This is a genomic window from Maricaulis parjimensis (assembly GCF_016817355.1).
Lineage (GTDB): Bacteria > Pseudomonadota > Alphaproteobacteria > Caulobacterales > Maricaulaceae > Maricaulis > Maricaulis parjimensis.
In genome coordinates this window covers 317567-372045 of sequence record NZ_JADOTT010000004.1, presented here as the reverse complement: position 1 = coordinate 372045, position 54479 = coordinate 317567, and the positions used below count along the sequence as shown (strand labels likewise).

Here is a 54479-nt window from a genome sequence, read left to right as displayed (position 1 = left end):
CTATCTGGTCGATAGTGGCGGGGCGAACCTGCCGCACCAGGCCGATGTCTTCCCGGACCGCGACCATTTCGGCCGCATCTTCTTCAATCAGGCCAATATGTCAGCAGAGGGCATTCCCCAGATTGCCGTCGTGATGGGCTCGTGCACGGCGGGCGGCGCCTATGTCCCGGCCATGTCGGATGAAACCGTTATTGTGCGCAAACAGGGCACGATCTTCCTGGGCGGGCCGCCGCTGGTGAAGGCCGCCACGGGCGAAGTGATCTCGGCCGAGGATCTGGGCGGGGCGGATGTCCATGCCCGCACCTCCGGTGTCGCCGACCATTATGCCGCCAATGACGACCACGCCCTGGACACGGCGCGCCGCATTGTCGGCACGCTGAACAGCGTGAAAAAGGTCGAGCTGGACGTCACCGAGCCGCGCGAACCGAAATACGACCCGCAGGAACTCAATGGCGTCATCCCGACGGATGTGCGTGCGCCCTATGATGTGCGCGAAGTGATCGCCCGCATTGTCGACGGGTCTGAATTCGACGAGTTCAAGAAACTCTATGGCGAGACCCTGGTGACCGGTTTTGCCCGGCTCTACGGCATGCCCATCGGCATCATTGCCAATAATGGCATTCTCTTCTCGGAGAGTGCCCAGAAGGGCGCCCACTTCATCGAGCTGTGCGCCCAGCGCGGCATTCCGCTGGTCTTCCTGCAGAATATCACCGGTTTCATGGTGGGCTCGAAATACGAGGCCGGCGGCATCGCCAAGGACGGCGCCAAGCTCGTCACGGCGGTTTCCACTTTCAAGGGACCCAAATTCACCGTGATCATTGGCGGCTCCTATGGCGCCGGCAATTACGGCATGTGCGGCCGCGCCTATTCCCCGCGCTTCCTTTTCATGTGGCCCAATGCCCGCATCTCCGTGATGGGCGGCGAACAGGCCGCATCCGTGCTGGCCACGGTCAAGCGCGATGCACTGGAAGCCCAGGGCGGGGAGTGGTCAGCCGAAGAAGAGGCCGAGTTCAAGGCCCCGATCCGCGAGCGCTATGAGGAAGAGGGCAATCCCTATTTCTCCACCGCCCGCCTTTGGGATGACGGCATCATCGCGCCGGCCGATACGCGCCGCGTGCTGGGCCTGTCCCTGTCCGCCTCGCTCAACGCGCCGATCGAGAAGACGAAGTTCGGCATCTTTCGGATGTAAGCGCGACGCCCTGCCACACAGGCGGGCGTCATGGGGTTTGCTAGAAAGACCGCACAAGGAGTGCGGCCATGTCCCAATCGATCTGCGTCATCAATGCCCATCCCGATCCGGGTGAGGGGCATTTCGTTTCGGCCCTGGCGGATGCCTATGCCCAGAGCGCCGAAGCGGCCGGGCATGCCGTATCCCGCATCCGGGTAGCCGACATCCCGCTGGACCTGATGCACTCGGCCGAGGAATTCGCCACCCCGCCCTCCGAGCCCGTGCGAAACGCCCAGGAGAAGATCCAGGCCGCTGATCATGTCGTTCTCGTCTTCCCGCTCTGGCTGGGCATGGTGCCGGCCCGTCTGAAAGCCTTCATCGAACAGGTTGGCCGCAATGCCTTCTTCCTGGATACGAGCGGGGACTCCAACAAGTGGCCTGAGCAGAAGATGAAGGGCAAATCGGCCCGCCTCATCGTGACCATGGGCATGCCCGGTTTTGCCTATGGGCTGATCTTTGGCGGGCATAGCCTGAAGGGCCTGGCCCAAGGCGTGTTCGGCATGTCCGGCTTCAAGCCTGTTCGCCGCACCGTGTTCGGCGGGGTCGAGGCGGCCGGAGATAAGGGCCGGGCACGCATGCTGGCGCGCATAAAAAAATGGGGCAGCCAGGCCAAGTAGTTGCGCGCAGTGGCGCAAGTCTTCTCGAAATTTCAAAGTGTTGCTCTTGAACACCGTTCGGGAAAACGCGTGACAAAGAGTTAATCTTGGCTAAGCTTCTCCCCGTGAATGCCCGGAAGACGGGCGGGGAGATGTGCCGGTTTCATGCTGGAAGTCGTTCTGAGCTTTGCCCGTGAGGGTTTTGCCGAAGTGAATGCGGTCCTGGGCCTGCTGGTCGCGGCCGTGGCGGCTTTTCTGCTGAACAAATGGACACGCCTTCCCGTGATCGCAGCCGGGGCGGTGCTGGCGCATGCGGGTCTGGAAATCCTGGCGCCGGTGATCGCGGAATCCGGAGGATTGCGCCTGCCGTCCCTGCTTGAAGCCCATTACTGGCGTTATCTGGCTGTCTTGTTTGTCGGCTATCTGATCGTCATTGGAATTTTGTTCGCGATCAAACGGGTTGTGATAAAAAGTTCATGAAACTCGCCTGTCAGGAGAACCCGCTTTCCAAGGATTGAGTTTCACAGGATCGTTAACGCAGAGGTCTCTACGGGGTAAGGTAGGGCCGATGTAGTTGCGGAAGGGGACCGCGCAAATGGAATATCTTGATCAAATCATGGGCTATATTCAGCCCGCCATCGACTTCTTCATGCCGGGCCTTCTGGCCTATGCCGGTGACGGGGCTGTTGTGGACTGGATGCCGCTGGGGATCCAACTGGGCGTGATCGCCCTTGTCCTGGCCCTGCTCATGCGCGAGTTCGGCGCCATCCTGATCTTCACCGTGGTCGGTGTGATCATCCACGTCATCGTCGACACCGTGATGCCGATGGTGCGTGGCGGCGGGGCTGACGGTTTCGACTTTGCCGTCTTTGCCCAGCAATTCACGCAAATGGATTATCTGCTCTATCTGGGCGCCATGGCGATCGGTTATCTCGTGGCCATCACCATCCTGTCCATTCTCAAAGGGCTGGTCTTCCGCGGCGACTGATCGCGGCAGACAGGGGAAACGGAAAAGGGCTGCCTCCCAACGGCAGCCCTTTTTCTTTGGCTGCGGGGCACGTCTCACCAAAAGGCCGCACCCTGGCCCATTGTCCGGTCCGGCGACCGGCGTTAATCCTGAGATGCAACCAACCCCTGCCAGGAGAATTCCATGTCCGAGGAAACGCCCGTCCTGCTCGATGTCAGCCCGGCCGGTGTCGCTGTCGTCACGCTGAACCGTCCCGACAAGCACAATGCCTTCAATGCCGAGGTGATTTCCGCCCTGTCGGACGTGTTCGAGACGCTGCGGGCGAATGAGGATGAGGTGCGGATCGTCTTCCTGCGCGGATCGGGCAAGAGCTTCTCGGCCGGGGCTGATCTGGACTGGATGAAGGCGGCAGCCCTCTACACCGAGGCGGACAATGAGGAAGACGCGCTGGCCCTGGCGAACATGCTGCGCAAACTCTACGAACTGCCCCAGCTCACCGTGGCCCTGGTGCATGGTGCGGCCATGGGCGGCGGTGCCGGCCTGCTGGCCGCCTGTGATGTCGGCGTGGTGATGAAGGATGCCACGATCCGTTTCTCCGAGGTTCGCCTCGGCCTGACCCCGGCGACGATCTCCCCCTTCGTGGTTCGGGCGATCGGACCGAAATGGTCGCGCGCCCTGTTTGCCTCGGGCGAGGGGTTTGACGGCGCATTCGCCGAGAAGATCGGCCTGGCCCAGTACACGGTGGAAAACATGGAAGAGATGACGGCGATGGAGGAACACCTCGCCAAGCTCGCCTTTGCCGCGGCTCCGGGCGCTGTCGCCGATGCCAAACAGCTCGTCGATGATGTCTATGGCCGCGAGATCGATCACGGCCTGGGCGTGCACACCGCCAAGGCCATCGCCAAGCGCCGGGCCTGTGAACAAGGCAAGGAAGGCCTCAGCGCCTTCCTGGAACGCCGCAAGCCAAGCTGGGCGGAGTAGACTACCGAAAATTGTACATGCGCCAGGCTTTGCCTTAGGCTGCCTTCCAAACAGAGATGGGGGGTGGTTTGGCGTATCTACCGAAAAGCCTTTGGGTCGCCGCACTGTGCAGTTTCGCGCTGGCAGGATGCGGATCCGTGGTGCGGGAAACCCATTATTTCGCGGCCTATCCGGAAGCTTCGGAAGGACAGGGCAGCCGGGAACCGGTTGAGTTCTACCGGCTCCAGGTCCGGGCCAATACCGCTTTTTCCTCATCCCGTTTTGTCGCCGGCTATTACGACGAACGGGCTGTCGACTTCCTGTTCGATGAATTGCGGACCGAGGATGCCACCCAAACAGGGGTGACCTCTGACAGTCGCCAGCTTTCCATTCTGGGTCAGGGAGAGGGGAGCGGCAGTGGCAATGGAAACGGGGGTGGCGATGCTGTCCAGATTTTCCAACCGACCGACAAGAATGGTGCCTTCGTCCTGATCCTCAGTTCCAATGCGGATTCGGTGGCCCGGACGATCGGCGCATTTTCGGAATCCCAGCTGGTCGTTGAGTCGATCACCCAATTGCTCAGCCGCGACCGGATCGAGGCCGCCAATCGCTCGAACGCCCAGGCCAGCACGCAATCCTCCATCGCCAGCGCCCTGACCACGGCCTTCGATCAATCGCTGGAGCGCGCAGCCGGCGCGGAAACAGGAGACCAGGCGCGGGAAGAATATCTGCGGTCTCTCTACCTGCTGGCCCGCAGTCTGGGCCGCACAGCGCCGTTCGAGAGCTTTGAGGAGGCGAGAGGCTGGTTTGATTCCCAGTCCACGCGCGCCATGGAGGAGATGGAGCCATGAGACAGCGCCTTCTCGGAGTCTTCTGCGCGTGTATCGCCGCCTGGAGCGTGGCGGCCTGTGCGAGCATGGAAGTGAATGTCGATGTGGTCGATGCCGACGAGGTTCGCGCCTATGTGGCGGCCAGTGCCAGCCGGCGGCAGGCCTTCACCTATCTGGCCCAAAGCGAAGCGGATGTGCGCGGTGAGGTCGCGGATGTCCGTGCCGCACTGAACGAAGCCTATGCGGGATTGCGGGGCGTCTATCAGACCGCTCATGACGGAACCCGGAACGCGGCGGCACGGACGACGCTGCAAGCTGCAATCTCGGATATCGGCCTGTTCCGCGACGAGGCTATGGCCGATAGCGGGACGTATCTGACGCAAGCCGTCCTGCTCAATCACCAGCTGAGGGAGGCCTATCTCCGGGCCGACCGGAGTGAGCAATTCTACTCGGCCGGCACTTTTTCGACGGTGTTGCAGCAGCGTATCGCCGCCCAGCAGATGTTGACCGATAGCGTCAGCGATCTGATCGACGGTATGGAGGAAAGCCTGGACGCCAATGCAAGCCTCATCGCCGCAGCCGAACCGGCACTGGCGGGTGCGCCGGCAGCAGAGGCGGGCGAGGGTGAAGCGGACAATGCAACGCAAGAGGCTCTGGCAGAGGCGCGGCAACAGTTGGAGGATCTGCGCTCCACCGTGCGCTCGATCATCGGCGATGGATCGCTGGTCGGCAGCGGTTATGCCTATGCCGTACGCTCGGTGCCGGCAGAACACTGGCAGGACAATTTCAACCAGGCCTATGGCGGCGGTTTCATGGGCAATACCGATATTGTCATCCGGCTGAACTCGCAGGGCGATTTCTCGGTAAAAGGGCTGACCTTCGACCCCTCAACCGTGGCGTCGGTGGCCAGCCGTGTCTCTACGCAGGCAGTTTTGCTGGGAGCCCAGATTGCGGGCGTGCCGGCCCAGTCATCCGGCAGTGGCAGCCATCATCTGGCTCAGGCCAATTCGGCGCTGGCCGATGCCGAGGAAACCCGTCTGACGCGTGAAGCCATGTCCGCCGGACGGCGGCGGGCTCTGCTGGAAATGGGCATGGCCATCCTGTCCGAGGAAGACGCCATCTCCGCGTCCGGTGCGGGAGCAGATGAAAGCCGGGACCGGGCCGATGCGTCCATCCGCGCCCAGTTCGATGCCTGGGAAAACTTGATGAAGCTGGATGGGTATCCGGCCGATGCCGGTGGCTCGGACTGATCGGGAGGGCAAAACATGTTCCAGACAGGTGAAATCGTGCGTATCGGCACGGGCGGCAATGCCGGCCGGATCGGTCGCTTGTGCAAGCTCAAGCCCAAATTTTCCAACGTGATGATCTGGCTCGATCCGGAAAATCCCGGCGTGGGCAAGGTGTCGGTTCTGGCCAAGACCAACAAACTCACTAAGGTAAGCAATCCCCCGGCCGGAGTGGCACCTTCCTGCGGCTGACAGCCGTTCAGGTTTTGCGTGAGACAGCCCGACCGTTTTCCGGACCCCCGCCAGTTTCTCCATACGCGCCGGGAAGCCCTGCGGGCCTGGTTCGTGCGCGGGCCGTGGACGCTGGGTATCTTCGAGTTTGTGTCCTTCGGGATCAAACAGGCCTGGGCCTGCCTGTTCGGTGGGCTCATGCTGGCGCTGCTGCTGGGAACCTTCCTTTTCTATCCCGCCGACTGGGCGCTGGCGCGCTATGATTTCCTGACGCTGGCGGCGCTGGCCATCCAGGTCACGCTGATCGCGACCCGGCTGGAAACCTGGGAGGAGGCGAAGGTGATCGCCGTCTTCCATGTGGTCGGAACGGTGATGGAAATCTTCAAGACGCAGGCGGGCAGCTGGATCTATCCGGAGCCCTCCCTGCTGCGGATTGCCGATGTGCCGCTCTTCTCCGGCTTCATGTATGCGGCGGTCGGATCCTATCTCGCCCGGGTCTGGCGAATCTTCGAATTCCGATTCGACCGATTTCCGAGCTTGTGGCTGCAATTGTGTTTAGCGACAGCGGTTTACGTGAACTTCTTCGCGCATCATTTCACCGTCGATATCCGCTATATCCTGTTCGCGGCAACGGTGCTGATCTATGGCCGCTGCGTGGTCTGGTTCCGGCCGGATCGGGCTCACCGGCCCATGCCGCTGGTGATCGGATTCCTGCTGGTCGCGCTCTTCATCTGGTTTGCCGAAAACATCGGCACGTTTGCGCGCGCCTGGTCCTATCCCGGACAGGAGGTGAGCTGGCACATGGTCTCCCTGGCGAAGCTGGGTTCCTGGTATCTTCTGATGATCATCAGTTTTGTCCTGGTCGCAGCTGTGCAATACCGTCGCGACAGGAAACAGAGCGAGTCCGGAACCCCATGATCAAGACGCTCCTCATCGCCAATCGCGGCGAGATTGCCCGACGTGTCATGCGCACCGCCCAACGCATGGGTATCCGCACGATTGCCGTCTATTCGGAAGCCGATGCCGATGCGCCCCATGTGCGCGAAGCTGACGAGGCCGTCCTGCTCGGACCGCCTGCCGCGTCGGAAAGCTATCTGCTCGGCGGCAAGATCATCGAGGCCGCCAAACGCCTGGGCGCGGATGCGATCCATCCGGGCTATGGCTTTCTGTCGGAAAATGCCGATTTCGCCGAGGCCTGTGCCGAGAATGACATCATTTTCGTCGGTCCGCCGGCCAGCGCAATCCGGGCCATGGGGCTCAAAGACAAGGCCAAGGCTCTGATGGAAGAGGCCGGCGTGCCGGTAACGCCTGGCTATCATGGCGATAATCAGGATCCCGAACTCCTGGCCGAAGCCGCCGCGACGATCGGTTTCCCGGTTCTGATCAAGGCGGTCGCCGGCGGCGGCGGCAAGGGGATGCGCAAGGTCGAGAGCGCCGGCGATTTCGCGGCAGCTCTGGACAGCTGCAAGCGCGAAGCGGCCAAGAGCTTTGGCGATGACCGCGTGCTGATCGAGAAATTCATCACCAATCCGCGCCATATCGAGGTCCAGGTCTTCGGCGACCAGCGCGGCCGTGTCGTGCACTTCTACGAGCGCGACTGCTCGCTGCAGCGCCGCCACCAGAAAGTCATCGAGGAAGCCCCGGCGCCGGGCATGACGCCGAATGTGCGCCAGGCCATGTGTTCCGCGGCGATCAATGCCGCCAAGGCCGTGGGCTATGTCGGCGCCGGCACGGTGGAATTCATTGTCGACGGGTCCGGGGAGCTGCGCGAGGACGGCTTCTACTTCATGGAGATGAATACGCGTCTCCAGGTGGAACACCCGGTCACCGAGATGATCACCGGCTTCGATCTCGTCGAGCTCCAGCTGAAAGTCGCGGCCGGCGGGTCTGTGCCCGAACAGGATGCGATCCGCGCCAATGGCCATGCCATCGAGGCGCGCCTCTATGCCGAAGATCCCAAGGGTGGTTTCCTGCCCTCCATCGGTGTTCTGGAAGAATTCGGCCTGCCCGAAGGCCTGCGCTTTGCCCTGGCAGCGCATCCGGAGGGCAGTGTGGTCCGCGTCGACAGCGCCGTTCAGCGCGGCGATGAAGTGACCATGTTCTATGATCCGATGATCGCCAAGATCATCACCCATTCCTCGCAATCGCGCAGTGACGCGATCGACCGTCTGGTGCGCGCCATCGACGAGGAATGCTGGGTGCATCCGGTGAAATCCAATGCCGGCTTCCTGCGCACCCTTCTGGATACGGAAGATTTCCGCCATGCCCGTCTCAATACCGGCTTTATCGACGAACGGCTCGAAAGCCTTCTGGACAATGGGACGCGCACGCTGATGCAGGCCTGTTGTGCCCTGGTCGAGCTGCGGGCGCCGTCTGCGGGCCGCCGGTCCACGGACCGGGGTCGCACCGATATCTGGTCCGAGCGCAGCGGTTTCCGCATCAATGCGCCGGCCCGTCTCTTGACCCGCCACCAGTTCGAGGACGAAGCTTTCGCTTCGGTCTGCACGCCGGTCGGGCCGGACAGCTGGCAGGTCAGCATTGGCGATGCGGTCCTGCAGCTGGACAAGGTCCGCTTTGCCGGCAGCGAATATGGCCCTGCCGACGCTTTCAGCGGCTATCTCGACTTCGAATTCGAGGGCGAGCCGGTTGTGGCCATGTATTCCCGGCTCAAGCGCGATCCGGACACGATCCGGATCAGCCTGCGCGGCGAGTTTGGCGAATTCCCCAAAGTCCGCCCGGATGCGCTCGCCGACGCGGCCGACGCGTCCAGTGCGATCAAGGCGCCCATGCCGGGCAAGGTGCTCGCGGTGAACGTCGCCGAGGGTGACAGCGTGACCAAGGGGCAGGCCCTGGTCGTGCTGGAAGCCATGAAAATGGAACACGCCCTGACAGCTCCGCGGGACGGTGTCGTGGAGACCTTGACGGTCAGCGTCGACAGCCAGGTTTCCGAAGGCGACGTTCTGGTGGCCCTGGCCGAGGACGAGGCGGAAGCAGCAGCTTAGCACGCCGCTCCCCTCTCACACGAAACCGGCACGCGAATTGCTCCTCTCCCGGCAAGAGTGAGGGAGTGGTTTCAATGCGTGACACCTATCTGCAGCAATTTGCCAGCCGCTGGAGCGAGGATAGCCGCCGGAATTTTCGCAAACAGCCGGTGGTGATCCGTCATAACTACAATGAGCACCACGCCTTTTCCGACATGGCTCTGGCGGCTCTCATTGATCGTCACCCGCGTGATCTGATCGATTTCTGCACGATGGGCGATGATGCCACGGATCATGACAGCTGGCGGGCGGGCGATCCCGGCGCGCTGACCGGGATGGAGCTGATCGAGGCGGTCCGCAATGGCAAGCTGTGGATCAATCTGCGCCATGCCATGGATACCGACCCGCAATACCGGCCGATCTATGAAGCCATGCTGCGTGACATGAAGAAGGCCGACCCGTCCTTCAAGCCGCTTTCGGCGGAGGCGGGCATCCTGATTTCCTCGCCGCGCGCCCAGGTCTTCCTGCATTCCGACGTGTCCGAGACGATGCTGTGGCACATGCGCGGCATCAAGCGCTTCCGCACCTATCCGGCGCAGGCGCCCTATCTCAATCTCGACGATGTCGAGGCCGTGCTTCACAAGGACAAGACCGAGGACATTCCCTACGACCCGGCCTGGGACAGTGATGCGTTCACGGTCGATCTGCATCCGGGCATGGCGGCCAACTGGCCGCTGCACGGGCCGCACCGGATCGAGAACCAGTCCGGGCTGAATGTCTCCGTACCCTTCGAGATCTCCACGCCGCAATCGCGCGCGAAGAATGCCATTCTCTATGCCAATGGCGTCCTGCGCCGCCAGTTCGGCTACACGCCGAAATCGGTGGAGACGGAAGGGCTTGGCGCATTCGCCAAGCAAATGCTGACCCTGGCCGTGAAGCTGAAGGTCAAACTCTTCGGTGAACGCGTCCGTCCCATGCCCAAAAGCGAGCGCACATTCGATATCGACCCGGACGCCCCGGACGGGTTTGTGGATCGCGCCGCGGCCTGAAACTTCAGTCCAGCGGTCTGCGTTCCGTGAGTCTTTGGACCAGCAGCACGACGATCCCGCATCCCAGCGCGATCGGAACGATGTGGAACCAGAGCGGGATAGCATCTGTCGCCGTGCCCGGAATAAAGACCAGCCGGATCAGGAACAGCAGGACCGTCGAGGCGGCGAGGGCCAAGGCGCTGTTCAGGGAACGCGCGTGCAAGAGCAGCGTTGCCAGAATGCAGCCCACAGCCACGTATTGACTGGCAATGTACCAAGCTGGCGTCGTTGCCGCGATGGTGTTGAGGTCGTTGCCCAGAAAGTGGACGTTTGCTTCACCGAGTAAGGCGCGTGTGCCCATCAGCGTCCAGATCGAAACCCAGCCCAATTGGAGTGTAAGGGCGATGGTTGTTGCCAGAGTACGGCGGTCTGCGTTCGGCATGTCAATCCTGGGGCCCTGCACGGCGAACCTAGCTGGTGGACGCGAATTCGACGAGCCTATGCTAGCTGGTAAGACCAAGTGGTAAACCAGCATGAACGGCTAAAAGTTCCATTACAGGTCAGGCTTTGACGGTATGGCGGAGTCGTCCTACATCCACAGCATGGTCATGCATCTGGTCAAACTCTGTGTCGGCGTTTCCTCGGTGGAACAGCTGGAAGAGCATCGCGCCCGGGAAATCGCGGCGCGCCAGGCGGCGGGCGAGCCGGCCGTGATGATGCATGTCACGCGCATGACCCCGGCCAAGAAGGACGAGGTGGAGAATGGCGGATCGCTTTACTGGGTGATCAATGGCTCCATCCAGTGCCGTTCCGAGATCATCTCGCTGGAACCGGTCCAGGGTTCCGACGGGATCAAGCGCTGCGCCATCATCATGTCGCCCGAGGTGATCCGCACGGCGCCCTCGCCGAAACGGCCCTTCCAGGGCTGGCGCTATCTCAAGCCGGATGATGCCCCGCGCGATCTCTCCGCGCCGGGAGAGGGCGGGGACGGCCTGCCGGACGATCTGCGCGCCAAGCTGATGGAAATCGGCGCCTGGTAGGCGGACATCAGCGCAGCTTGCCCGCATTTCCCAACAGCTGGATCAGCAGAAGAACACCGCTCTCCACCACGATCAGGACAAGTGTGACATAGGAGAAGACAAAGGGGTTGTCAGTCAGTCCGATCCAAATCACGGCGTGGCAGATCAAGACGCCCAAATAGGTCCAGAAGGCCCATTTGTGTTTTCGCAGGACAGCCAGAAAACTGGCTATGACCAAGATGACATAGAGATAGCCGAAAATCTGGATCAGCGGGTCGCCTGCAATGCTGGGCTGGGCATCATTGGTCTGGAGAAAACGGGTCTCGATCACGCCGAACCGGGTGAGCTGGTAAAGCGCAACCATGGACAGAAGCCAGACCGTCTGGACACCCAGCAGGACAAGGGAAATCCAGTATGCGGTATTCAGGAAACGGGGCGGCAGGGGGGTGGACAAGGAGGCAGGTTCCAGAGATCGATAAGCCGCAAATCTGTCACGCCGCCGCTTCTTGCACAATCAGTTTCGAAACGAGAGCAATGGGTTAGTCAGGTGGTGACAGGCTGATCTCGTAGAGGGCCGGCCACAGTTTTCCGGTGACATAGACCTGTCCGGTTTGCGCATTCCAGGCGATGCCATTGGGGACGGCGTCCAGGCTGCCGGCGACGGCCTCCGGAATGATATCGCCCAGATCGATCAGGCCGGTTACATTGCCGCTTTCCGGATCGATCCGCACGATGAGGTCGGACTGCCAGATATTGGCCCAGATCTCGCCATCCACCCATTCCAGCTCATTCAGCCGCCGCACCGGGCGGCCACCGAGGCGGACCGTCAGGCGTCCGGTCTCTTCCAGGGTTTCCGGGTCCAGGCGGCGCAGCTCGGCGGTGCCATCCGACAGGATGAGCGAATTGCCGTCATGGGTCAGGCCCCAGCCTTCGCCGGGATAGCTGAACTCGCCGATCGGCTCGAAAGTGTCGGCATCGAAGATGAAGCCGGTCTCGCGGCGCCAGGTCAGCATGAAAATCCGGTCGCCGATCTGCGTCGCGCCTTCACCGAAATAGGGCGGGTCGATGGAGACGGATTGTGCCACTTCGCCATTGGCCAGATTGACCCGGCGCAGGCTGGAGGTTCCGACCCGGCCCGTGGTCTCGAACAAGTCGCCCTCATGGATGAAGAGCCCCTGCGTGAAGGCGTCCGCATCATGCGGATATTCCGCGACGATCTGCGCATTCTGGCGCGCTGGCGCCTGAGCCATGGCCTGGGCCGGCAGATAGGTGAGGGCGGCCAGGGAAAAACAGGCCAGAAGGACACGCGTGGACATGGGAAATCCCCTGCAAATTCGCGCCCAGCTTAGCGTGAATTGGGGCGTCAGGAAGGCGTTTTTGCCGCCATATTGTCGATCAGCCGGGTCTGGCCCAGACGGACGGCTGCCAGCACGCGGGCCGGCGTTTCCAGCTTTCCGTCCGGCAGGGCGGAAAGCGTGGCGGCGCAGCGGGCCTCGACATAGTCCACGCCGTCGAACACGGCTTGCGCGGTGGAAAGGGCTTCAGCCCGGGCTTCCGCCACCGGACGGCCGGCTTCCAGCGCCGTGGCGAAATCCTTCAGGATCGCGTTGAGGCGGGACGCTGTCGCCCGCTGTTCGGCGGAGAGATAGGCATTGCGCGAGGACATGGCGAGCCCGTCTTTTTCGCGCATGGTCCCGCCGCCCATGATGTCGATCGGGAAATCCAGATCCTTCACCATTTGCTTGATGACGAGAAGTTGCTGGTAGTCCTTCTCCCCGAAGAAGGCCATGTCCGGGCCGACCTGGTTGAAGAGCTTGGCCACCACCGTGGCGACACCATGGAAAAAGTGCGGCCGCGCCTCGCTTTCCAGACCCAGGGCCGGGCCTTGCAGGCTGACCGAGGCGGAATAGCCTTGCGGATACATGATCTCGTTCGTGGGCAGATAGATCAGGTCGCATTTCGCGGCCGTCAGCTTTTCGGCATCCTCGATCATCGTGCGCGGATAAGTGTCCAGATCCTCGCCGGCGGCGAACTGTTTCGGATTGACAAAAATGCTCGCCACCACACGATCACAATGGGCCTTGGCCAGGCGGACCAGGGAGATGTGCCCGTCATGCAGAGCGCCCATGGTCGGCACGAAGCCGATGCGCAGCCCGTCCTCGCGCCAGGTGCGGATGCGCGTGCGCAGGGCGGAGATCGTCGTGGCGTGGGCAATTTGGAGATTTTGCATGTCAGGTCCCGCAGATCAGGCCGGATGGGGGATAATCATAAGCGATGATTGAGGCAAGCGCTCCGACTCGGTCTATACACAGGCCCATGAAATCACTCCCGGTTTTTTTGCTCGCCCTCGGGCTGACGGCCTGTGCCACCAGCACCTCACCCGACGAGGCCGCCCTCCGTCAGTCCCAGGCCCGGGTCGCGCCCACCGATGCTGCCCGTCTGGGCGATGCCACGGCCCGTGAATTGTCACACCTGGCGCGCTTCGATCCGGACGTGCTGGAAACCGTCTATCCAGAGCTTCGCGCCCTGGCTGCGGCGCTTGTCGGCGCCAGTGCGGCCGCCGAGGCCGGCGAGCCGGTGACCCTGCCGGACATGGCGATGAACACGGGGACTGACACGGTCCCGCCGGTGCCTGAGCCCATGCCCCAGCCCGCCCGGGGCAGCAGTCTTCTGCATGCCGTCCACCTGGCCTCCTACCGGCGTGAGGACATGGCTGAGCGCGGCTGGCAGGAATTACAGACCAGCCATCCCGTGCTGGCTGGTCTGGACGCGCGTCTCGAACTCGCCCATATCCCGGACCAGGGCGATTTTCTGCGTCTCAAGGCCGGTCCTTTCGACAATGCGGCCGAGGCCCGAACAGTCTGCGCCGAGCTGGAAGCGCGGGGCCAGTACTGCCGGGCCACGGATTTTACCGGCCGGGACTTCGGTCCGGGGGCAAACGCCCACGAGTAACTGGGTTCGGTGATCCCGCCGGGATCACCTGAGGATTGGGCGTTATGGTACAAGGTTCCGGATTTCGACTTCCTTCACGGCCGCTGGGCCGGGTGCGCGATGGCGTGAAGGCCGCGCATGTCATTGTCGTGGGCAATGAGAAGGGCGGTGCCGGCAAGTCCACCGTCGCCATGCACCTCGCTGTCGCCCTGATGCGCATGGGCAAGACGGTTGGCGCGATGGATCTGGATGTCCGCCAGCGCACATTCGGCCGCTATCTCTCCAACCGGAATAATTGGTGCGAGAAGCACGGGCTCAGCCTGCCGCGTCCCGAGGAAATCATCCTCGCCCCCTCCGTCCTGCGCGATCTCGATCTGGCCGAGGCGGAGGAAACCGAACGCTTTTCCGATGCGCTCAGCGATCTGCGCACGCGCTGTGATTTCATCATTATCGACGCGCCCGGGGCGGACACACTCTATTCGCGCCTGGCGCATTCCTGCGCCGATACGGTGATCACGCCGGTGAATGACAGTTTCATCGATTTCGACCTCCTGGCCGAGATCGATCCGGAGACCTTCCAGGTCGGCAAGCCCAGCCTGTATTCGGAAATGCTGTGGGAGTGCCGCAAGCAGAAGGCGGCCACCCAGAAACGCTCGATCGACTGGGTCGTGATGCGCAACCGCATCTCCATGCTCGATGCCCGCAACAAGCGACGCGTCGGGGAGGGGCTGAAAATGCTCTCCCAGCGGATCGGTTTCCGCCTGGCGCCAGGCTTTGCCGAACGCGTCATCTATCGCGAGCTTTTCCCGTTGGGCCTGACCCTGCTTGATCTCACCGAGAACGGGTCTACCGTGACTTTCACCATGTCGCATGTCGCGGCACGCCAGGAATTGCGCGACCTGCTCATCGTGCTGAAACTGCCCGGCCTCGAGGGCGAAACCATTCCCTTCTAGATCATGACGCCATTCTTCTACGGAGTTCTCGCCTTGGGCGCCTTTCTCGGCGCTGCCTGGTGGTTTTCGCGGCAGAAGACGCAGAATGCCACACGCATGGTGCGCTACCTGCTCGGTGGTGGCGCTTTGCTGGCCGGTGTCGTGCTGTGCCTGCGCGGCGCGATCATGCTGGGCGGTCCAATCGGCCTGTTCGGCCTGGGCCTGCTGGGTCAGGGCGTGGGCGGTTTCCGGATGGGCGGCGGCGGATCGGGACAGCGGCAGGCGCCGCCTGCGCCATCGCGCAGGATGAGCCTTGCCGAGGCGCGGGAGATTCTCGGTGTCGCCGAGGACGCGGACATGGACACAATCCAGCAGGCCCACCGGCGTTTGATGAAAAAGCTTCATCCCGATACCGGAGAGGGCTCGGCCGCCCTTGCGCGCCAGGTTCACGAGGCCCGCGACGTGCTGGCTGCGCATTTGGACGGCAAGGCGTGACGGCGATCACACCGTTGCATCCCGAACGCGGTTACCCGTGCCCCGAGGGGGAGCGGTCATGGCACTGGATGATGTCTGTGAGCGGCCGGAACAGGTGTATCGCCTGCCGGGAGTGACAGCGCGTTTGCGCGTGGCAGAGCCGGATGATCCGTCTTCGCCGCCCGTCCTGGCGCCGGAACCGCAGGCTGAGCTCTTTCCGGCCCGCGGCGAGGCGCGTAATCCCTTGCGCAAACCCTTGTCCCGCTCCGCGTGTGACGCCCTAGTACGGGATCTGCGCCGGCTGAGTGAAACCTGTCACCAGGCTGATCTGGAACGCGCTGCCGCCCTGATCGAAGTGGCGGCCCTCGTCGTGGATATCCAGGCGCGCTTTTGTCCGGAAGATGTCGACATGGACGAAGAGCCGGATGATTTCGGGCTCCTCTAGCGCCTAGCAGGCCTGGACCAGCCCGCCGGGCAGGCGGGCCAGTGCGCCATCCTGTTCCAATTCCATCAGAGCTGCGGCCACCTGGCCTGCGGGCAGGCCGGACTGGCGGGCCAACTCATCCGGCGAGACCGGTGAAGGCGAGAGCAGGGCGCGCAGGCAGGCGACCGGGTCATCGCGCTGTGGCGTCTCCGGTTCGGCGGGGAGCGCGTCGGGCGGGCTCATCACTTCATGCTCCCAGAAACCGGCCATATCGTCGGCGTCCAGCCCGTCCTGTGCAAACACTGCCGGTTCGCGGACATCGACCCGCAGGGGCGGGCTGTCGCGCAGGATGGCCAGAATGTCCTCCACGCTCTCGATCAGATGGGCCCCATCGCGCAGCAGGCGGTTGGAGCCGCGGGCACGCGGATCGATGGGCGAGCCGGGAACGGCCATCACCTCGCGTCCCTGTTCCGCGGCCAGCCTTGCCGTGATCAGCGAGCCGGAGCGCAGCGCCGCCTCGATCACCAGAACACCGCGGGACAGGCCGGAGATCAGCCGGTTTCGGCGCGGGAAATCCCGCGCCTTGGGGACATGGCCCAGCGGCATTTCGCTGACCAGGGCACCCTGTTCGGCAATGGCCGCGTGCAGGCGGTCATGCTCGGGCGGATAGACATGGTCCAGACCGCCCGCCAGCACCGCCACCGTCCCGGTTTCCAGCGCGCCGGCATGGCAGGCGCCATCAATCCCGCGCGCCAGACCGGAGACGACACAGACTTCCGCCGTGCCCAGCCCATGCGCCAGTTCGCGCGCCAGTCTCAGCCCGGCGGCCGAGGCATTGCGCGCACCGACCAGGCCACAGGCCAGTGTGTCGAGCAATTCGACCCGCCCTTTCACCGCGATCACGGGCGGGGCGTCGGGAATGGCGGCGAGGGCGGGCGGATAGTCCGGGTCGGACAGGCAGATCAGGCGGACACCGGCCCGGTCCGCCATGTCGATCTCGCGCTGGACGCGGTCGGCGGCAGGGATGACCGGCACGCTCCGGCCGGCATGGCGGGCACGTTCTGGCAGGGCTTCGATGGCCGCAGAGGGTGTTTCGTAATGGGCGATCAGCCGGGCAATGCCAACAGGGCCGAGGCCGGGCGTCCGCGCCAGGCGGAGCCAGTCAATCAGGGGCGTATCAGCCCCGCCCGTCACCCGTCCTCACTGCCGGCCGGCGGATCGGCCGGTTCGGCCTTGTCCTTCTTGCCGCCGATACGCGGTTCCTCGCCTTTGAGAAGGCGGCCGATATTGGCGCGGTGCAGCCAGTAGATCAGCACGGTCAGCACACCGGCCATGATCGCCACATCGGGGCGGCCGAAGGCCCAGGCCGCGATCGGGGCCGCCAGCGCGGCCACCAGGGCGGAGAGGGAGGAAATCCGGAAGATCGCCGCCATCAGCAGCCAGGTACCGATCACGGTCAGTCCGACCGGCCAGAACACGACCAGCATGGTTCCGACATAGGTGGCGACACCCTTGCCGCCCTTGAATTTCAGCCAGACCGGGAAGCAATGCCCGATCAGGGCCGCGGCACCGGCAATGAGGCCGGCTGTCGTGCCCAGCAGGGCGGCAAAGACCGCAGCGGCAATGCCCGCCTTGCCGGCATCGAGGATCAGGGTCGCTGCAGCGAGGTCCTTGCGGCCCGTGCGCAGGACATTGGTTGCCCCGATATTGCCCGAGCCGATCTCGCGGATATCGCCCAGCCCGGCCAGGCGCGTCAGCACGAGACCGAAGGGAATGGATCCGAAGAGATAGCCACCGATGGCGGCCAGGGCGAAATAGACGGGCTGCATGATTACACCTTGGAGTTGTATACTGTGACGCCGCCCACGAGGGTTTGCAAGACCCGTCCTTGGAAACGCCGTCCGGCCCAGGCCGAATTGCCGCGTGCGGATTCGAAATCCTCCGGCTTGCAGACCCAGGGCTGATCGCCATCGATCAGGACCAGATCAGCCGGGGCGCCCACGGCGATACGGCCCTGCGGCAGACCCAGAAGATCAGCCGGACCACAGGTCAGGGCGCGCAACAGGTCGATCAGTTCCACCTCACCATCATGGGCGAGGGCCAGCAGGGCACCCAGCGCGGTTTCCAGACCCATCGTACCGGGAATGGCGAGGGCGAAGGGTTCGCCCTTGTCATCAAAGGGTGTGGGACGGTGATCGGTGACGATGGCATCGATCTCGCCATCCGCCAGCGCTGCCACCAGCGACAGCCGGTCGCTTTCGGCGCGCAGGGGCGGATCCATGCGGAAGGCAGAGTCCAACGCTCCGGCATCCACCTCATTGAGGGTGAGATGGGCGACGGCGGTCGTGGCGGCAATTTCCAGATCGCTGCGGCGGGCCTGGCGCAGGGCTTTCAGGCCGGCCTGGGTCGACAGGCGGTCAATCATCAGCTTGCCGCCGGTCAGTTCGGCCAGTGCGGTATCGCGCTCGATGGCGATGCGTTCGGAGATGGCGGGCTCTGCCGGCAGACCCATCCGGGCCGACCAATCGCTCTCCAGCGCCACCGTGCCGGTGCTCAGCGCGGCATCGGCCGGGCGAACGGAGAGCCAGACATCGAACTGGCTGGTATAGGCCAGCAGGCGCCGCATGGTGAGGGCATTGGCAATGGGATGATCGCCCTGGCCGGCATAGACCGCCCCGCCGCGCACCATCAGCCCGATCTCGGACATGTGCTGACCATCCAGGCCTTGGGTCGCGGCACAGGCCGACAGGACCCGCACACCATAGCGGCCGAACCCCTTGGTCATGCCGTCAAACCCGTCCGCCTTGTCCAGCGGGGCGCGGAGATTGGGGGCCAGCACAACCGTGCCATATCCGCCCTTGGCCGCACCGGCGGTGAGGGTGGAGAGGGTTTCCCCGTCCGGGGTGAGGGCAGGTTCCTTGGCGGCGCGCAGATCGATCAGCGCCGGGGCCAGGATGCGGCCCTGGGCGTCGATCACCTCGTCGGCGGCATCGACATCGATCTCGGAACCGAATTGCGCGATCACGCCATCCTCGATCAGGACACCGCCCGGACCGTCAAAGCCGGAGGCCGGGTCGATCAGGCGGGCATTGATGATGGCCAGCGAGGTCTCGCTCATGATGCGTCCTCCCGACGGATCACATCGCCGATCAGTTCCAGCACGGCCATGCGCACGGCCACGCCGCTTTCCACCTGTTCCAGGATCACGCTTTTCTCCGGATCATCGGCCAGCTTGGTATGGATTTCCGTGCCCCGGTTCATCGGGCCGGGATGCATCACCAGAACCTCGGGCGAGCAGACCTCGAGCCGTTCATGGGTCAGGCCGAACAGGTGGAAGAATTCACGCGCCGAGGGTACGAACCCGCCGGACATGCGCTCTTTCTGCTGGCGCAGGGCCATCACCGCGTCGCAGCCTTCCAGCGCCTGGTCGAGATCATTGAAGACATCACAGCCCCATTGATCCACATCCGGCGGCAAGAGGGTGGGCGGGGCACATAGGCGGATTTCCGCACCGAGAATGTTCAACAGGCCGATATTCGAGCGGGCCACGCGCGAATGCAGGATATCGCCGACGATCAGGATGCGGCGGCCGCCGACCTCGCCCCAATGCTGGGCCAGGGTGAAACTGTCCAGCAGGGCCTGGGTCGGGTGTTCATGCATGCCGTCCCCGGCATTGACCACGGACAGGCCCGTGCGCTCGGCCAGGAATTGCGGCGCGCCGGTTGCGGAATGACGCACCACCATGATGTCCGGCCGCATGGCGGCCAGGGTGCGCGCCGTATCCGACAGGCTCTCGCCCTTCTTGGCGGAGGAATGCTCGATCGCGAAATTCACGACATCGGCGCCCAGGCGCTTGGCCGCGATCTCGAACGAGCCCTGGGTCCGTGTCGAGGCCTCGAAGAAGAGGTTGAGCACGGTCAGCCCGGCCAGATGGTCCGAAGACCGGTTCGTCGTCCGGTTCAGCGCCTTCCAGTGGGCGGCACGTTCGAAGATGATCTGGATATCAACGGGATTGAGATCAGCCACCGAAATCAGGTGGCGGTGGGGAAAGTCGTAGGAAAACGCCGCGCGGCTCATGCCGTCTCCCAATTCACTACACCCGCAACCGGGTTTGCGGCGGTATAGGAGCGTGGCCCGGGTGTGGCAAGGGCGGGTGTTCCAAAACCGGGGAAACAGATCCCCGCCCAGCCGGCAAACTCATCACGGGACGCGTGTCGTGCCGCGCTCGGAAACCAGGATCTGCGCTTCCGGGAAGCTGTCCGGCGAGAAACTGCCGACCCAGATTGAATAGACGCCGCTGATCGCATCATCCAGCGTGATGACAGGCGCATGGACCCCGTTCGAACCGTCCGTGCAATACCATTCGCCGGTAGGCAGGTTGATCACGAGTGTGACCGGGTCGTCCGACCGGGCTGTAATGGTCAGGTCGTAGACGCGAAGGCTGCGATACTGGACCCAGTAGTCCGGCCGGTTGGCGATCCAGCCGGCACAGCCGGGACTGGCCTCACTGGCACGGATCGAGCCGCCGCCCTGAACCTCCGCCACGAACGGGTCGTCTTCCCAGGCCGTTGTCAGTTCCACCGCTCCGAACATGGGTGGTAGCATCGGATCTTGGGCGAGGGCCGGGGCGGAAATCACCACCGCGACGGTGACACCGGCACACACGGCTGCAGCCAAAATCTGGTTTCGCATTCGTTTGTCGTCCCCTTGCCACGTCTCCTCAATCCTACAGATATGGCGGCCGGGTGCACCCGCAATCGCAAATCCGTGTAGGGTGATCTCTAGATTCCCCTATCGGTTGCGGGTTGATTGTTGAGGGTTTTTCTTTGCTAGAGAAACAAGCGTGAAAGGCCTGAACAGGATTCGTGCCGGTTAGCTTGGCGATGGAAGCATGTTGAACGATACGGGCAAGACAGAGCGCCTGGGCTGGCAGATCGAAAAAGGCCCTGATCGGATCAGATTTCGCTCAGATGCAGACAGTTTCGAAATACCGCGGCTTTCGTCGTCGTCTGAAATCCGGACGCTTGAAACTGCGACTGCACTCTATCTGTGGAGTGAATCCTGGCTGGTTGGTTTGCAGGCGGGAACTCACTGGGTTTACGGCGGTCCGGGCGGGTGGCCGATCTGGGGCGTGAGGCCACTGGACCAGGTAGTGCTTGTCATTGAAGAGCTGCAGGCCACTTGTCTCTCTAGCCGAGGCGACATCATCTCGCAGGCAATTCTGACCGACATACCGGGGAGCTTCGATCTGGAAGGCGACAAGTTTCGTTTCATCGACTTTGAAGGGCTGGAAACAGTCTATCGCTTGCCGGGGTTGGAGGTCTTGGAGGCAGCCGACGTCAATCGCAATTCCGTGTAGGGTGAACGCCGAACAGATCGCGGGGAGAGTGAGATGGCGCATGTATTGGTCACCGGAGCCACAGGCTTTGTCGGTTCCCATGTAGTGCTCGAATTGCTGGCGCGCGGCCATACGGTCCGCGGCACGGCACGCTCGGCCGACAAGGCGGAGGCGCTGAACAGGATCCTGTCCGACTATGCCGGCAAGCCCGTTGAGATCGAGCTGGTGAGCCTGGATCTCACCCGGGATGAGGGCTGGGCCGAGGCGATGGCGGGGATCGACTATGTCCAGCACGTCGCCTCGCCCTTTCCCATGACCGAACCCAAGAGCGCCGATGATCTCATCATCCCGGCGCGTGATGGGGCTCTGCGGGCTCTGAAAGCCGCCAAGGCGGCCGGTGTGAAACGGGTCGTGTTGACTTCCTCGGTGGCGGCTGTGGACAATGGCTGGGGGCCGGAGGGTCCCGAAACCTATGACGAGACCTGCTGGACGCAGCTGGACGGGCCGGAACCCGTGCCCTTCTACAGCCAGTCCAAGACCATCGCCGAGCGTGCCGCCTGGGATTATGTCGAGGGTGAGGGGAAGGGGCTGGAACTGGCCGTCATCAACCCGTCCGCCATTCTGGGGCCGGTGATGAGCGCGGATGTCTCCACCTCCATCGCCCTGGTTTCCCGCCCGCTGACCAATGATCTTCCGGCCTATCCGCCGCTCTCCTTTGGCGTGGTGGATGTGCGCGATATCGCCAAGGCCCATGTCGAGGCGATGGAACGTCCGGAAGCCGCCGGCCAGCGCTTCATCATGTCCGCCGATGAGATGTGGTTCCGCGAAGTCGGTGATGTGCTGCGCGAGGCCTATCCTGATCGCAAGATCAAGAAGGGCGAAGTCCCGGTCTGGGTGGCGCGTATCATGGCGATCTTCATCCCGGCCCTGAAAAGCTCGGTCCACCGGCTGGGCCGGTACCACAGATTTGATCACACCAAGGCACAGCAAGTCCTGGGCATCGACTTCATCCCGCCGCGCGAGATGATCCTGGCCAGCGCGGAAAGCCTCATCAAGCTGGGTGAGGCCTGAGCCTCATGGTCAGCCTGCGCGCCATGGGGCCGGAGGATGCTGAAGCGGTTCTGTCCATCTATGGCGAGGGCATGGCCACCGGTCACGCGACCTTCGAGAGCAACGTGCCGGACTGGGCCCATTTCGATGCCGGCAAAATGGCGGCACCCCGCCTGATCGCCGAACAGGATGGCCAGATCCTCGGCTGGGCCGCCCTCAGCCCGGTCTCCTCACGCTGTGTCTATGGCGGGGTGGGCGAGGTCTCCGTCTATGTCGCCGGCTCCGCCCGCGGACAGGGTATTGGCCGCTCCCTGCTGGAAGCGCTGGTCGCGGGCTCCGAGGAAGAGGGCATCTGGATGCTCAATGCCGGCATCTTCGTGGAGAACACCGCCTCTATCGCCCTGCACGAAGCTTGCGGCTTCAAACGCCTGGGTGTCCAGCAAGGGCTCGGCAGGATGGGCCATGGTCCCATGGCGGGCCAATGGCGCGATGTCCTGCTGCTGCAGCGGCGCAGCGCGGTCGTCGGCGTGGATTGACGCGTCGACCGATCACGGCTCTCCTCGCAAGATGAAAACCCTGATCACCGCCCTCGCGGCCGCCGCCGCCCTTGCGTCGCCCGTCCTCGCCCAGGAGTGCGCCATCGAGCTTGTCGTGCTGGGCACCTCCCAAGATGCCGGTTCACCGCAAATGGGGCATCCGGAAGATCCGGCCTGGTCTGATCCATCCTTGCGGCGCTTGGCCACCGCACTGGGGGTGGTGGATCACGAGACCGGCGCGCGTGTCCTGTTTGAAGCCACGCCGGACATGCGCGAACAGCTCTACCGGCTCGACCAGGTCCTGGCACCGGACAGCCAGCCGGGCCTGGCTGGTATCTTCGTCACCCATGCCCATATCGGCCATTATGCCGGGCTGATGTTTCTGGGTCATGAGAGCATGGGCGCACAGGGCGTGCCGCTTTTCGCCATGGAGCGCATGGCTGACTATCTCTCCACCAACGGTCCCTGGGACCAGCTGGTCCGCTACTCCAATGTGGACCTTCAACCCATGACGCATGGTGAGCCGGTCCGTGTCGGCCGCCTCTCGGTGACCCCCGTTCTCGTCCCGCACCGCCAGGAGTATGGCGAAGTCGTCGGCTACCGGATCGAGGGCCCCTCACGCTCGGTCTTCTTCCTGCCGGATATCGACAGCTGGGAGGAATGGGACACGTGGGAGGAGGGGCCGGCCGCCCGGATCGAGGACATCATCGCCAGCGTCGATATCGCCTATCTGGACGCCACCTTCTACGCCAATGGTGAAATCCCCGGCCGCGATATGAGCGGTTTCCCGCACCCTTTCATCACCCATTCCATGGAGCGTTTCGCTGGCCTGCCCGATGAAGAGCGCGCCAAGACCCGCTTTATCCACGTCAACCACACCAATCCGGTCCGCTACCCGGATGCGCCGGAACGCGATGTCGTGGCGGAGGCCGGGTATGGCCTGGCGGATGAGGGGGAGAGGGTGTGTCTGTCCGACTAACCCAACACCGCCAACCAGAACGGGATGGTGATGAAGCAGAACAGCGCGCTAGCCGTGATGTCCCCGGCGGAATAGGGGGCATCCCCGCCCATTTGTTGTGCCAGGACATAGGCCGAGGCGGCGCCCGGTGAGGCACCGGTCAGCAGGAGAATGGTCAGCGGCACGCCCTCAATGCCCAACGCCTTGCCGATCCCGTAGAAGACCAGCGGCCCGATCATCAGCTTGATGAAGACGGACAAGCCCAGCAGGCGCGGCCTTGCCTTCATCGCCGTGAAGTTCAGTCCCGCACCCACCGAGAGCAGGATCAGCGGCAGGGCGGCCTGGCCCAGAAGGTCGATGGTCAGCCCCACCATCTCCGGCAGCGGGATATTGCCCAGATTGACAATCCCGCCCAGGGCCGAGCCCAGGATGAGCGGATTGGTCAGGATGCGGTAGATGATGGAATCCCATTTTGGCGCCGCACCATCGCCCCACACGGCCAGCACGGCGACGCATTCCATGTTCACCAGCGGAATGGAGGCCACCATGATCAGCGCCACCAGGATCTCGCCTTCATCGCCGAACAGGGAAATGCCCAGCGCCAGGATGAGAAGACCATTCCAGCGCGAGGTCGCCTGGAAGAGGCTGGTGAAGGTCGGGTCCGGGATCTTCAGGAAGGGTTTGATGGCCAGGGTCAGCGCCGCCATGCCCAGAAAGCCCAGCATCGCCGCCGCCATGAATGTCCCCAACTGGATCTCCGACAGATCCGCATGCGAGATCGAGGAGAAGAGCAGGGCCGGCGACAGACCCAGATAGGCCAGCCGCGATATCGGCCCCCAGCTGGCCTCCGGCAGCAAATGCGAGCGCCGCAGCAGCCATCCCACGAAGATGACACCGAAAACCGGAACAAGGGCTGTGATGATTGGGTTCATGCGCGCTGTTTACGCGTGTTTGAAGCGCGTTGGAATGGGGAAGGCTGGTTCCATCCCTTCTCCCCCGCTGGGGAGAGGAGTGTGTGAAGTGTGTCACGCTCATGGGTGCGAGTTCACGCATACGTTTCCTCACGCTCATATCTCCCTCTCCTTGGGGAGAGGGCGGGGAGAGGGGGGAAGCACCGTTCATGGCGGACCAGGCTCGACACAAAAATCTCAGCCTTGCGCGGTCCATGCGGCAGCGGCTGACACCGGCGGAAGCAAAGCTGTGGTCGCGTTTGCGCAGTGGTCGTGTGATGGGCGTGAAATTCAGGCGTCAGGTGCCGATCGGGCCCTATGTCGTCGATTTTGCGTCACGGACGGCGCGGATCGTGGTTGAGGCTGACGGCGGTCATCACACGGAACAGACCGAAGAGGATGGGGCGCGGTCCGCGTTTCTGGAATGGCGAGGTTATACCGTGCTGCGGTTCTGGAACGGTCAGATCCTGTACGAGACGGATGCTGTGGTGGAGGAGATTGCCGACGCTGTGCATTGGGGTTTGCGGAAGGCGGAATTCGAGGGGGGTGGCTAGTCCGCCAGCACCGGGATGTCCCCCTCTTCCGCCCCTTCGGGGCACCTTCCCCCCAGGGGGAAGGGGGTGCGAGGCTAGCTTTTCAGCATTTTCAAGCGATCCAGCGCGCTCTGCAGGATGTTCGCGGCCGCATGGGCATCGATGACCGCCTTGCGCTTGTCGCGTCGTACACCGGCCTCGATCAGTTTTTCTTCCGCTTCGAAGGTCGACAGACGCTCATCCTGGAAAACGAGGGGAAAATCGCGCAGGCGCAACAGGTTGCGGGCCATCGCCTTGACCGATTGCACGCGGGCGCCTTCGGTCCCGTCCATATTGACCGGCAGACCCATGATCAGGCCGACAACCTGGCGCTCATCCATCAGCTGGAAAACGCGTTCGGCATCCTGGGTGAATTTGGTGCGCTTGATCGTCTCCACCGGGGTGGCCAGACCGCGTGAAGCGCCACAGGCGGCAACACCAATGGTTTTCGTGCCCGGGTCAAGGGCAATCAGCGCCCCGGCGGGCAGGTCTTCCAGCGAGCAAATCGGCATGTCAGCGGGATGCGCCCTGCACGTGATGCCGTCAAGCTTTCTTGCGCTGCCACATCACCATTGCTAGTCAGCTGGGACTGATTTTTCCCGGAGTGATTTGCCATGTCCGTGACCGCCGATGATGTGCGCCGTATTGCGCGTCTGGCCCGTCTTGCCGAACCGGAAGACCGGGTCGATGCCCTTGTGGGTGAGCTGAATGGAATCCTGAACTGGATCGAGCAGCTCAATGAGGTCGATGTCGAAGGCGTCCAGGCCATGACCACGCCGGTCGCTTTCCCGCTGCCCATGCGCGAGGACAAGGTCACCGATGGTGGCATTCGCGACAAGGTTTTGGCCAATGCGCCCAAGTCCGATGAAGGCTTCTTCGTCGTGCCCAAGAGCGTGGAGTAGGATTGATGAGCGATCTTCTCAAACTCTCCCTGACGGATGTCTCCGGCAAGCTGAAGGCCAAGGAGGTCTCCGCCTCCGAACTGGCGACCGAGGCGGTTGAGGCCTGCAAGGCCGCCCAGCCGGCGCTGAATGCCTTCACGGCATTTGACGAGGACAAGACGCAAGCCATGGCCAAGGCCGCTGATGAGCGCCTGGCCAAGGGTGAGGGCGGTCTGCTGGAAGGCGTGCCGCTGGCGATCAAGGATCTGTTCGCTGTGGAGGGTGTCGATACGGCGGCTTCCTCCAACATCCTCAAGGGCTTCAAGCCGACCTATGAATCCACCGTCACCGCCAAGCTGTGGGGTGAGGGCGCCGTCTTCGTGGCCAAGACCTCGATGGACGAGTTCGCCATGGGCTCCTCCAATGAGACCGCCAATACCGGTCCCGTTGTGAACCCGTGGAAAGTCTCCGGTGGCAATGAAAGCCTGACGCCGGGCGGTTCCTCCGGCGGCTCGGCTGCGGCTGTGGCGGCGGACCTTTGCTTTGGCGCCACGGGCACGGATACGGGCGGCTCGATCCGCCAGCCAGCCTCTTTCACCGGCACGGTCGGCGTGAAGGGCACGTATGGCCGGACTTCGCGCTGGGGCGTGGTGGCCTTTGCCTCCTCGCTGGATCATCCGGGCCCGTTCGCGAAAACGGTGAAGGACAGTGCCGTCCTGCTGCAGGCCATGTCGGGCCATGACCCCAAGGATTCGACATCGCTGCCGAACGCCGTTCCGGATTTCGTCGCTGCCTGTGGCCAGTCCGTGAAGGGGCTGCGTATCGGCGTGCCGAAGGAATACCGCGTCGACGGCATGCCGGAAGAGATCGAGAAGGCCTGGCAGCAGGGCATTGACTGGCTCAAGGCCGCCGGCTGCGAGATCGTCGACATTTCCCTGCCGCACACGAAATACGCCCTGCCGGCCTACTACATCGTCGCCCCGGCGGAAGCCTCGTCGAACTTGGCCCGCTATGACGGCATGCGCTATGGCAATCGCGTCGATGGTGTCGATCTGACCGACACCTATGAACAGACCCGCGCCGCCGGTTTCGGCCATGAGGTCCAGCGCCGCATCATGATCGGCACCTATGTGCTCTCGGCCGGCTATTACGACGCCTATTACCTGCGCGCCCAGAAAGTGCGCACGCGCATCCTGGAAGACTTCACCCAGGCTTTCGACAAGGTCGATGCCATCCTGACGCCGTCCGCCCCGTCTGCCGCCTTCGCGCTGGGGTCGAAGTCGGATGATCCGATCGCGATGTATCTCAATGACGTCTTCACCGTGACGGCCAATCTGGCCGGCGTGCCCGCCATGTCCGTGCCGGCCGGTCTGGACAGCCAGGGTCTGCCCCTGGGCCTGCAGATCATCACCCGCGCCCTGGACGAAGAGACCATGTTCAAGGTCGGTGCCGCCATCGAGGACAGCGCCGGCTTCACGCACAAGGCCGCGAAGTGGTGGTAGGCATTTGATTTCGTTTCGGGGGGGGGGCGGAATGGACATGTTGGTTCGGCTTGGCTTGGGTGTCGTGGGAGCCAGTGTGATTTCGGCGGCCCTGTTCGCCAGCCTCTGGTATTTCGGCATCTACGGGGTCGTCGGACTGCTGGTGGTGGTTTTTTTGATGGCGTTCGCTGGGGTTCTCCTGCGGACACCGGATTTTGACCGGGGCGAGCAAAGCGCCCGGGCGAGTTCCGAGGCGCTGTTCATGCGCAAGCGACGCATCAAGGCCGGTTCCGAGAGTGTGGGGCCGGATGTTGAAGAAAGGTAGATCGGTGACTGAGACGCCGGATACGCCCAAACGCTCGCCGGAAGACTGGCTCAACCGCATCATCGTCCTGGTGATCGCGGCCATGGCCATGATTTTCGGTGTGCCGCTGACGATCGGCAGTGCGATCTCCCTGGTCACCCTGGTGATGGCCGGGGAATGGCCGACGCCCTGGGCGATCCCGGCCCTGGTGATCGGTTTGGCCGTGACGGCCTTCGGCTTCGTGATCGCCTGGCGCGCCTTCGTACCGAACCCGAAGGCAAAATCATGAGTGAGGCGCCTGCCCATCCGGCCATGAAACTGGCACGCCCGACCCTGCTGGTCGGCGCGCTCCTGGTTCTGGCGGCGGCGGTCGTGTTCCGCGGCACTATCGAGCTGGAGCCGCGAAATCTCTGGGCCATCCTCCTGGTGACGCCGGGTGTGGGCTTTCTGTTTTTTGGCCTGACCGTCATGATGGCGGGCCGGGTCCTGGTTGCGGCGATGAACACGCCGGAAGAAGACCGTCCCACCTGGGACGACGAGGATGAGGACTGAATTCCCTCCTCCCCCTTGATGGGGGAGGTGCCAGCCGCAGGCTGGCGGAGGGGGTGGGGGCGAGGTGTTTCCGGTGAGACCGGGATTCACCCCTTCCGTCCGGCATGCGCCGGACACCTTCCCCATCAAGGGGAAGGAGGGCTGTAACGGCCGTCACGGTTTCGGGCGCCGCCTTCAGGGCAGGCTGACCGGATCGCGAGGGAGGCCGGGATGACAGTCCGTTCTGTCCGGACGGCGCGTCTGCTGCGCAAGCGGATGACGCCGCACGAGGTGAAGCTGTGGGCCGCGCTGCGTTTGCTGCGCTCACAGGGGATACGGTTCCGGCGGCAAGTGCCGCTGGGGGCTTACATTGTCGACTTTGCCTGTTTCGATCCGAAACTGGTGATCGAGGTCGATGGCAGCCAGCACACGCTGGACAGCCATGCGCGGCGCGACAGGGAACGCGACGCCTGGCTGGAGCGCCAAGGGTTTGCGGTTCTGCGCATGTGGAACCATGAGGTGAATGACAATTTCGATGGCGTTATGGATGCCATCGGCGAGTACCTGAGAGGCAAGGGCTTAAGATGAGCGCTGACACCTATACCCTGCCGGGCGCGACCGGTGACTGGGAAGTCGTGATGGGTCTGGAAATCCATGCCCAGGTCGTGTCCCAGGCGAAACTCTTCTCCGGCGCGGCGACCGCTTTCGGTGCCGCCCCGAACAGCCAGGTCTCCCTGGTCGATGCGGCCATGCCGGGCATGCTGCCGGTGATCAATGAACATGTCGTCGAACAGGCGGTGAAGACCGGTCTCGGCCTCAATGCCCAGATCAATACCTGGTCGCGTTTTGACCGGAAGAATTACTTCTACCCGGATCTGCCGCAGGGCTATCAGATCTCCCAGTTCCAGTTCCCGATCGTGGGCGAGGGCGAGATCGAGTGCGAGCGGGATGACGGCTCCCGTTTCACCGTGCGCATCGAACGTCTCCACCTGGAACAGGATGCCGGCAAGTCGATCCATGACCTGGATCCGAACTCGACCTATGTCGACCTCAACCGGTCCGGCGTGGCGCTGATGGAAATCGTCTCCAAGCCCGATATCCGCTCGCCCGACGAGGCCTCGGCCTATGTCTCCAAACTGCGCACCATCCTGCGCTATCTGGGCACGTGCGGCGGCGACATGGAAAAGGGCCAGCTGCGCGCTGACGTGAACGTCTCCGTGTGCAAGCCGGGCGCTTACGAAAAATTCCGCGAGACGGGCGATTTCTCCCATTTGGGCACGCGCTGCGAGATCAAGAACGTCAACTCGCTGCGCTTCATCCGCCAGGCCATCGAGTATGAGGCCCAGCGCCAGATCGACATCATCGAGGAAGGTGGCAAGATCGATCAGGAAACCCGCCTGTTCGACGCCAATACCGGTGTGACCCGCTCCATGCGCTCCAAGGAAGAAGCCCACGACTACCGCTACTTCCCGGATCCAGATCTGCTCCCGCTGGAACTCCAGCAGGACTGGATCGACCAGATTCGCGTGTCGCTTCCGGAACTTCCCGACGCCAAGCGCGAACGTTTCGTTTCCGAAATGGGTTTGTCCGAGTATGACGCCTCCGTGCTGTCCGCCGACAAGGATCGCGCCGCCTATTTCGAGGAAGTGGCCGAGGGCCGCGACGCGAAACTGGCCTCCAACTGGGTCAATAACGAACTCTATGGCCGCCTCAACAAGGAAGGCCTGACCATCACCGACTGCCCGGTCTCTGCCGCGCAGATGAGCGGTCTGGTCGGCCTGATCGAGGACAAGACCATTTCCGGCAAGATCGCCAAGGATGTGTTCGAGATTCTCTGGGCCGAGGGCGGTGATCCGGCGAAGATCGTCGAGGATCGCGGCCTGAAACAGGTCACCGATACCGGCGCCATCGAAGCCGTCATCGACCAGCTCATCGCCGACAATCCCGACCAGGCCGCCTCGGTGAAGGAAAAGCCCAAGGCCATGGGCTGGTTCGTCGGCCAGGTCATGAAAGCCATGCAAGGCAAGGCCAACCCGCAAGCCGTGAACGAGATCCTGCAGAAGAAGCTGTTGGGGTAGGGAGCCAGTCTTTCCGTTTTCCCATCAATTTCCCCGTCATCCCCCGGTGCCCGCAGGGCATCCGGGGGACCTGTGCTCACCTGCCGACCGGATAGCGGAGGTCCCCCGGATCGCTGCTTCGCACCGACCGTGGGATGACGGGAGGGGGCTGGCAGGAAAGCCTGACCATTCCCCCTCATCCGCCCCCGCGCTGCAGCTTCACCCCCATTTGTCATCCCTGACACCCGCCTTCGCGGGCGCAGGCTCCTGCCCGGCCTCGAGCCGGGCGCAGATCAGGGACCCATTTGCGCCTCCTGGCACGATGGGTCCCGGTTCTATGCCCTGCTTTCGCAAGGCGACCGACCGGGATGACAAGAAGGGTCAGCTTCAGTGACGGTGCGTGCCGGTGACAATCCAGGCATCCGCTTCAACGCGCTCTATGCGATAGCTCTCACTCCACGGCATGCAGAGGTGCCAACACGCGCCATCGACCGCTTCCTGGTTGATGTGGAGCTGCACGACGGACAGGCTCCGATTGGGGGCCATATAGACACGGCTGAGATTGATGAAGGCGACGAGATGCTCGCCTGAGAGGGTGGCCGTTTCGCCACCTTGCCATATCCAGGCACGACCGCCGGAGGTTGATCGCGCCTCGATCGGCTGCCAGTCGGTGGCACGGGACCAAGTGCAGGCCAGAAGTTCGTGCTCCGGTTCGGCGATGAAAGCTTCGTCGGACAGTGCGTTGCCCGCACGCTGCGTTGGCTGATCCGTCGGGCGCCAGTCTGACCAGGCGGGAAACGCTGGCGCAGGATCGCTCGCGTCTGAGAGAACGATGATGGGCGGCAGAGGACCGGTCGCGCCTGCGAGTTCGGCGGAGACATGCTCCAGCACAGCATCGTAGACGGCACAGGATGTACTTTGTGCGACGGTATTGCCCGCCGTATCTGGCGCGCAGGCCTGGAGCAGGGCCGCGATTGCGACCAGAGCGGATATCAAAAGCGATTTCATGCCTGACAGTTAGGATGGCGCTGGCCTGAACGCCAGTACGGTCCAGCTTTTTAGTGATGTCAGAGCTTGATGACACTCCCTCTCCCACGGGGAGAGGGTGGCGCGCATGCGCCGGGAGAGGGGAGAATCCCGGTGCCCGGAATAATTGCAAAGACCTCGCCGACCCCCCTCATCCGCCGCTTCGCGGCACCTTCTCCCCGGGGAGAAGGAGGGCATCAGACAGGTCCTCGCGTCCTTCCCCTCCACATCCTGTGCTCACCATGCTAACCCTCTCAAAACCCTGAGATTGCCGGAGTGGTTATGCGCACCCCCCAGGATGACAGTGCCCTTGATGAACTCCTGCCGACCGAGGCGTTGCAGGAGAAGGTGCAGGCCCTGTTCGACTGGGCGCTGGCCACGGCGACGGATATCAATGTCGCGCTGCAGCTGGGTCTGGTCCTGGTCGCTTTCATTCCCGCCCTGATCTTCGGGCCGCGCCTGCGCCATGTGGTGGAGAGCCTGACGCGCGGCCGGATCAAGACCGGGCTTACGCGCCGCCTGCTGACGGCCGGGATCACCCTGGCCACGCCGCTCGCCCTGCTGGCCGTGCTGGCGATCGAGCGGGTCGTGCTGGGCGCGGTCGAGCGGCCGGTGCACCTTGTCGATGCCGCAATGAGCCTGATGACGGCCTGGCTGGTGATCCGGGCGGTCACCCTGGTCATCCGTTCGCGCTTCTGGTCGAAACTGGCCTTCTATATCGCCTGGCCGGTCGCCGCGCTGGACGTGTTCGGCCTGCTCGATGATGTCGTCATGCAGCTGCAGGCGCTGGCCATTCCACTGGGCGAAACGGCGGATGGCGAGCCGGTTGATCTCTCCCTGTTCGATATCCTGCGCACCATGATCTATTTCGGCGCCCTGTTCTGGGCTGCCAGTTTTGCAGGACGGGCGATCAATACCCAGCTGGAACGCGCCGAGGAAATCTCGCCGGCCCTGCGCGCCCTGATCGCCAAAGTGCTCGGTTTTGTCCTGCCGATCATTGCCTTGCTGATTGCGCTGCAGCTGACCGGATTCAACCTGGCCACGCTGGCCATCTTCTCCGGTGCTGTCGGTATCGGCGTCGGTCTGGGGCTGCAGAAGACCGTGGCGAACTTCGCCGCCGGTTTCACCCTGCTGGCCGACAAATCGATCAAGCCTGGTGATGCGCTGGAAGTGGACGGGACGTTCGGCTGGGTCACCGGCATGCAGTCGCGCTATGTCTCCATGCGTACGCGCGATGGCACGGAACACCTGATCCCGAACGAGCATTTCATCGCCAATGGCGTGATCAACTGGTCCAAGTCGGACCGGATCGTGCGCATGCATGCGCCTTTCGGCGTGGCCTATGAGACCCGCGACCTGAAACGCGTCCAGGACCTCGCCATCGAGGCGGCCAAGACGGTCGAGCGCGTCGTGCCGGACAAGGAACCGGTCTGCAATCTCATGTCCTATGGCGCCAGCTCGGTGGATTTCGATCTGCGCTTCTGGATCTCCGACCCGCAGAACGGGCTGGCCAATGTGCGCTCCGAAGTCCTGATCGCGATCTGGGAAGCCTTCCACGAGAACGGCGTCGAATTCCCGTATCCGCAGGTCGATGTCCACCTCAAGGACATGCCCGCCGGCGCCATCAAGCGCCTGGCCGACCCGCAGGACTAGGCCCCGCTTCATCCTGAAAAAGAAAAAAGGACGCGGAGATGGAGAGGGCTCCGCGTCCTAGGGTTTGTGCAAGACAATGGCTTTGGTCAGGTCCGACACGCGGCCACAGGCACAAACGAAAGCTCTGTGATCAGGATATGCAGAGCCTGTCGCGAAGAAAAATCAATTGCAGCTATGGCCGGTATCGGAAATGCCAATAGTGCACGCGCGAAAGGATGTCGCGCGTGCGGGGTCTGGAATCGTTTTGCGTTAGGAATTACGTAATACAACCACAGGATAGTGGTCATGCCTGAAGTCCGGGCGGAGGCACAGCCGACCCGGACACGGCCTGAAAACCTGGCGAAGCGTTGGCATGGGGTCGCGCTTCGCCTTTTTCATTTCAGGCCCGGTTTCATTTCAAAGCCCGGTGGCGCGGCGTTACGCCTATTTCAGCAGGCCGATCTCGCGCAGGCGCTGGTTCAGGAAATCATTTGCCCGCATCGGCTCGGGATATTTGTCCGGATTGCCCGGGCCGGAACAGCCCGGCAGGGTCTCGATCAGATAATCCGGCCGGTAGTGCAGGAAGAAGGGCATGGAATAGCGCGAATGATCCGTGCGCGCGCCCTTGGGATTGATCACACGGTGCTGGGTGGAGGGCAGGACATCATTGGTCGAGCGGGCCAGCATGTCGCCCATATTCACCACCAGGCAGCCGGCCGGCGGGTTCATGTCGATCCACTCGCCGTCACGGGTCTTCACCTGCAGGCCCGGTTCCTCGGCGCCCAGCAGAAGCGTGATCGTGTTGATATCGCCATGGGCCTCGGCACGGATCGAACCGCCCGGATCCCCCTGGACCGGCGGATAATGCAAAAGGCGCATGACGGAATTGCCGTCCTTCACCTTGTCGTCGAAGAAGGTCTCTTCCAGGCCGAGATCCAGTGCAATCGCGCGCAGGATTTTCACGCCCAGCGCATCAAAGGCCTGATACAGGCCGTGCACCGTGTCCAGCCAGCCTTCGACTTCGTCCGGCACCACATTCGGCGCCATGTCGGCAGCATAGGGATGCCCCTCCGGCAGGTCGCGGCCAACATGCCAGAATTCCTTCAGATCGACATGCTTGGCGTCCTTGGCGATCTCCTTGCCGAAGGGCGTATAGCCCCGCGCGCCGCCGCCGCCCTCGATGAAGTATTTCATCTTGGTCGCTTCGGGCAGGGCAAAGAAGGCGGCGGCCTTCTTGTAGGCGTCCGCGATCAGCGCTTCGTCCAGGCCATGATCAGCAATCGCGGCAAACCCGAATTCACGGAAGCTGCGGCCCAGCTCCTTGGCGAAACGGGACTTGTCCGTCGCTTGCAGCGACATGGAAACGGGCGGGAAGCGGGAAAGCGTGTCGGTCATGGAAAGCCTGTCAGTCGTTTGCGCCTGAGATAGGCCTTCCCCGCTGTCCTGCCAAGCGCCCAATGGTCGCAGTGACCCGTCCTCCACAGTGCGCCGGGAATGCATTCGCCTCAGCGGTGCAAGCGCTTGCCTCTTGGCCGGATCAGCGGGAAGTTGCGCGGGCAAGGGGGATGCAAGTGGCGGACACGCTTCAGGATGAACCGGATGGCATCGGTGACGGTGCTGACGGTACGCCGGAGACCGGCGGGACTCGCTGGCTCAGCGAGGCTGAGCGGCGTGCCCATACGGATGCCTGGCGTGACGAGACCCAATCCCCCTGGGAAGCGAAGTTCGGCGGTCTGGTCATCTGGTCGCTTTGGCGGGCCGTGTTCAAGGGCTTCCAGCCGGCCTGGCTGATCGCCTCTCTCCTGATCGCGCTCTACTACCTCCTGATCTGGCTGGGCAGCGCCGGTGGCGTTTCCGGGGTGACCCGGGTCGAGCCGGGCCAGGTGGACAGGGTGAGCCAGGCCCTGCAGGCCGCCACGCTGACGCAGACCGCTCAGCCGGAAAATTTCTGGAACGCGCAAATGGCGGCCGCGCTGACATCGGGTGGGCGGCGCGAAGCGGATATAGATCTGTTCCGCTCCTGGGCGAGGATCGGACCGGACATGGTCGGGCGGGACCAGCTGGCCCTGTCGCTCCTGTCGGGCGCCGCCGGGCCGGACTGGCTGGATGCCCGTCTGCGCGCCGGCGCGCCGGGCGAACGCGAACGCCGTCTGGAGGCGGCCGTGCGCGAGGCTCTGATCGAGGGCGAGGCGAGGGGGCTGCAACCGCCCCAGCTCGTCTTTGCTGATCCCGGTCTCGTGGATCAGTATGAAGCGTCGCAATTTCGCTGGTCCGTGGCGGAGACCAGTGCGCGCGGCTTTTTCCGCGGCCAGCAATTGGGCGAGTTTGCCATGCGCTCCCTGCCGGGCTTGGTCTCGCCCGAGGTCCGCGGTCCGGCGCGTCTCTTCGGGGGTGTGCGCCATCTCATGATCCAGGCGTGCGCCCGTCCCGATGCGGCGCTGGAGGGGTGTGAAGCCCGCATCATCCCGTCCGAACCGTCTGAAGACATCCAACTGGCCCTGGCGGCGCTCGAGGCTGGCCTGGTCCAGCTCCATATTGCCTCCAGCGAGGTGCGTGCCGGTGCGGAAACCCTGCAGGCGGCCCGCGAGGCGGGTTGGCTGTCGCCGGCGCTGGAGGCGGAACTGGCCGGGCATCTGGCCAGCCTTCTGCCGCCAGATCGCGTACTCAATGTATTGCAGGCGCGGGGTGTGAGGGCGGATCTCGCCTTCGCCGCGCCCGACCGCGCCGGTCGCACACTCTATCTCGCAGTAGACTTGCGCACCGCGGACAGCGCGGTGGCCCTGTCCGAACTCCTGCGCGATCTCGCCGCCCTGCGTCAGGCCACGACACCGGTGCAGGCGATCCGTCTGGTCGAGGGGTTGGAGAACTATCAGGATGTCCGCCAGCTGCGCCGGCTGTCGGAAATCCTGGGCGAGGGGACGTTGGCTGCCCGCCAGCTTCTGGGGCCCGGGGCCTTGACCGTGCTGGACGCGGAAACGCCGGAAATCCTCACGGGCGATCCGGTCGCCCAGCGCAATGCCATGCTTGCCCTGATCAGCGCAGCTTGCGTGCTCCTCTTAACCCTGATCCGCCTGATCACACCCCGCCATGTGCGGCGTGCAAGCTGGACAAACCTTGCTGATGCGTGGATGTCGCGTTTAACGCTTGGTAGGAAAACCTAACGCGCGTAAGCATTTAAGGCAGGATTTTCCTGAAATCGCTTAACCTTAAAGCAATCCTCTTTGCTCAAGCTCTCCCGTGTTCGAAGGCATTCGGACGTGGTGGTGGTTAGCGAGTGACAAGCCAGAAAGGCAGAGCTCGCCAGTGTAGAGTAAGGGAAAGACCCATGGCTTTTACGGACGTAGAAACGGCCCAGGCCCATCAAGCAGTGTTCGCCGATCCGACCGGCGAAGATCTTTGCAAGCTCGGCATCCTGTATTCCACGGGACAGGGCGGCGAGATCGATTATGTCGAAGCTCACAAATGGTTCAATCTGGCAGCCCTGATGGGTTCGGAACCGGCGAAATACTATCGCCAGGAAATCTCCGACCAGATGTCGACCTTTGAAGTCGCCGCCGCCCAGCGCGCCGCGCGCGAGTGGCTCTCGACCCGTCACTAAGGCAAAAGCTGAATGACGCACCGGATGTGACCGGCGAATGGGGGCATTCGCCGGTTACCGCTTTGCGGTGTGTTCGGGGGCTAGTCAGTGGATGGCCGGCCCATCTGGGCTCGCGCCTCATCCCTGATCTGCTTCATCGAGCGGCAGCCGGGGCCTTGCGTCAGCGCTTCGGTGACCAGGTTCTGCATATGCATGACCTTGGCATGCGTGACGCCTTTCTGCGGGGCACGATCTGTCCGGTCTTTATCGGCCGGGCTCATGCCAGACCGATCCGCAATTCGCGGCCCAGCGCCCGTGCTGCGCGGCCGAGCGTGGCCAGTTCCACCTTGTCATTGTCTGGATCCAGCAAGCGGTCGAGCTGACTGCGGCTGGTTTGCATGCGTTTGGCCATTTCCACTTTCGTGATGGACTGGCGTTTCATTTCCTCGGCGATCTGCCAGGCGACCACGCGTTTGATCGCAATGCCCTGCACGTCCTCGTAGATGTTTTCCTCGCGCAGAAACTCATCCAGGCTGGCGCCGATTGAGGCTTTCGGCTGTGCGATCTTGTCTGTCACGTCTCCAGCTCCTTCTTGCGTGAGTTGGCTGTTTCCTGGTCGGTCCGGGGTGTCTTCCGGCTTTTCTTGATGAAGCCGTGAAGCAGGATCATCTGGTTCCCGGCAATGCAGAATATGATCCGGGCCAAACGCCCGCCAGACAGGGTGGAGCGTATCTCCCGAAGTCCGTTTCCCAGCGGCCGGCAGACGGGCATCCCGATCGGCCCTCCGTATTCGACCGTCGCAATATCAGCTCCGACGATTTTTCGGTCTGCCGTATCGAGCGCGTTTTTCAGCCATTGCCTGACCGGTTCAGCTCCCGATGCAGACCGATAGAAGACGGCTTGAATGTGCTTGGGGGCGGGATTCATCAGCCGAGCCCATCCAAGGCGGAGGTGTACTATAAAAGGTACGCTCCACCAAGAGCAGATTGAGCCTTCAGGGTCGGAACGCGCATGCATTCATCTTGGGTGCACGAGGGCAGTAATACAATTATAAATTGTATAAGGTGTGGGGTGTGGTCTGAGGTGGGCTTTGTGATGCCGTTTCAGACATGGGGTGAGCCCATCCCGAGCGGCTACTGAGCCCGTTCCGCACCGGTTCTGACCCCAGCCTGATATCGGATTGATCCCATTCTGGGCCATGTTTCATTAATATGCGCGATCATTTCACGCGGTTTGCACGCAGGATGCGGCCCGGTGGAGCAGGGCTTATCCCCGCCCGACGGGCAGGAAATCCGCCGGATAGGCAGGGCGCTCTAATTATTGTTGATCGCGTTGGCGATGGCGTAGGACATCGCCTGGTCGAGCGGGATGATGCCCGTCACATATTGCTCCACGAAGACATTCACTTCGGCAATGGTCGAGCGCGGCACGAAAATGATGTCGTGACGGCGGATCTGGACCGCATCAGCGCCGTCCCGTCCGCGCAGGGCGTCGCGCAGATTGACCGTGCGCATCATCAAATCGCCGCCAGGAATGCGTCTGAGAACAACGACTTCGCCGCGGGCCGCCGTATCACGGAACCCGCCGGCCATCATCACCGCTTCCAGCGCGCCCACCGGTCCGCTGACTTCCACCAGGCCCGGCGTGTTCACTTCACCGCCGACAATGATGTTCTGCGGACCCAGGTCACCGCGGCGCACCTCCACGATCGGATCGACCAGGACATTGCGGGCATAGGCATCGGCGACTGTGTTGGCGATCTCGAAATCGGTCTGGCCCGCCACCATCACATTCGCCAGCAGGGGCAGGGAAACCCGGCCATCCGGCCCGATCAGTGCGGTGCGCGAAAGCTCCGGCGCCGAGTGCACCGTCACCTCGATCTGGTCGCCGGGATAGAAACGGTATTGCGCATCCGTCTCCTGCCAGGCGGCAAATTGGGGCTGTCCCCAAGCGGCCGGCGGGGTGGCATTGCGGCCGGAACTGGCGCAGCCGCCGACGCTCACCGCAAGGGCGAGAACTGCCAGGGAGAGGCCGGACTTGAGGGCGCGCATGAAATATCCTTCCCGTCAGGGTGTTCGGGCCGATACTCCTCTGGCTTGGATAACAAATTTTTAAGCGCGAGCACGCTCTTATGCGGGCATGACTCGCGCGTGGAATAATTCCGGTCACCCGGCCGGAGCGTCCGGCCTGTCTGCGGCACAGCCGCGGAAGGAGCTGGACCTGTTTGACGTGCTGGCCCTGGCCTGGTCCGAGCGCGGCTTCATTGTCCTGCTGGCCGCGGTGATGATGGCGATCGGTGTCGCGGCGTCGCTGACCCTGCTGAAACCCAGCTATACCGCGCATTCCCGGCTTCTCGTCCTGCTCAATGAGGATCCGACCCCGGCTGCTGCCGGCTGGGGTGATGGCTTCATGCTGAACCAGGTCATGCAGTCGGAAAGCGAACTGATGAGTTCCAATGCCGTTCGCACGCTGGCTTTCGAGACGCTGGGCGCCGAGGCCATTCTGGGCGAGCCGGTTCTGGGCAGTGGGCGGGTTCCGGCTCTCAAAGCGCTGCGTGACGGGTTCTCGGTTTCACGGGCACCCAATTCTTCTGCGCTCAACGCCTCCTATGTGACCGGTGACCCGGAACGGGCGGCGATGATCCTGAACACAATCGTCGCCTCCTACCTGGCCTATCGCGAGCAGGTCCTGGTCGAGACCGGCATGTCCGGCCTGGGCGAACGTCGGCGACAGGCGGATGTCGCCCTGGCTCAGAGCGAGGCGGAACTGGAAGCCTTCCTGCAGGCCAACGGGCTGTCGAATTTCGAGACCGAGGAACAGACGGCACAGAATCTGCTGGGCAATCTGACCGATCGGATCAACACGGCCCGGTCCAGCCATGAGGCCTATCTGGCAGGGGCGGCCGCGCTTCGGGAGCGCCTCGAGCAGATCCCGGAACAGATTGAACTCTATGTTGAAAACGGTGTGTCGGGCCGTCTGCTCGATCTGCGTGCCGAGCGCGCCAGCCTGCTGTCACGCTATCAGGAAGGCGCACCGGCCGTTGCCGCCGTTGATCGTGAAATCGAGGCCTTGCAGGGCTTCATCCAGTCCGGCGCGACTGAAGGCCAGGGCCAGTCGCGCTCTGGCCCGAACCCGGTCCGCCAGCAACTGGAATCGGAATTGGCCACACGCGAGGCGAATGCCCGCGCCGAGGCCTCCCTGATCACTTCGCTTCAGGAACAGCTGACCGCGACCCGCCAGGACATTCAGCGCCTGCGCGCCCTGGGGCCGGAATACACACGCCTCGCCCAGGATGTGGAGGCGGCCGAGGCTGCTGCGTCCAATATTGCCGGTCTGGAGGCGTCGGCCCTGTCTGCGCGGTCCGATGCGCCGGGGGCAGCCGACTTCGTTCGTGTGATTGACCGGGCGACACCGCCGCTGGACGGCGCGTCCAAGAAGAAACTGGCCCTGCTGGCCTCTGCCGTCCTGTCCTTCGGTGTGGCGCTCTTCCTGGGCCTGCTGCGCGGCTATTGGCGGACTTATCTGGCCCCGGGCATGCGGGAGCGTGCGGGACATGGCAGCCCGGCCCAGACCCTGGCTCCGACCTCGGCTCCGCCCGCCGCTCCGGCCTTTGTAGCCCGGGCTCCGGAGGTTGAAAGACCGGCCAATGATCCGTTTGACGGCTTGCCGGTCCTGGCGCGCATAACCGATCGCACAGCGTAAGCGCGACGTTAACCACGCAGTGGGCAGTCTGGACGGGAATAGTGCGAATCGTCCCGGACACGCTGCGTCATGAATTTCTCCCACGACCTTTCCGAATTGGTCGATCAGCTCGAACCCATTGCCCGACCGGGCGGTGAGGGGCGTGTGCTGATGGTCATGGGCGGATCGCGTGGCGCCGGTGCATCCACCGTCGCGCGGGAGCTTGCACGCTTGTCAGCCCAGCGTTCACGCCGCGGGGTCTGGCTCTATGATCTTGATTTCAATGGCAATCCGCAGAGCGAAGCCGCCCATGTTCGGGGCGAGGTCTTCGATGCGCGTTTTGGCCGTGAGCCTTTCTGGTCGATCAAGTCCGGGGAGAATCCGGCCCGGATCGTGGCGCGCCAGAGTGTGGTGTCGAACCTGTTCGTGACCCAGCTTCAGGCCCGGCGCGGCACGGTGGAGCAGGTGGGATTGCGCGCTGCGCCGGAATATTGGCAGGCCGTCCGTCAGTCGATCGACCTCGCCGTGATTGATGCGCCGGCGTCCAGCCGCGCACCGCTGGCCATGGTCGGGGATGTCGACGGGGTGATCCTCGTGGCCGATGCCCGCCTGACCCGCACGGACGGTCTTCTTGCCCGCCGCCAGTCCATTGAGGCCAGGGGCGGGATAGTGGCGGGTGTTATCCTCAATCGGGCAGGGTTCGAACGGAGCGTGGCATGAGCCTCGCTGCTGCCCATGATCCGCCCTTCCTGGCGGCCCTGCGCGCCGCTCCGCCCCTGAGATTTGCTGGATTTCTGGAAGGCGGGCTGACCGTGCTCTGCCTCTTCCTGTTTTCCCAGGGCCTGATCGGGCCGCTCTTCGCCGACCCGGAAAATCCGGAGAGTTCTGTCGTGCTGCGCCTGATCTGGCTGCCGGTCTATGGCGTGACCCTGGCGCTCATCCTGTCCCGGCCCGGCCGTTTCCTGGGCACTCTGGGTCAGAACAAGCTTATCCTCCTTGTGACAGGCATGACGATGCTCTCCGTGGTCTGGTCGATCGCGCCGGACACGACGCTGCGCCGCTCCTTCGCGCTGATCATGACGACCCTGTTCGGCCTGTGGCTGGCTTCGCGCTGGAACTGGCGGGAAATGGTCCTGCTGATCGCGCTCACCTTTGGAATCCTGGGCGTGCTCAGCACATTCATGGCGCTGGCCGTACCGTCACTGGGTGTCGACCATGACGTCCATGCCGGGGCCTGGAAGGGCCTGTGGTGGGAGAAGAATGCCCTGGGCGCCGTGATGGGCTGGGGCGCCGTGTCGGCCTATGCCGCCTTGCGGGTTGATCCTCAACGTAAATGGATCTGGATGGGACTGGCCGTGCTGTGCACCGCGCTCGTCCTGCTCTCGACCTCCAAGACTGCGCTGCTGGCCTGGCTGTTGGGCACGGGCGGGGCGGTGGCGATTGCCTTGTGCCGCCGTGGTTTCGGTTTTGCCACGACGATTCTTGTCCTGGGCATCACCGGCGTCTTTCTTTTCACGCTGATCCTGCTGGTCGCGCCTGTCGAATTCCTGGAACTCCTGGGCCGCGACGCCACGCTGACCGGCCGGACCGATATCTGGGTTCTGCTGTCCGGAGAGGTTGCCGCCCATCCCTGGACGGGTTTCGGCTATCGCGCGTTCTGGGCGGTGGACGAAGGGCCGGTCTACTGGGTCCGTGCGGGGACATCCTGGCCGGTCCCGACGGCGCACAATGGCTGGATTGAGGTGGCGCTGTCCATCGGCATTCCGGGCGCTATCCTCATGGCGATCGTCTTCCTGCAATCTGTCATCCGCGCCTTCTCCCGCCTCTTCCGCGGTGCCGAAGCCTATTGGGCCTTGCCCTATATTGCTCTGATTGCCGTGGTTTCCGTGTCCGAGAGTAATCTCATGTCGCAGAACTCGCTGGGCTGGGTCCTGTTTGTCGCGACCGCGGCCAAACTGGCCGACAGGAAATCCCGATACGCCTAGCTCGGAGCGGTAAGAGACTGACCGTAGAAACGCGGTTGGAAGGCATCGATCCAGAACAGTTTGCCTGCGCCTTGAATGGTCCGGTTTATAAGCCCGGCCGCCTTGCGGGGCATAAACAGGGCCGCCAGAGCCGCCATCGGTGCATAGATCATAACCTGGCCCAGGCCGACCCCCATCCAGAACAGAACCTTGGCTGGCTTGCCGGCATAGCGGGCCGTCTGGGTCGCGCCCTGCCCAAAGGCAAAGGCGCGGGCGGAGAGATAGCGCCAATTGGATCGTTTCGGGTCAACCCATTCAATTCCGGAGGCTTTCACCGACCAGGCAAAGCGGGCGCCCTGCTGGGAAAGCATGAGGAAGAATACATCATCCTCGCCGCCGGACAGGTTCATGCGCTCATCGAACGGGTCGTTGGGCAGGTCGAAAGCGGACCGGTCGATAAAGGAATTTCCGCAGCCATAGGGTTCCTCGATCCGGCAGTCCTCTGTTGGGCCGACCCGGGAATAGAGGCGCAGGGTGAGATCGCCCCGGATCCCGTTTGAATCGACCGCCTTGCCGCGAAGCGGTCCGAAAACCACGCTGGCATCCTGTTCTTTCGCCGTGGCGGAGAAAGCCTCCAACCAGCCGGCATCGGCGGTTTCATCATCATCCAGAAAGGCGATGAAGCGTCCCTTGGCTGCCGCGAAGCCCGCATTTCGGGCACTGGACACGCCAGAGCGGGGTTCGTGGACATAGATGACCGGGCAGGGCGCATCAGCCTGAAGGGCCGCGATCAAGTCGCGGGCCGGGGCTTCTGGTGCATTGTCGACGACGACGATTTCATCAGGCAGCCGGGACTGGCCGAAAACGCTGCGGAGTGCGCGTTCCAGACCCTCCGGCCGCCGGAAAGTCGGGATGATGACAGAAATGCTCATGCGTCCGCATCCAGTGTTTGCAAAGCCTCGGCGACTGTCATGACGCGGGCCCCGGAGGCTTCCACGGCGTCGCAGACCTGTTCCAATTGGTCCGGTGTGCAGCCCCATTGTGTCGGCGTGTCCTGGACGTCATGGCCGTAATAGATCAGCCAGCCGGGGTGGCCGACCAATGAATGGGCAGCATCCACCGCGCGTGCAATGCCAGCCTCGCCGCCATCCAGAGGCACGGATTGCAGCAGACCCCGATCCGTCGCACCGCGATTGATACGAGCGCGGACCCCGCGCAGGTTGGAGAAGTGTTCCAGCAGCGCCTGTTTGGCAGCCGGCGTGGCCTCGCCATAGGCGAAGGCAAAGCTTTCCAGCTCGGTTTCCAGACCCATGGCTTCGAGGGCCCGGGCATTGCGCGCGACATCGGCAAGGAGTTCCGAGGTCGGTACCGCAGCAGCGTCCAGATGGCTGTAAGTGTGGCAGCCAATCTCGTGTCCCTTGCTGGTCAGGCGCTGGAGATCGCCGGCATCGAACATGGTGCCGTGATGCGTGATGCCACCGGCATAGCCGGCCGAGGCGTAATAGGTGCCGCGCCAACCGCGCTTTTCCAGGGCGGCGGCTCCCGCGATCGCAGCGGATTTGGGGAAGTCGTCAAAGCTGAAGCTGACGATGGCATGATCGGTGTGCACGCGCATAGGCACACGGCTGGCAAAGCGGGCCCAGCGGCGGTTCAGCCCGGCCCAGAGCCCGGCACCCGGAATATAGGGAGCGTTCATCAGATCACCTCTGCGGTCCAGCTTGCCCGCCACAGCTTCAGCGCCAGCGTACGCAAGCGCAAAGGCAGGACATTCATGCGGCTCATGGACGACCAGAGACCCCGCATCAGGCCCTGACCGGGGACCTGGCCGATCAGGCGCGCCGTGCGGGCACCCGGCAGGCTGGCCAGTTCAGGATTGCGGTCCAGCAGGCGCTTGTAGTTGATGGCGCCTTCCTTGAACTTGGCCAGCAAGGTCGACGCATCCTGCAATCCGCCATGGGCGGCGGGATTGTCGACATGCTGGAGATTGAAGCGGGCCGCAGCGCGGACCGCCCAGTCGACGTCTTCCCAACCCCAGCCGGTAAAATCGGTGTCATAGGGTATGGCGTCCATCACCTCGGCCCTGACCAGGATGTTGGAAGCGCAAAAGGCGCTGGCACCGATGGCATTGCGGGCCTCGGCATCATTCTGGTCACTGGTGCGGGAGAGGGCGGCGTGAAGTTGCAGGGCGCGGTCTTCCGGCCAGTCGGTTTCATAGCCGCCAAACACGGCGTCTGCCGCGGTGTGCGCCATCACCTCGCGATAGGTATCGAGGAAGCCGGCATGGCCGGGCTGCATGTCGGCATCGAGATAGAGCAGCCACGCGCCGCGGGCCTGTTGGGCCAGCAGATTGCGTCCGCCGGACCGGCCGCGATTGCGCGTTGAAGTCAGCAGCCGCACTGGCTGGGTCATGGCAGCAATGATGCGGGTCAGCTGGGCGTTGAGCACCGGGTCAGGCTCGCCATCATCATGCAGCAGGATTTCGACATCACCGCGGCTACCAGCCTGTTCGGCCAGGCTGCGGACCAGATCGGCCGGGTCATCCTTGTAGAAGGGGATCAGCACGGAGAGTTTGATCACCCGTGCTTCGCGTGCAGCAGCATTGGCGTATTCGCGTACCGGGTTGTCGATCATGACCGTCATGATTAAGCCTCCGCCGGGGTCAGGCCGGCGCGGGCATCGCGCAGCCATTGCCGACAATCGGCAATATTCAGCAAATAGGCTGAAATCCCGTAAACCGCAGCGCCGACAAATGCTTGCACGCCCAGATCAAGCCAGGCGAAGGGCAGATCAGGCACAGAGAAGACCGCTGCTGCCATGATGGCCGTCGCAGCGCCGGCCTTGATCCATTCGGCCCAGGGCAGGGGCAGGACAAAATAGCGGCGTCCCATGATGACGCAGATGACCAGGGCGACGGCATAGGCCAGCACGGTGGCCATGGCGGCACCGATCAGCCCGAACAGCGGGATGAAAGCCAGATTGAGCGCCAGGTTCAGCAAGGCGGCTCCGGTCATCAGGGCCGCCATGACGCCGGTCCGGCGCTTCAGCGTGAAAGCCTCGTGGAAATAATAGGTCATCATGCCGTTCATCAGACCGGACAGGGCGATCCAGGGCAGGATTCCCGCCGCTTCGGCGCGAACGGATTCGCCAACCAGAACCGTTGTGAGCGGCTCGGCAACGAGGGCCAGTCCGGCGGCCGCCGGGAAGGCGATCAATCCCATCAGACCGGCCGCGCGTCCGGCGACAGCGCGGGCCGCATCGGGACCTTCCTGCTCGAAGGCCTTGATCGTCAGCGGCCAGACGGCGGCACCGAACCAGATGAAGATGATATCGAGCAGCCGGTCCGCCAGGCCATAGCCGGCGGCATACATGCCGACCGAGCTCTCGCCGAGGAAACCGGCGATCAGGAAACGGTCACCGATGGACAGAAGGTGTTCGAAGATCAGGGAGAGGCTGATGGGAAGGCCATAGGCGGCATAGATGCGCGCCCGGCTGGGCTGGCGCTTGCCACCGCGCGAGCGTGACCACATCACCGGCAGGTCGAAGACCAGCATCAGGGCGGCGGCCAGGGCGGTGCCCGCGAACACGCCGGCGGCACCGATATCGGTTGTCAGGATCAGGCCGACGCCGATCATGAAGCCCAGCATGAGATAGGAGGCTTCCAGCGCCGAGAAGCGGCCGACGTCGCCACGGGCCCGATGAGTTTCCATGCCGATCTGCATCAGGGCGCGCAGCAGAAGCGAGAGCGTGGCGAAGCCCAGAGCCGTCTTGAGCGGCAGGTCGAGTGGCAGAAAATGGATCAACCCGACCATCGCGCCGCCACCGAGAAGGGCCGCCACGCCGTAGACCGAGTAGACGGTCATCAGGTGGGCGCGGGTGTGGCCGCGGCGCTCGGCTCGGGCATGAAAACGCGCGACGGCGGCTTCCAGCCAGGTGAAAATGAGAATGTGCGCGAGTGAAAGTGCTGCCAGGACAAGCGCATAGCGGCCATAGGACTCCGCCGGCAGGATGCGGGTGAAGACCGCCACACTGCCAAACCCGACCAGGGCCTGGGATAGCTGGACCGGCAGATAGCCCAAAAGATGTCGTCCAAGCATGATACGCTCCGCTCGCCTCACAGGCGAAGCTTGCAATTTGGATGCCGCTTGGCAGGCGATGCCAGATCCGCCATTTCAGGACGAAGCTCTTGTAAACGTGATGCTAAGGCGTTTGCGCTATTCTGCAGGTTGAGGGGAATGGTGCGGGATTGGCGTCATGCAGATCGAGCTTAAAAAACCGAGCACGCTCAGCGATGCCGAGCGACAGGCCTGGCGCGCCTTCACGGACGCCGACCCGGCGATGGGCAGCCCGTATTTCACCCATGAGTTTGCCGAGTGCTGCGAAGAGGCGCGCGATGATACGCGGGTCATTGTGGCTCGCGAAAAAGGCGTCATCAAAGGCTTCCTGCCGCTACAGACCGGACATTTCGGCTATGCGCGGCCGCTGGCCGGGCCACTGGGCGATGTCCAGGGCCTGATCGCGGAGCCGGGCTATCTCGTGGATCTCGCTGCCTGGCTCAAGGCGGCTCATATCCCGGTTTTCGAGTTTCATGCGGCCCTGTCTTCCCAAGCGGCCTTTGCGAGCCATGCACTGGCGCGCCAGGGATCGTGGATGGTGGATCTGACTGACGGATTTGATGCCTGGTATGCCCAGCGTCAGGCCGTCGAGGCCAAGGCGATGCGCAATGTGCGCACGCGCTATAACCGGCTTGAGAAGATCGCGACGGAGTATTCCTTCGTCATGGCCGACAATCGTCCCGAAGCGCTGGAGGCCATGATCGGCTGGAAGCGCGCGCAGTATAATGAGACGGGCGTGTTTGACGTCTTCTCCGTGCGCTGGACGCGACGCCTTCTGGAGGCGGTGCTCAAGCGCGAAAGCGATGAATTCTCCGGCATGTGCTCGACCCTTCAGATCGACGGCAAGATTGCCGCCGTCCATGTCGGCATGAGTTCGCGTCGCCAGTGCCAGTTCTGGTTCCCGGCCTTTGACCGGGACTATAATCAGGTCAGCCCGGGTCTGCTCATGCTGGTTGAAACGGCCAAGACCTGTGCCGGCATGGGCATGAGCGCGATTGAGCTGGGTCCGGGTGATTTCCGCTTCAAGAAAGAGATGTCGAGCTATCAGATCGGCATTGCTTCGGGCTTTGTCGCCAATCCGTCGATCATGGGCATGGTTCGCCAGAGCTCGGCTGCGCTGACGCGGAGTTTTGAGGGAAAGCCGGAGACAGCCCTGTCGCGTCTTACCGGCAAGGCCATGCGGAAGATTGACCGTCTCGCCGGCTTCTACGCCGCCTGACATTACCGAATGATCAAGCACGAAAAAGCCGGCCAGGATCGCCCTGGCCGGCTTTCTTGTTCCGCAAAGGGATGCCCTCTTAGCGGATGTTGATCTTGTCGCCCATCAGGGCGGGAACCGTGCGGATCATGATCCACAGGTCAAACCAGAAACTGGCCTTGGCGATATAATCCAGATCCCAGCGGATACGCTCGCGGGCCGCTTCCGGCGTGTGCAGGGGACCGCGGGATCCATTGACCTGGGCCCAGCCGGTCAGGCCCGGCTTCACACGGTGACGGTGGGCATATTCGGCGACCAGATTGGCCGTTTCGGTACCACCCGTCCGCATGGAGGGGGCGTGCGGGCGGGGGCCGACCAGAGACATTTCACCCATCAGCACATTCCAGAGCTGAGGCAGCTCATCCAGCGAACTCAGGCGCAGGAATTTGCCGATCGGCGTGACGCGCGGATCATCGCGTTCAACCTGGCGGACAGGTCCTTCGGCTGATTGGGGATCATCCCGCATGGTGCGGAATTTCAGAACTTCGATCGGACGCCCATTGAAGCCTTCACGGACCTGGCGGAAGAGCACGGGACCGCGGCTGGTCAGTTTCACAGCCAGAGCGATCAGGGCCATGACGGGCAGGGCGGCTATCAGCATCAGTGACCCGATCACGAGGTCCTGCAACCGCTTGGCCAGAAGATGGCCGAATTTTTCCTCATCGCCGCTCATCCGGGCGGCCTGGACACCGACAATGTCGTCCAGCGACGTCGCGGCCGGATCGAACTGGTCCAGATCCAGCAAGAGGCAGACCGAATGGGGCAGGGTGCGCAGCTTGGCCAGCAGCATCTGGACACGCTGTTCCGCCTTGGGAGACACGGTCAGAATGATGCGATCGACCTCGTGCAGCATCGGCCAGCTGAGCAAATCATTCGTGTCACCCAGATAGGGCGCGCCGCCCAGGGCTGAGGGCGAGCGGGATTTGCGGTCGTCGAAAATGCCGACGACATTGACCGTGCCGGAACCGGTATTGGCCTTGATCAGTTTGCGGGCATTGGGTGTCGCGCCAACCAGGACGACATTGCGGGCAAGCCGGCCGGCCTTGGCCCAATGGGCGATGAAACCGGCATAGATGACGTGCAACAGCGTCAGGGCACCGACAGCGGTCACGGCAAACATGGCAACGAGGTCTGTAGCATTCGGGGCTGTCACCATGGCCAGACCAATCGCGGCCGAACCAGCCAGGCCGGTGGCGATGAAGGCGCGCATGAGCCGGAAAGCTGCCATTTCGCGCGGTTCGACCTTGTAGAGGCGCATTGTCCCCATCAAGCCCGGAGCCATGACGGCGAGGGCCAGAACCGGCAGCAATTCGCCGGCGGCGACCTGGGTGACATTTCCGCCCGAAAGCGCAAAAGAACCGGCAGCAGCCAGAATGAGCGTCGCGAAGATATCAACGGATTGAAGAATGTGACCGAGCGCCTTGCGGTTGACGCGGTTCTGCGGCGCGCGCGCTTGGGCGCGCATGTCTGCGCGTGTCTTGGCGGCCTTGTCGCCGATCACCGGACGCTGAACCTCATTGGTATCATTGGCCGGACCGGTCGGTGCTGAGCGTGTCGAGTTCGTGAAGTCCACGTCACATCCCCATCAAAGATGGGCTAATATGGGCATGCCAGCTCAAAGATTTCGTTGAGAAGCGTGGTTAACAATCGCCAAACAAACGCTTTTCGCCCCCAATTGCGGTGCAAGGCTGGCCATCTGTTGCGATGCAGCATATGAGGCGGGCAGCTTTCAGACGACAGGTAGACACCATGATCCGGACATCCCTTGCTGCATTCACCGAGCGTCTTTCCGCATCGATCGGAGACCGCGGTGAATTGCCGCCGCTGACGCCGCGCCGGATCCGGATCGAATTGCTGGCGGGGCTGACCGTTGCCTTGGCCCTGGTTCCCGAGGCTGTGGCCTTTGCCTTTGTTGCAGGCGTACCGCCGCTGGCCGGCCTCTACGCGGCTTTCATTGTTGGCCTGATCACTGCGTTGGTTGGCGGCCGTCGGGGCATGATTTCCGGTGCCACGGGGGCTCTGGCTGTCGTCATGGTTCACCTGGTGGCTGAGCACGGGATCGAATACCTGTTTGCGACCGTCGTCCTGATGGGGGTTATCCAGATTGCTGCGGGTCTGCTGCGTCTAGGCAAATTCATCCGCATGGTGCCGCACCCGGTCATGCTGGGCTTCGTCAATGGGCTGGCAATCGTCATCGGCCTCGCCCAGCTGGAACAGTTCCGTATGACGAATGAGGCCGGCGAGCATGTCTGGATGACCGGCTGGCCGCTGGTCCTGACCCTGGGCCTGGTTGCATTGACCATGGCGCTGATCTGGGCCGTGCCGAAAATCACGAAAGCCATCCCCGCGCCGCTGGTCGCCATCGGTGTCGTGGCGGCGCTTGTGATCGGCTTTGACCTGCCGGTGCCGCGTGTGGGCGATATGGCGTCCATTCAGGGCGGATTGCCGGAATTCCATCTGCCCATGGTGCCGCTCAATCTGGAAACCCTGGAAATCATTCTGCCCTATGCCTTCATCCTGTCGGCGATCGGCCTGATCGAAAGCCTGTTGACCCTCAATCTCGTCGGCGAGATCACAGGCCGCCGGGGTGGAGCTTCCCAGGAATGCGTCGCCCAGGGTGTCGCCAATCTGGTGACGGGCTTCTTCGGGGGCATGGGCGGCTGCGCCATGATTGGCCAGTCCATGATCAATGTGAAATCCGGCGGGCGTCTGCGCCTGGCCGGCGTGTCGGCCGCACTTTTCCTGCTGGCCTTCATTCTTGTCGGATCCAGCGTGATCGAGCTGATCCCGCTCGCGGCGCTGGTCGGCGTGATGTTCATGGTCGTGATCGGGACCTTCGCCTGGCAGAGTTTGAGCATCCTTACCCGCATTCCGCGATCGGATGCTTTCGTCATCATCCTGGTGACCGGCGTGACCGTCTATGCCGACCTCGCCATCGCCGTAATTGTCGGCGTGATTGTCTCCGCCCTGGTCTATGCCTGGAATGCCGCCTCGCGCATCCATGCCCGCCAGGAGGCCGGCAAGGAGGGTGAGCTGGTCTACAAGATGGAAGGCCCGCTCTTCTTCGGTTCCACGGCCAGCTTCATGGAATTGTTCAAGCCGGAAGAGGACCCGGAACGCGTGGTCGTCGATTTTGCCGACAGCCGTGTGGTGGACCAGTCCGCGCTGCAGGCGATCGAGGATCTGGCGGCCAAGTACGAAGCGGCGGGCAAGCGCCTGGAACTGCGCCATCTCAGCCGCGACTGCCACCGTCTCCTGTCCAAGGCAGGCCAGCTGATGATCGACAGTGATGATGACCCGGCTTATGGCCTGGCGGTGGAATATCAAATCCGCACCGGCCGCATGGGCGGGTCTCACTGACGACCATTTGCGTGGTGGCGCGGGAAAACCCGCGCCTCACGGAAAGGTAAGTTTGTCGCAGGCTTTTCCGGACCCTATGCTCTGCCCCACCTATCTTTGGGGGAGAGACATGACCCGATTTTTTGCCACGCTTGCCGCGTCCACCATTCTGGCTTCAGCACCTGTCTGGGCCTTGCAGGACGAGGCTGAAGAGGCCGCCGAGACCGAAGCCAGCACCGCGGAATGGGATGTGGCCAATCCGCCGCTGCCGACCCGCGCGATTCCCATCAATGTGACCGAGGGCACCTGGATGTCGCTGGACGTCAGCCCGGACGGTCAGACCATCGCCTTCGACATGCTCGGCGATATTTACACCCTGCCGATCACGGGCGGCACAGCGACCAATATTTCCTCCGGCCTGCCCTGGGAAATCCAGCCGCGCTTCTCGCCGGACGGTTCGCGCATCGCCTTCACTTCGGATCGCGGGGGCGGCGATAATATCTGGGTGATGAATACGGACGGGACCGATGCCCGCCAGATCACGCAGGAAAGCTTCCGTCTGCTCAATAATCCGACCTGGCATCCGTCGGGCCGTTATATCGCCGCGCGCAAGCATTTCACGACGCAGCGTTCGGCCGGTACGGGCGAGATCTGGCTCTACCACGTGCTGGGCGGCAATGGCGTGCAGCTGGTCGAGCGTCCGAACGAGAACTTCCAGAAGGAGCTGGGTGAGCCGATTTTCTCGCCCGATGGCCGTTACGTCTATTACACGCAGAATGTAACGCCGGGTAACACCTTCATCTACGCCCAGGACTCCAATACCGAACTGTTCAATATCCGCCGTTACGACATGGAAACGGGCGAGACGGATACCGTGGTGGAAGGGGCCGGCGGCGCTGTGCGTCCGGCACCTTCACCGGATGGCCGCTATATGGCTTTCATCCGGCGCGACCGCATCCAGTCCGGTCTGTGGGTCAAGGATCTGACCTCGGGTGAGGAACGCCGGCTGGTCGAGACGGTCGATCAGGACATGCAGGAAACCTGGGGTGTCACCGGTCTCTATCCGAACATGGACTGGATGCCGGACAGCTCGGCGATCGTCTATTGGGCCGATGGCCATATCCAGTCCGTCGATCTGGCCAGTGGCGAGGTCACGAACATCCCGTTCGAAGTGAATGATACGCGCGATGTGATCGATCCGCCGCGTGAACAGGTTCAGGTCGCTCCGGAGGAATTCGCCACGCGCATGCCGCGCTTCGCCACGGCTTCGCCGGACGGTTCTCAGATCGTGTTCGAGAGCCTGGGTGTGCTGTGGGTGTCCGATGCGGATGGCAGCAATCAGCGGCGTCTGACGCGGGCTGATGCGTCCGAGCGCCGCGAGATCACCCCGACCTGGTCGCCGGATGGGCGCACGATTGCTTTCGTGGCCTGGGATGATGAGGAACTTGGTTCGATCCGCACGATTTCCGCCCGTGGTGGCCGCGAGCGGACCGTGACCCGAGAGCCGGGGCACTACGCCAATCCGCGCTTCTCGCCGGATGGTGAGACCTTGGTCTTCGAAAAGGAGTCCGGCGGATATCTCACGGCACCGGAATGGTCGGAAACGACCGGCATCTTCCGTGTCCCGGCTTCGGGTGGCGACATTGTCCAGGTGACCGATGGCGGGTCCCTGCCGCACTTTGCGGCCTCCAATGACCGGATCTTCTTCACCCGTGGTGGCAATGGCGCCAGCCTGGTTTCGGTTGACCTGAACGGTCATGAAGAGCGCACGCATGTGACCGGCGATCTGGTGACGGAGTATCAGATGGCACCCGATGGCGCCCATGTCGCCTTCCGCCAGAATTATGATGTCTTCGTCATGCCGGTCCTACCCGGACCGCAATCCGTGGCTGGCGGTGCGGGTGGCTCGGCCCTGCCGACGGTGGAAGTGTCGGGCAATGGCGCGACCTATTTCCACTGGAACCAGTCCGGTGACACGCTGCACTGGACGATGGGGCCTGAATTCTTCACCGCGACCGTGGCGGAATTCCGTCCCGATCCGACCGGTGAGAATGACTACACGCCGCCGGAACATGGCATCAGCATCTCCATGACGGCGACGGCCGATCGTCCGACCGGCCTGACGGCAATCACCGGTGCCCGCATCATCACAATGGCCGATGATGAGGGTGGCGTGATCGAGAACGGCACCATCCTGATCAATGGTAACCGGATCGAGGCTGTCGGTGCGGACATTGCGGTTCCGGAAGGCGCGCGTGTCGTGGATGCCAGCGGCATGACGATCACGCCGGGCTTCATCGATGCCCACGCCCACGGCCCGCAGGGGACGGGCGATCTTGTTCCGGAGCAGAACTGGTCCGTCCTGGCCCATCTGGCGCTTGGCGTCACCACGATCCATGACCCGTCGAGCCGGGCGAGCCATATTTTCACGGCCGGGGAGTACCAGCGGGCCGGTCGTCTTCTGGCACCGCGCATCTATTCTACCGGTGAGATTGTCTATGGTGCCCGGGCGGCCTCGGTCTATGCCGAGATCAATTCCTATGAGGATGCCCAGGAACATGTCTTCCGTCTGGCATCCCAGGGTGCCCACTCGATCAAGAACTACAACCAGCCGCGCCGGAACCAGCGTCAGCAGGTTGTCGCTGCGGCGATCGAAGCGGGTCTGGAAGTGGTCGCCGAGGGTGGCTCCAACTATCACATGGACATGGCGATGGTGGCCGATGGCAATACGTCCATTGAGCATAATCTGCCCCAAGCCATGATCTATGAAGACGTTCTGCAAATGTATTCGCAGACCGAAGTGGCCTATGTGCCGACCATTGTCGTGACCTATGGCGGTCTGGCCGGTGACCCGTACTGGCGCCAGGCGATGAATGTCTGGGAACATCCGCTGCTGTCGCAGAATGTGCCGCCGCGCATTCTTCAGGCCGGCTCTGTCCGCCGCACCACGGCGCCGGAAGAGGACTTCGTCGATGATGACAATGCCCGGACGGCGCACATGCTGTTCGAGCGCGGTGTCGACGTGTCCATTGGCGCCCACGGCCAGCAGGAAGGTCTCGCCGCCCATTGGGAGATGTGGTCTTTCGTGCGCGGTGGTTTCTCGCCGCTGGAAGCGCTGATGACGGCAACGGTGATGCCGGCCCGCCATCTTGGTTTCGACCGGGATCTGGGCTCGCTGGAGGCCGGCAAGCTGGCCGACCTCGTCATCATGCGGGAGAACCCGCTGGATGATATCGGCAATACGGACGAGATCGAGTACGTCATGCTCAATGGCCGTCTTTACGAGGCCGAGGGCATGCAGGAAGTCGTTACCGGAGAAGGCGGCCGCAGCGCCTATTTCTGGGAATAGATTTTCCGCGTCAGACTATGGAAGGCCCCGGACCGCTGGTCCGGCGCGATAGGCCG

At 63.2% G+C, this 54479-nt stretch carries 59 protein-coding genes (1 of these 59 cut by a window edge); 37 read left to right on the top strand and 22 right to left on the bottom strand.

What is annotated here, in order from left to right:
- The 11 genes from I0K07_RS09350 to I0K07_RS09300 form a co-directional block, all read left to right on the top strand.
- A protein-coding gene (locus tag I0K07_RS09350; RefSeq protein WP_203292683.1) for a carboxyl transferase domain-containing protein crosses the window boundary here: on the top strand, nt 1-1189 show its 3' portion. It extends 419 nt beyond the left edge of the window; the window shows 1189 of its 1608 coding nt (coding positions 420-1608); the start codon falls outside the window, past its left edge; it ends in the stop codon at nt 1187-1189.
- Between the two features lie 68 nt (nt 1190-1257).
- Nucleotides 1258-1845 carry an NAD(P)H-dependent oxidoreductase gene (locus I0K07_RS09345; RefSeq protein ID WP_203292682.1) on the top strand — a complete coding sequence of 196 codons (588 nt, stop codon included), beginning with the start codon at nt 1258-1260 and terminating at the stop codon, nt 1843-1845.
- Nucleotides 1846-1989: 144 nt separating this feature from the next.
- Nucleotides 1990-2304, top strand: coding sequence for a hypothetical protein (locus I0K07_RS09340; protein WP_203292680.1), 315 nt, complete (start codon nt 1990-1992; stop codon nt 2302-2304).
- Nucleotides 2305-2419: 115 nt separating this feature from the next.
- The gene (locus I0K07_RS09335) at nt 2420-2812 is read left to right on the top strand and encodes a hypothetical protein (protein ID WP_203292678.1); all 393 of its coding nucleotides are present in this window, start codon (nt 2420-2422) and stop codon (nt 2810-2812) included.
- Nucleotides 2813-2974: 162 nt separating this feature from the next.
- Nucleotides 2975-3772 carry an enoyl-CoA hydratase-related protein gene (locus I0K07_RS09330; RefSeq protein ID WP_203292676.1) on the top strand — a complete coding sequence of 266 codons (798 nt, stop codon included), beginning with the start codon at nt 2975-2977 and terminating at the stop codon, nt 3770-3772.
- Nucleotides 3773-3909: 137 nt separating this feature from the next.
- Nucleotides 3910-4602 carry a hypothetical protein gene (locus I0K07_RS09325; RefSeq protein ID WP_203292674.1) on the top strand — a complete coding sequence of 231 codons (693 nt, stop codon included), beginning with the start codon at nt 3910-3912 and terminating at the stop codon, nt 4600-4602.
- Nucleotides 4599-5831, top strand: coding sequence for a hypothetical protein (locus I0K07_RS09320; RefSeq protein WP_203292672.1), 1233 nt, complete (start codon nt 4599-4601; stop codon nt 5829-5831). The genes I0K07_RS09325 and I0K07_RS09320 overlap by 4 nt, the downstream gene beginning before the upstream one ends.
- Before the next feature lie 15 nt (nt 5832-5846).
- A complete protein-coding gene (locus tag I0K07_RS09315) occupies nt 5847-6059 on the top strand; it encodes a hypothetical protein (RefSeq protein ID WP_203292670.1) in 213 nt (70 codons plus the stop codon).
- A 93-nt stretch (nt 6060-6152) separates the two neighbouring features.
- The gene (locus I0K07_RS09310) at nt 6153-6956 is read left to right on the top strand and encodes a DUF817 domain-containing protein (RefSeq protein WP_203292729.1); all 804 of its coding nucleotides are present in this window, start codon (nt 6153-6155) and stop codon (nt 6954-6956) included.
- Nucleotides 6953-9040: an acetyl/propionyl/methylcrotonyl-CoA carboxylase subunit alpha gene (locus tag I0K07_RS09305; RefSeq protein WP_203292668.1), complete on the top strand. Its 2088-nt coding sequence runs from the start codon at nt 6953-6955 to the stop codon at nt 9038-9040. The genes I0K07_RS09310 and I0K07_RS09305 overlap by 4 nt, the downstream gene beginning before the upstream one ends.
- A gap of 74 nt (nt 9041-9114) precedes the next feature.
- Nucleotides 9115-10068, top strand: a complete 954-nt coding sequence (locus I0K07_RS09300; protein ID WP_203292666.1) for a cupin domain-containing protein — start codon at nt 9115-9117, stop codon at nt 10066-10068.
- Nucleotides 10069-10072: 4 nt separating this feature from the next.
- Here the strand turns inward: I0K07_RS09300 and I0K07_RS09295 are convergent, their stop codons facing one another.
- Nucleotides 10073-10489 (bottom strand): hypothetical protein, encoded by a 417-nt coding sequence (locus I0K07_RS09295; protein ID WP_203292664.1) that lies wholly within the window; start codon nt 10487-10489, stop codon nt 10073-10075.
- 133 nt (nt 10490-10622) lie between these two features.
- On the opposite strand from I0K07_RS09295, the gene I0K07_RS09290 reads away from it, so the two are divergent.
- A complete protein-coding gene (locus tag I0K07_RS09290; protein WP_238934709.1) occupies nt 10623-11087 on the top strand; it encodes a DUF1489 family protein in 465 nt (154 codons plus the stop codon).
- A 7-nt stretch (nt 11088-11094) separates the two neighbouring features.
- Here the strand turns inward: I0K07_RS09290 and I0K07_RS09285 are convergent, their stop codons facing one another.
- The 3 genes from I0K07_RS09285 to panC form a co-directional block, all read right to left on the bottom strand.
- Nucleotides 11095-11520, bottom strand: a complete 426-nt coding sequence (locus I0K07_RS09285; protein ID WP_203292662.1) for a hypothetical protein — start codon at nt 11518-11520, stop codon at nt 11095-11097.
- 85 nt (nt 11521-11605) lie between these two features.
- Nucleotides 11606-12382, bottom strand: a complete 777-nt coding sequence (locus I0K07_RS09280) for a glutaminyl-peptide cyclotransferase (protein WP_203292660.1) — start codon at nt 12380-12382, stop codon at nt 11606-11608.
- A 47-nt stretch (nt 12383-12429) separates the two neighbouring features.
- Nucleotides 12430-13296, bottom strand: a complete 867-nt coding sequence (panC, locus tag I0K07_RS09275) for a pantoate--beta-alanine ligase (protein WP_203292658.1) — start codon at nt 13294-13296, stop codon at nt 12430-12432.
- An 86-nt stretch (nt 13297-13382) separates the two neighbouring features.
- Between panC and I0K07_RS09270 the strand changes: the two genes are divergently transcribed.
- The 4 genes from I0K07_RS09270 to I0K07_RS09255 are packed head-to-tail and all read left to right on the top strand — an operon-like array spanning nt 13383 to nt 15848.
- The gene (locus I0K07_RS09270; RefSeq protein WP_203292657.1) at nt 13383-14018 is read left to right on the top strand and encodes an SPOR domain-containing protein; all 636 of its coding nucleotides are present in this window, start codon (nt 13383-13385) and stop codon (nt 14016-14018) included.
- 44 nt (nt 14019-14062) lie between these two features.
- Complete coding sequence (locus I0K07_RS09265) at nt 14063-14950, top strand: division plane positioning ATPase MipZ (protein WP_203292655.1); 888 nt, start codon at nt 14063-14065, stop codon at nt 14948-14950.
- Nucleotides 14951-14983: 33 nt separating this feature from the next.
- Complete coding sequence (locus I0K07_RS09260) at nt 14984-15424, top strand: J domain-containing protein (RefSeq protein WP_203292653.1); 441 nt, start codon at nt 14984-14986, stop codon at nt 15422-15424.
- Nucleotides 15425-15482: 58 nt separating this feature from the next.
- A complete protein-coding gene (locus tag I0K07_RS09255; RefSeq protein ID WP_203292651.1) occupies nt 15483-15848 on the top strand; it encodes a hypothetical protein in 366 nt (121 codons plus the stop codon).
- A gap of 3 nt (nt 15849-15851) precedes the next feature.
- Here the strand turns inward: I0K07_RS09255 and dprA are convergent, their stop codons facing one another.
- The 5 genes from dprA to I0K07_RS09230 all read right to left on the bottom strand — a co-directional run bounded on the left by dprA (nt 15852) and on the right by I0K07_RS09230 (nt 20519).
- Nucleotides 15852-17021, bottom strand: coding sequence for a DNA-processing protein DprA (dprA, locus tag I0K07_RS09250; RefSeq protein ID WP_203292649.1), 1170 nt, complete (start codon nt 17019-17021; stop codon nt 15852-15854).
- A complete protein-coding gene (gene plsY, locus I0K07_RS09245) occupies nt 17018-17656 on the bottom strand; it encodes a glycerol-3-phosphate 1-O-acyltransferase PlsY (protein WP_203292647.1) in 639 nt (212 codons plus the stop codon). The genes dprA and plsY overlap by 4 nt, the downstream gene beginning before the upstream one ends.
- A gap of 2 nt (nt 17657-17658) precedes the next feature.
- A complete protein-coding gene (locus I0K07_RS09240) occupies nt 17659-18945 on the bottom strand; it encodes a dihydroorotase (RefSeq protein WP_203292645.1) in 1287 nt (428 codons plus the stop codon).
- The gene (locus tag I0K07_RS09235; RefSeq protein WP_203292643.1) at nt 18942-19904 is read right to left on the bottom strand and encodes an aspartate carbamoyltransferase catalytic subunit; all 963 of its coding nucleotides are present in this window, start codon (nt 19902-19904) and stop codon (nt 18942-18944) included. The genes I0K07_RS09240 and I0K07_RS09235 overlap by 4 nt, the downstream gene beginning before the upstream one ends.
- Before the next feature lie 123 nt (nt 19905-20027).
- Entirely contained in the window at nt 20028-20519 is a 492-nt protein-coding gene (locus I0K07_RS09230) for a peptidase S1 (RefSeq protein ID WP_203292641.1), read from the bottom strand.
- Nucleotides 20520-20718: 199 nt separating this feature from the next.
- On the opposite strand from I0K07_RS09230, the gene I0K07_RS09225 reads away from it, so the two are divergent.
- From I0K07_RS09225 to I0K07_RS09210, 4 genes are read left to right on the top strand one after another with little or no spacing between them, the layout of a single operon-like run.
- On the top strand, nt 20719-21186 hold the full coding sequence (locus tag I0K07_RS09225; RefSeq protein WP_203292639.1) for a hypothetical protein: 468 nt from the start codon (nt 20719-20721) through the stop codon (nt 21184-21186).
- Nucleotides 21187-21219: 33 nt separating this feature from the next.
- Nucleotides 21220-22236 (top strand): SDR family oxidoreductase, encoded by a 1017-nt coding sequence (locus I0K07_RS09220; RefSeq protein ID WP_203292637.1) that lies wholly within the window; start codon nt 21220-21222, stop codon nt 22234-22236.
- Nucleotides 22237-22241: 5 nt separating this feature from the next.
- Entirely contained in the window at nt 22242-22751 is a 510-nt protein-coding gene (locus I0K07_RS09215; protein WP_203292635.1) for a GNAT family N-acetyltransferase, read from the top strand.
- Between the two features lie 31 nt (nt 22752-22782).
- Complete coding sequence (locus I0K07_RS09210; protein ID WP_203292633.1) at nt 22783-23730, top strand: MBL fold metallo-hydrolase; 948 nt, start codon at nt 22783-22785, stop codon at nt 23728-23730.
- Here I0K07_RS09210 and I0K07_RS09205 read toward each other — a convergent pair.
- Nucleotides 23727-24641: an AEC family transporter gene (locus I0K07_RS09205; protein ID WP_203292631.1), complete on the bottom strand. Its 915-nt coding sequence runs from the start codon at nt 24639-24641 to the stop codon at nt 23727-23729. The genes I0K07_RS09210 and I0K07_RS09205 overlap by 4 nt on opposite strands.
- Before the next feature lie 188 nt (nt 24642-24829).
- Between I0K07_RS09205 and I0K07_RS09200 the strand changes: the two genes are divergently transcribed.
- Nucleotides 24830-25213: an endonuclease domain-containing protein gene (locus I0K07_RS09200; protein WP_203292629.1), complete on the top strand. Its 384-nt coding sequence runs from the start codon at nt 24830-24832 to the stop codon at nt 25211-25213.
- Between the two features lie 74 nt (nt 25214-25287).
- Here I0K07_RS09200 and ruvX read toward each other — a convergent pair whose 3' ends face one another.
- Entirely contained in the window at nt 25288-25743 is a 456-nt protein-coding gene (gene ruvX, locus I0K07_RS09195) for a Holliday junction resolvase RuvX (RefSeq protein WP_203292627.1), read from the bottom strand.
- Nucleotides 25744-25845: 102 nt separating this feature from the next.
- Between ruvX and gatC the strand changes: the two genes are divergently transcribed.
- From gatC to gatB, 7 genes are all read left to right on the top strand, one after another.
- Nucleotides 25846-26133, top strand: a complete 288-nt coding sequence (gene gatC / locus I0K07_RS09190; RefSeq protein ID WP_203292625.1) for an Asp-tRNA(Asn)/Glu-tRNA(Gln) amidotransferase subunit GatC — start codon at nt 25846-25848, stop codon at nt 26131-26133.
- Nucleotides 26134-26138: 5 nt separating this feature from the next.
- Nucleotides 26139-27614 carry an Asp-tRNA(Asn)/Glu-tRNA(Gln) amidotransferase subunit GatA gene (gene gatA, locus I0K07_RS09185; protein WP_203292623.1) on the top strand — a complete coding sequence of 492 codons (1476 nt, stop codon included), beginning with the start codon at nt 26139-26141 and terminating at the stop codon, nt 27612-27614.
- A gap of 31 nt (nt 27615-27645) precedes the next feature.
- Nucleotides 27646-27918 carry a hypothetical protein gene (locus I0K07_RS09180; protein WP_203292621.1) on the top strand — a complete coding sequence of 91 codons (273 nt, stop codon included), beginning with the start codon at nt 27646-27648 and terminating at the stop codon, nt 27916-27918.
- A 4-nt stretch (nt 27919-27922) separates the two neighbouring features.
- Nucleotides 27923-28186: a hypothetical protein gene (locus tag I0K07_RS09175; RefSeq protein WP_203292619.1), complete on the top strand. Its 264-nt coding sequence runs from the start codon at nt 27923-27925 to the stop codon at nt 28184-28186.
- Nucleotides 28183-28449: a hypothetical protein gene (locus I0K07_RS09170; RefSeq protein ID WP_203292617.1), complete on the top strand. Its 267-nt coding sequence runs from the start codon at nt 28183-28185 to the stop codon at nt 28447-28449. The genes I0K07_RS09175 and I0K07_RS09170 overlap by 4 nt, the downstream gene beginning before the upstream one ends.
- A 210-nt stretch (nt 28450-28659) precedes the next feature.
- Nucleotides 28660-29016, top strand: a complete 357-nt coding sequence (locus I0K07_RS09165; RefSeq protein ID WP_203292616.1) for an endonuclease domain-containing protein — start codon at nt 28660-28662, stop codon at nt 29014-29016.
- Nucleotides 29013-30506 carry an Asp-tRNA(Asn)/Glu-tRNA(Gln) amidotransferase subunit GatB gene (gene gatB, locus I0K07_RS09160; protein WP_203292614.1) on the top strand — a complete coding sequence of 498 codons (1494 nt, stop codon included), beginning with the start codon at nt 29013-29015 and terminating at the stop codon, nt 30504-30506. The genes I0K07_RS09165 and gatB overlap by 4 nt, the downstream gene beginning before the upstream one ends.
- A 366-nt stretch (nt 30507-30872) precedes the next feature.
- Here gatB and I0K07_RS09155 read toward each other — a convergent pair whose 3' ends face one another.
- Entirely contained in the window at nt 30873-31493 is a 621-nt protein-coding gene (locus I0K07_RS09155) for a hypothetical protein (protein WP_203292612.1), read from the bottom strand.
- A 300-nt stretch (nt 31494-31793) separates the two neighbouring features.
- Here I0K07_RS09155 and I0K07_RS09150 point away from each other — a divergent pair, with 300 nt between their 5' ends.
- Complete coding sequence (locus I0K07_RS09150) at nt 31794-33164, top strand: mechanosensitive ion channel family protein (RefSeq protein ID WP_203292610.1); 1371 nt, start codon at nt 31794-31796, stop codon at nt 33162-33164.
- Nucleotides 33165-33587: 423 nt separating this feature from the next.
- Here the strand turns inward: I0K07_RS09150 and I0K07_RS09145 are convergent, their stop codons facing one another.
- Complete coding sequence (locus I0K07_RS09145; RefSeq protein WP_203292608.1) at nt 33588-34538, bottom strand: isopenicillin N synthase family dioxygenase; 951 nt, start codon at nt 34536-34538, stop codon at nt 33588-33590.
- A gap of 176 nt (nt 34539-34714) precedes the next feature.
- On the opposite strand from I0K07_RS09145, the gene I0K07_RS09140 reads away from it, so the two are divergent.
- Both I0K07_RS09140 and I0K07_RS09135 read left to right on the top strand, forming a co-directional pair.
- Nucleotides 34715-36304 (top strand): hypothetical protein, encoded by a 1590-nt coding sequence (locus I0K07_RS09140; protein WP_203292606.1) that lies wholly within the window; start codon nt 34715-34717, stop codon nt 36302-36304.
- 164 nt (nt 36305-36468) lie between these two features.
- Nucleotides 36469-36741, top strand: a complete 273-nt coding sequence (locus I0K07_RS09135; RefSeq protein WP_138509363.1) for an SEL1-like repeat protein — start codon at nt 36469-36471, stop codon at nt 36739-36741.
- An 80-nt stretch (nt 36742-36821) separates the two neighbouring features.
- Here I0K07_RS09135 and I0K07_RS09130 read toward each other — a convergent pair whose 3' ends face one another.
- The 4 genes from I0K07_RS09130 to I0K07_RS09115 all read right to left on the bottom strand — a co-directional run bounded on the left by I0K07_RS09130 (nt 36822) and on the right by I0K07_RS09115 (nt 38771).
- Nucleotides 36822-37001, bottom strand: a complete 180-nt coding sequence (locus I0K07_RS09130) for a hypothetical protein (protein WP_203292604.1) — start codon at nt 36999-37001, stop codon at nt 36822-36824.
- The gene (locus tag I0K07_RS09125; RefSeq protein ID WP_203292602.1) at nt 36998-37297 is read right to left on the bottom strand and encodes an XRE family transcriptional regulator; all 300 of its coding nucleotides are present in this window, start codon (nt 37295-37297) and stop codon (nt 36998-37000) included. Before I0K07_RS09125 ends, I0K07_RS09130 begins: the two co-directional genes overlap by 4 nt.
- Nucleotides 37294-37647 (bottom strand): type II toxin-antitoxin system RelE/ParE family toxin, encoded by a 354-nt coding sequence (locus I0K07_RS09120; RefSeq protein ID WP_203292600.1) that lies wholly within the window; start codon nt 37645-37647, stop codon nt 37294-37296. Before I0K07_RS09120 ends, I0K07_RS09125 begins: the two co-directional genes overlap by 4 nt.
- 386 nt (nt 37648-38033) lie before the next feature.
- The gene (locus I0K07_RS09115) at nt 38034-38771 is read right to left on the bottom strand and encodes a polysaccharide biosynthesis/export family protein (RefSeq protein ID WP_203292598.1); all 738 of its coding nucleotides are present in this window, start codon (nt 38769-38771) and stop codon (nt 38034-38036) included.
- 88 nt (nt 38772-38859) lie between these two features.
- Between I0K07_RS09115 and I0K07_RS09110 the strand changes: the two genes are divergently transcribed.
- From I0K07_RS09110 to I0K07_RS09100, 3 genes are all read left to right on the top strand, one after another.
- Complete coding sequence (locus I0K07_RS09110) at nt 38860-40422, top strand: GumC family protein (protein WP_203292596.1); 1563 nt, start codon at nt 38860-38862, stop codon at nt 40420-40422.
- Nucleotides 40423-40491: 69 nt separating this feature from the next.
- Nucleotides 40492-41121, top strand: a complete 630-nt coding sequence (locus tag I0K07_RS09105) for a P-loop NTPase family protein (protein ID WP_203292594.1) — start codon at nt 40492-40494, stop codon at nt 41119-41121.
- Nucleotides 41118-42386 (top strand): O-antigen ligase family protein, encoded by a 1269-nt coding sequence (locus I0K07_RS09100; protein WP_203292592.1) that lies wholly within the window; start codon nt 41118-41120, stop codon nt 42384-42386. The genes I0K07_RS09105 and I0K07_RS09100 overlap by 4 nt, the downstream gene beginning before the upstream one ends.
- Here the strand turns inward: I0K07_RS09100 and I0K07_RS09095 are convergent.
- The 4 genes from I0K07_RS09095 to I0K07_RS09080 are packed head-to-tail and all read right to left on the bottom strand — an operon-like array spanning nt 42383 to nt 46459.
- Nucleotides 42383-43297, bottom strand: a complete 915-nt coding sequence (locus tag I0K07_RS09095; protein WP_203292590.1) for a glycosyltransferase family 2 protein — start codon at nt 43295-43297, stop codon at nt 42383-42385. The genes I0K07_RS09100 and I0K07_RS09095 overlap by 4 nt on opposite strands.
- Nucleotides 43294-44061, bottom strand: a complete 768-nt coding sequence (locus I0K07_RS09090; protein ID WP_203292588.1) for a polysaccharide deacetylase family protein — start codon at nt 44059-44061, stop codon at nt 43294-43296. Before I0K07_RS09090 ends, I0K07_RS09095 begins: the two co-directional genes overlap by 4 nt.
- Entirely contained in the window at nt 44061-45005 is a 945-nt protein-coding gene (locus tag I0K07_RS09085; RefSeq protein ID WP_203292586.1) for a glycosyltransferase family 2 protein, read from the bottom strand. Before I0K07_RS09085 ends, I0K07_RS09090 begins: the two co-directional genes overlap by 1 nt.
- A 2-nt stretch (nt 45006-45007) precedes the next feature.
- Complete coding sequence (locus I0K07_RS09080) at nt 45008-46459, bottom strand: oligosaccharide flippase family protein (protein WP_203292584.1); 1452 nt, start codon at nt 46457-46459, stop codon at nt 45008-45010.
- A gap of 157 nt (nt 46460-46616) precedes the next feature.
- Between I0K07_RS09080 and I0K07_RS09075 the strand changes: the two genes are divergently transcribed.
- Complete coding sequence (locus I0K07_RS09075) at nt 46617-47696, top strand: GNAT family N-acetyltransferase (RefSeq protein ID WP_203292582.1); 1080 nt, start codon at nt 46617-46619, stop codon at nt 47694-47696.
- Nucleotides 47697-47775: 79 nt separating this feature from the next.
- Here I0K07_RS09075 and I0K07_RS09070 read toward each other — a convergent pair whose 3' ends face one another.
- Nucleotides 47776-49308, bottom strand: a complete 1533-nt coding sequence (locus I0K07_RS09070; protein WP_203292580.1) for an exopolysaccharide biosynthesis polyprenyl glycosylphosphotransferase — start codon at nt 49306-49308, stop codon at nt 47776-47778.
- A 176-nt stretch (nt 49309-49484) separates the two neighbouring features.
- Between I0K07_RS09070 and I0K07_RS09065 the strand changes: the two genes are divergently transcribed.
- Together I0K07_RS09065 and I0K07_RS09060 are read left to right on the top strand one after the other, a co-directional pair.
- Complete coding sequence (locus I0K07_RS09065) at nt 49485-51095, top strand: SulP family inorganic anion transporter (RefSeq protein WP_203292578.1); 1611 nt, start codon at nt 49485-49487, stop codon at nt 51093-51095.
- 109 nt (nt 51096-51204) lie between these two features.
- Nucleotides 51205-54423 (top strand): amidohydrolase family protein, encoded by a 3219-nt coding sequence (locus I0K07_RS09060; RefSeq protein ID WP_203292576.1) that lies wholly within the window; start codon nt 51205-51207, stop codon nt 54421-54423.
- The last annotated feature ends 56 nt before the right edge of the window (nt 54424-54479 follow it).

What these genes read in the sequence shown, in the direction of transcription:
- I0K07_RS09345 (WP_203292682.1), top strand. Translation starts at nt 1,258, where the DNA reads ATGTCCCAATCGATCTGCGTCATCAATGCCCATCCCGATCCGGGTGAG.
- I0K07_RS09340 (WP_203292680.1), top strand. Translation starts at nt 1,990, where the DNA reads ATGCTGGAAGTCGTTCTGAGCTTTGCCCGTGAGGGTTTTGCCGAAGTG.
- I0K07_RS09335 (WP_203292678.1), top strand. Translation starts at nt 2,420, where the DNA reads ATGGAATATCTTGATCAAATCATGGGCTATATTCAGCCCGCCATCGAC.
- I0K07_RS09330 (WP_203292676.1), top strand. Translation starts at nt 2,975, where the DNA reads ATGTCCGAGGAAACGCCCGTCCTGCTCGATGTCAGCCCGGCCGGTGTC.
- I0K07_RS09320 (WP_203292672.1), top strand. Translation starts at nt 4,599, where the DNA reads ATGAGACAGCGCCTTCTCGGAGTCTTCTGCGCGTGTATCGCCGCCTGG.
- I0K07_RS09315 (WP_203292670.1), top strand. Translation starts at nt 5,847, where the DNA reads ATGTTCCAGACAGGTGAAATCGTGCGTATCGGCACGGGCGGCAATGCC.
- I0K07_RS09305 (WP_203292668.1), top strand. Translation starts at nt 6,953, where the DNA reads ATGATCAAGACGCTCCTCATCGCCAATCGCGGCGAGATTGCCCGACGT.
- I0K07_RS09300 (WP_203292666.1), top strand. Translation starts at nt 9,115, where the DNA reads ATGCGTGACACCTATCTGCAGCAATTTGCCAGCCGCTGGAGCGAGGAT.
- I0K07_RS09295 (WP_203292664.1), bottom strand. Translation starts at nt 10,489, where the DNA reads ATGCCGAACGCAGACCGCCGTACTCTGGCAACAACCATCGCCCTTACA.
- I0K07_RS09290 (WP_238934709.1), top strand. Translation starts at nt 10,623, where the DNA reads ATGGCGGAGTCGTCCTACATCCACAGCATGGTCATGCATCTGGTCAAA.
- I0K07_RS09280 (WP_203292660.1), bottom strand. Translation starts at nt 12,382, where the DNA reads ATGTCCACGCGTGTCCTTCTGGCCTGTTTTTCCCTGGCCGCCCTCACC.
- panC (WP_203292658.1), bottom strand. Translation starts at nt 13,296, where the DNA reads ATGCAAAATCTCCAAATTGCCCACGCCACGACGATCTCCGCCCTGCGC.
- I0K07_RS09270 (WP_203292657.1), top strand. Translation starts at nt 13,383, where the DNA reads ATGAAATCACTCCCGGTTTTTTTGCTCGCCCTCGGGCTGACGGCCTGT.
- I0K07_RS09265 (WP_203292655.1), top strand. Translation starts at nt 14,063, where the DNA reads ATGGTACAAGGTTCCGGATTTCGACTTCCTTCACGGCCGCTGGGCCGG.
- I0K07_RS09255 (WP_203292651.1), top strand. Translation starts at nt 15,483, where the DNA reads ATGGCACTGGATGATGTCTGTGAGCGGCCGGAACAGGTGTATCGCCTG.
- plsY (WP_203292647.1), bottom strand. Translation starts at nt 17,656, where the DNA reads ATGCAGCCCGTCTATTTCGCCCTGGCCGCCATCGGTGGCTATCTCTTC.
- I0K07_RS09240 (WP_203292645.1), bottom strand. Translation starts at nt 18,945, where the DNA reads ATGAGCGAGACCTCGCTGGCCATCATCAATGCCCGCCTGATCGACCCG.
- I0K07_RS09235 (WP_203292643.1), bottom strand. Translation starts at nt 19,904, where the DNA reads ATGAGCCGCGCGGCGTTTTCCTACGACTTTCCCCACCGCCACCTGATT.
- I0K07_RS09230 (WP_203292641.1), bottom strand. Translation starts at nt 20,519, where the DNA reads ATGCGAAACCAGATTTTGGCTGCAGCCGTGTGTGCCGGTGTCACCGTC.
- I0K07_RS09225 (WP_203292639.1), top strand. Translation starts at nt 20,719, where the DNA reads ATGTTGAACGATACGGGCAAGACAGAGCGCCTGGGCTGGCAGATCGAA.
- I0K07_RS09220 (WP_203292637.1), top strand. Translation starts at nt 21,220, where the DNA reads ATGGCGCATGTATTGGTCACCGGAGCCACAGGCTTTGTCGGTTCCCAT.
- I0K07_RS09215 (WP_203292635.1), top strand. Translation starts at nt 22,242, where the DNA reads ATGGTCAGCCTGCGCGCCATGGGGCCGGAGGATGCTGAAGCGGTTCTG.
- I0K07_RS09210 (WP_203292633.1), top strand. Translation starts at nt 22,783, where the DNA reads ATGAAAACCCTGATCACCGCCCTCGCGGCCGCCGCCGCCCTTGCGTCG.
- I0K07_RS09205 (WP_203292631.1), bottom strand. Translation starts at nt 24,641, where the DNA reads ATGAACCCAATCATCACAGCCCTTGTTCCGGTTTTCGGTGTCATCTTC.
- I0K07_RS09200 (WP_203292629.1), top strand. Translation starts at nt 24,830, where the DNA reads ATGGCGGACCAGGCTCGACACAAAAATCTCAGCCTTGCGCGGTCCATG.
- ruvX (WP_203292627.1), bottom strand. Translation starts at nt 25,743, where the DNA reads ATGCCGATTTGCTCGCTGGAAGACCTGCCCGCCGGGGCGCTGATTGCC.
- gatC (WP_203292625.1), top strand. Translation starts at nt 25,846, where the DNA reads ATGTCCGTGACCGCCGATGATGTGCGCCGTATTGCGCGTCTGGCCCGT.
- gatA (WP_203292623.1), top strand. Translation starts at nt 26,139, where the DNA reads ATGAGCGATCTTCTCAAACTCTCCCTGACGGATGTCTCCGGCAAGCTG.
- I0K07_RS09180 (WP_203292621.1), top strand. Translation starts at nt 27,646, where the DNA reads ATGGACATGTTGGTTCGGCTTGGCTTGGGTGTCGTGGGAGCCAGTGTG.
- I0K07_RS09170 (WP_203292617.1), top strand. Translation starts at nt 28,183, where the DNA reads ATGAGTGAGGCGCCTGCCCATCCGGCCATGAAACTGGCACGCCCGACC.
- I0K07_RS09165 (WP_203292616.1), top strand. Translation starts at nt 28,660, where the DNA reads ATGACAGTCCGTTCTGTCCGGACGGCGCGTCTGCTGCGCAAGCGGATG.
- gatB (WP_203292614.1), top strand. Translation starts at nt 29,013, where the DNA reads ATGAGCGCTGACACCTATACCCTGCCGGGCGCGACCGGTGACTGGGAA.
- I0K07_RS09155 (WP_203292612.1), bottom strand. Translation starts at nt 31,493, where the DNA reads ATGAAATCGCTTTTGATATCCGCTCTGGTCGCAATCGCGGCCCTGCTC.
- I0K07_RS09150 (WP_203292610.1), top strand. Translation starts at nt 31,794, where the DNA reads ATGCGCACCCCCCAGGATGACAGTGCCCTTGATGAACTCCTGCCGACC.
- I0K07_RS09145 (WP_203292608.1), bottom strand. Translation starts at nt 34,538, where the DNA reads ATGACCGACACGCTTTCCCGCTTCCCGCCCGTTTCCATGTCGCTGCAA.
- I0K07_RS09135 (WP_138509363.1), top strand. Translation starts at nt 36,469, where the DNA reads ATGGCTTTTACGGACGTAGAAACGGCCCAGGCCCATCAAGCAGTGTTC.
- I0K07_RS09130 (WP_203292604.1), bottom strand. Translation starts at nt 37,001, where the DNA reads ATGAGCCCGGCCGATAAAGACCGGACAGATCGTGCCCCGCAGAAAGGC.
- I0K07_RS09120 (WP_203292600.1), bottom strand. Translation starts at nt 37,647, where the DNA reads ATGAATCCCGCCCCCAAGCACATTCAAGCCGTCTTCTATCGGTCTGCA.
- I0K07_RS09115 (WP_203292598.1), bottom strand. Translation starts at nt 38,771, where the DNA reads ATGCGCGCCCTCAAGTCCGGCCTCTCCCTGGCAGTTCTCGCCCTTGCG.
- I0K07_RS09110 (WP_203292596.1), top strand. Translation starts at nt 38,860, where the DNA reads ATGACTCGCGCGTGGAATAATTCCGGTCACCCGGCCGGAGCGTCCGGC.
- I0K07_RS09105 (WP_203292594.1), top strand. Translation starts at nt 40,492, where the DNA reads ATGAATTTCTCCCACGACCTTTCCGAATTGGTCGATCAGCTCGAACCC.
- I0K07_RS09100 (WP_203292592.1), top strand. Translation starts at nt 41,118, where the DNA reads ATGAGCCTCGCTGCTGCCCATGATCCGCCCTTCCTGGCGGCCCTGCGC.
- I0K07_RS09095 (WP_203292590.1), bottom strand. Translation starts at nt 43,297, where the DNA reads ATGAGCATTTCTGTCATCATCCCGACTTTCCGGCGGCCGGAGGGTCTG.
- I0K07_RS09090 (WP_203292588.1), bottom strand. Translation starts at nt 44,061, where the DNA reads ATGAACGCTCCCTATATTCCGGGTGCCGGGCTCTGGGCCGGGCTGAAC.
- I0K07_RS09085 (WP_203292586.1), bottom strand. Translation starts at nt 45,005, where the DNA reads ATGACGGTCATGATCGACAACCCGGTACGCGAATACGCCAATGCTGCT.
- I0K07_RS09080 (WP_203292584.1), bottom strand. Translation starts at nt 46,459, where the DNA reads ATGCTTGGACGACATCTTTTGGGCTATCTGCCGGTCCAGCTATCCCAG.
- I0K07_RS09075 (WP_203292582.1), top strand. Translation starts at nt 46,617, where the DNA reads ATGCAGATCGAGCTTAAAAAACCGAGCACGCTCAGCGATGCCGAGCGA.
- I0K07_RS09065 (WP_203292578.1), top strand. Translation starts at nt 49,485, where the DNA reads ATGATCCGGACATCCCTTGCTGCATTCACCGAGCGTCTTTCCGCATCG.
- I0K07_RS09060 (WP_203292576.1), top strand. Translation starts at nt 51,205, where the DNA reads ATGACCCGATTTTTTGCCACGCTTGCCGCGTCCACCATTCTGGCTTCA.